The sequence below is a fragment of the Microcoleus sp. Pol7_A1 genome (genome assembly GCF_036701085.1).
Taxonomy (GTDB): domain Bacteria; phylum Cyanobacteriota; class Cyanobacteriia; order Cyanobacteriales; family Microcoleaceae; genus Microcoleus; species Microcoleus asticus.
This window is the reverse complement of the sequence record NZ_JAUBQD010000004.1, coordinates 115,343-171,091: the sequence shown is the minus strand read 5'-3', so window position 1 is coordinate 171,091 and position 55,749 is coordinate 115,343. Positions and strand designations below refer to the sequence as shown.

Sequence of the window (55,749 nt, the reverse complement as noted above, 5' to 3'; positions counted from 1 at the left end):
ACCGCCCAAACCTTGGCGTCGAGCTTCTCTATCCGTCATAATGCCACTGGAGGTGGAAATAATGGCTATGCCAATTCCGCCTAACACTCTGGGCAATTCTTTACGGTTCGAGTAAACGCGCAGTCCTGGTTTGCTAACTCGCTTAAGTGCCGTGATAATGGGCTTGCGAGTTTTACCTTTGTACTTTAGAGAAAGCACTAAATGTCGGTTGATCCCTTCTGCTTCTGCTTCTTCAAATTCGCCGATAAAGCCTTCACTTTTGAGGACTTGGGCGATGCTGCGGGTCATTTTTGTAGCTGGAATTTGCGTTGTTTGGTGGCGCGCCATGCAAGAATTGCGAATGCGCGTCAACATATCTGCTATGGTATCGTTAGCTGCCATCTTTTGCTTCTTACTCTAGTGCTTAGTTGTCCCGGAACGGCATTCCCATTTCTTTAAGCAAGGCGCGTCCTTCTTCGTCGGTGTTTGCTGTGGTGATTATTGAAATGTCCATGCCTCGAATTTGATCGATGCGGTCATATTCTATTTCTGGAAAAATGAGCTGTTCTCTCAGACCCAAGCTGTAGTTGCCGCGCCCGTCAAAGCTTTTGGGGCTGATGCCGCGGAAGTCGCGGATTCGGGGGAGTGCGAGGTTGATCAGCCGATCGAGAAAATCGTACATCCGATCGCCGCGCAGCGTCACCATAACGCCGACGGGTACTCCTTTGCGGATTTTGAAGCCTGCAATCGCTTTTTTCGCCCGCGTCACCACCGGTTTTTGCCCGGTGATGATGCCAATTTCGCTGATCGACGAATCCAGTGCCTTAGCGTTTTGAGATGCTTCTCCCAAACCGCGGTTCACGGTGACTTTGACGAGTTTGGGAACCTGATGGATATTAGTATATTTAAACTGATCCATCAGTGTGGGAACGATTTTTCCTTGATAAAGAACCTTGAGTTTGTCCGGCATAGTTTTTGTGTTTCGTTAACTGTCCCTGGGCTTGGTCAGGGAATTTGTCGATTGTCAGTTGTTAGTTGTCAGTTGTCAGTTGTTAGTTGTCAGCTAATCACTAATGACTTATGACTAATTATCGAGGATTTCTCCGGTTTTTTTGAGCTGTCGCAGTTTCCGACCATCTTCGCTAAATGTATAGCAAACGCGGCTCGCTATTTTCTCTTTTTCGGAATAGTGCATGACATTTGAGCTGTGAATGGGAGCCTCAAACGTGACTATTTTGCCTGATTCTCCCTCTTGCTGGGGCTTGACGTGCTTGGTTCTGATATTTACACCTTTAACAATTACTTTGCTGACTTTAGGATATGTCTTTAAGATTTCTCCGACTTTTCCTTTCTCTTTGCCAGTAATTATTTGCACGGTGTCGCCTGCTTTGACGTGCATTCTGTAGCGCTGCAGTTCGCTAGTTGGTTTACCCTTTTTTCCGTACATTTTAAAGTACCTCCGGGGCTAAGGAAACGATTTTAGTAAAATTTTTGTCGCGCAGTTCGCGGGCTACGGGACCGAAAACCCGAGTGCCTCTGGGGTTGCCGTCTACGTTGATAATAACGGCGGCGTTATCGTCAAAACGAATGCTCATGCCGCTGTCGCGGCGCAGGCCTTTGCGGGTTCTGACAATGACAGCCCGGACGACATCTGATTTTTTGACGGCCATATTGGGGATGGCGTCTTTGACGACGGCAATGATGACATCGCCGACTCCGCCGTAGCGGCGGTTGCCGCCTCCCAATACGCGGATGCACATCAGTTTGCGGGCTCCGCTATTGTCAGCGACATTGAGGTATGTCTGGGGTTGAATCATGGTGATTGGGGAAAAGGTAATTTGATGCTTGCTAACTGCTAACTGCTAATTGCTAATTGATGGTTAATCACAGGGTCGATCGATTGATTTGACGATCGCACGCTTCAAAGCAATTAAGAATTAACTGTTAGCCATTTTTTGCACCGAAAATCTCAGCAACCGTCCAGCGTTTGGTTTTGCTCAAAGGGCGAGTTTCAGTGATGCGGACGCGATCGCCCGATTTGCACTGGTTTTCTTCGTCGTGAGCTTTGTACCGCTTGGTGCGGACTACGATTTTGCCGTATTTGGTGTGGGAGGAGCGGTTTTCGATTGCTACCACGACGGTTTTATCCATCTTGTCGCTGACTACTACGCCAACTCGTTCTTTAATTGCCATACCTACCTATTGTTGTTCTGCAATTGAGTTTTTTTAGCTACTGTGCGAGCCGAGGCTAGGCTGCTGCTTACTCTTGGCTGACTTCTGCGCTGGGAGCCGAATCTGCGGCATCTTTAGCTGCGACTAATTTTTCTGCCGCTTCTGCATCAGCAGCGATTTGGCGCTCGCGTTCAACTGTCATCAATTGAGCGACGCGGTGCTTGGCGTGCTTGAACAGGTGAGGCTTTTCCATGCGGCCGGTAGCTTGCTGGAGCCGCAATTCCATTAGTTGGCGCTTGGCGGCTAAAATTTGCTCTGCTAGTGCGGCATCGCTTAAATCTCTAGCTTCTTTAATCTTGGGCAAAGACATAATTGTGTGCTTTCTCGTTAGCGATCGGTCTTTTGAAGACAGAATTGTCTAGATGCTGAATGTCGAAGGAAAGAAAAGTTATGAATGACCGATTTTAAATTGCTGTAGCCGTTTAAAATTTTGACCAATGCCGACCTACTTCTACCTTCGATTATCGCTATGACTGGCCTTCTTCGCGAGTGATGAACTTGGTTTTAATTGGTAATTTGAAAGATGCCAAACGCATTGCTTCGCGCGCAGTTTCTTCATTTACGCCACCAATTTCAAACATTACCCGGCCTGGTTTGACTACGGCAACCCAAAACTCAGGATTACCTTTACCAGAACCCATCCGGGTTTCTGCTGCGCGCTGGGTGACTGGTTTGTCGGGAAAAATGCGAATCCAGATTTTGCCGCCCCGGCGGATATAGCGGGTCATGGCGCGCCGTCCGGCTTCTATTTGGCGGGAAGTTATCCAGGCGGGTTCGATGGCTTGGAGCGCGAATTCGCCAAAGCTAACTGTGTTGCCACGGGTGGAAACACCGCTCATTCGCCCGCGCTGTTGTTTGCGGAATTTGGTTCTTTTAGGGCTTAACATGGCTTTGGGAGTTGGGTAATTGGTAATTGGTAATTGGTAATTGGTGATTGCTAATTGCTAATTGGTTTAGAACAACTGACAGTTAACAAGTGACAACTAACAGTTAACAATTAGTTAGCCTTCGTTCGATCGATCTTCAAAATTCTGGCGGCGGCGCTTTTGTTTGGTGCGGGGCACTGCTGCATTTGGTGCAGCCTCTTGTTCCTGTCCGGGAATAATTTCGCCTTTGAAAACCCAAACTTTAATGCCCAGAATACCGTAGATGGTTTGAGCTGTGCAGTAGGAGTAGTCGATGTCTGCCCGCAGCGTGTGCAAGGGGACTCTTCCTTCGCGCGTCCATTCGGTACGTGCGATTTCTGCGCCGTTGAGGCGTCCGCTGACTTGAATTTTGATGCCTTGGATGCCTACTTTTTGGGCGCGGGTAATTGCTTGGCGGACTACTCGGCGGAAGGATACGCGCCGTTCTAGTTGCTGAGCGATGTATTCTGCGATCAGTGTGGCATCGGCATCTACTCGCTGGACTTCGACGACGTTTATGCGGATTTGGCGGTTGCTACCGAGTTGCTGCTGCAAACCGACGCGCAAAGTTTCGATGCCTGCTCCGCCGCGACCGACGACAACGCCGGGTCTGGCGGTGAATACTTCGAGGTCGATTTGATCGGCTTTCCGCTCAATTCTGACTGAGGAAATTCCAGCATTGCTGAGGGTTTTGCGGACGTACTTGCGAATTTTGTAGTCTTCTTGCAAGAGTTCTGGATAGTTTCTGGCGTCAGCAAACCAGCGAGAGCGGTGCTCTTGGGTAATGCCGAGGCGGAAACCAATTGGATGTATTTTTTGGCCCATAAAAGTTGATGAGTTAGTTGGTAATTGGTAATTGGTAACTGGTAATTGGTAATTGGTGATTACCTGTTTTTTCAACTTAAAGCTGTTTATTACCTATTACGTTTTCCCTGATTAGTTTTCTACGAGCGGAGCCACTACTACGGTAATGTGACAAGTTGGCTTGCGGATTTGGTAGGCGCGACCTTGAGCGCGGGGTCTGAATCGTTTGAGGACTGGGCCTTGGTCTGCGTAAGCTTGAGAAACTACGAGCTTGGCTTTATCCAATCCTGCGTTGTGTTCGGCGTTTGCTACTGCCGATCGCAAAACTTTGACGATTGGTTCGCAGGCGCGGTAGGGCATAAATTCGAGTAAAATCAGCGCTTCTTGGTAGCTTTTGCCGCGAATTTGGTCGAGGACTCGGCGCACTTTGAAGGGGGATGTCCGGATGTAACGGGCGATCGCCTTAATTTCGGATGTGGTATCTATAGCCATTTCGATTTGGGTAATTGGTAATTGGTAATTTGGGAAAAGGTAATTGGTAATTGGTAATTTTTTTTCCTACTACCTATTACCTGTCACCTAATTAGGCTATCTTTTTGCCTTTTTATCACCACTTTTTGCGTGACCTCTAAAGGTACGAGTGGGGGAAAATTCTCCTAGTTTGTGGCCTACCATTTGGTCTGTGAGGTAGACTGGTACGTGCTGTCTGCCGTTGTGAACGGCGATCGTGTGACCTACCATTTGGGGCAGGATTGTGGAAGAGCGCGACCAAGTTTTAATTACTTGTTTTTGGCCTGCGGCGTTGAGTTTTTCGATTTTTGTCATCAGATGATCTGCGACAAACGGGCCTTTTTTTAGCGATCGAGACATGATTTTTTTAGTAATTCAGGAGTCATTAATCAGGGTTCAGCAGTCATGGGTCATCAGTCCTCAGTCATTAGTTAGCAGTTAACAACTAAGGACTGAAGACTGCTGAGTGATGACTAACTTTGTCTGCCGCCCTTGCCGCGTTTGGAAGATTTGCGGCGGCGTCGGACGATTAAAGCGTCGCTGCGTTTGTTTTTGCGTCGGGTTTTGGCACCCAATGCTGGTTTGCCCCAAGGAGTGACAGGTCCCGGACGTCCGATGGGAGCCCTGCCTTCGCCACCGCCGTGCGGGTGGTCTACCGGGTTCATGACGCTACCGCGAACGGTGGGTCTGCGACCTTTCCAGCGGGTGCGACCTGCTTTGCCGAGGCTGATGTTTCTGGCGTCTGTGTTGCCGACTTGACCGATGGTGGCGTAGCAGTCGGCGCGGACTTTGCGCTGTTCACCGGATGGCAGTTTGAGGGTGACGTAGGTACCTTCTTTTGCCATTAGCTGAGCGCTGGAGCCGGCGGAACGAACGATTTGTCCGCCTTTTCCGGGTACTAGCTCGACGTTGTGGATGCTGGTACCGAGGGGAATGTTCTTCAGGGGAAGGGCGTTACCGATTTCGATCGGCGCGTCTGGGCCTGAGACAATTACTGTACCGACGTTTAAGTTGAGCGGGTGCAGGATGTACCGTTTTTCGCCGTCTTTGTAGAACAGGAGGGCGATGCGGGCGTTGCGATTGGGGTCGTATTCGATTGCCTTGACGGTAGCTGGAATGCTGTGTTTGTCGCGGCGGAAGTCGATGTCTCTATACAGCCGTTTGTGACCGCCTCCCCGGTGGCGGCAGGTAATGACGCCTCGGTTGTTGCGGCCTTGTTTGGTGTGCTTGTTGCTGGTTAGAGACTTTTCAGGCTCTGATCTGGTAATTTCAGCGAAGTCCGAGACGGTCTGTTCCCGGGTGCTGGAGGTATAAGGTCGGTAAGAACGGATGCCCATAATCGATCTATTTTAGATTTTGGATTTTGGATTTTGGATTTTGGATTTGACGTTTATCGATTTTAGATTTTAGGTTGAAGATTGGCGATCTTTGGTTAACTTACGAGTTTTATGGTTCGAGAATTTCCACCAGTTAACCGCAATTTAAAATCTAAAATCTCAAATCTAAAATCCAAAATCGTCTAGACTTCTGGGAATAGGAGTTTGCGGATCGAGTCTCCGTCCGTCAGAGTTACGGTTGCTCGCTTGTAACAAGGTTTAAAGCCGACGAATTTGCCAACTCGACGCTTTTTGCGCGGCGGGTTTTGGGTGTTAACTGCGGTGACTTTAACCTTAAACAGTTCTTCGATTGCAGCTTTGATTTGAGGCTTGGTCGCTTTGGGGGCTACGTCGAATGTGAATTGATTTAATTCCATCATTCGGGTAGCTTTCTCGGTGAGAATCGGACGCTGGATCAAATCTGCGTAGTCGCGGGGGTCGATTTTACTCACCGTAAATCTCCTGAATTTTAGCTATGGCTGTAGATGTGACGATAATTTTGTCAGCCGCGAGAACGTCGTAAACATTCAGGGAAGTTGCCAAGATGACGTTTACTAATTCGATGTTGCGTCCTGATAAGTAGACGTTTAGTTGCGGTTCTGGCAAGATTAACAGAACTTTTGTATCGGGTTCGATGCCCCAGCGAGCGATCGCACTCAGCAATTCTTTGCTTTTCGGTCTCGGAAATTGCTCTGCAAATTCTTCAACCACAATGATGTCTTCGGTGCGACTTTGGAATGCTGTGCGCAAAGCGAGACGGCGTTCCTTTTTGTTCATTTTGACTTCAAAGTCTCTCGGTTTTGGCCCGAAGATGACACCGCCGCCCCGCCACAGCGGAGAACGGATAGAACCTGCTCTGGCTCGGCCGGTGCCTTTTTGACGCCAGGGTTTGCGGCCGCCGCCTCTGACTTCCGATCGAGTTTTGGTGCAAGCATTTCCTTGACGGGCGTTATTCAGTTGCCGCGTCAATGCTCTGTGAACGATGTGAGACGCATTTTCTTCTTTGGCTACGCGCAGTTCTAAAGTTGTTTCCCCAACTTCTTCGCCTTGCCAATTTCGCACTACACAGTTAACCATATCTTTTGTCCTTTGTCTGTTGTTAGTTGTCTGTTGTTAGTTGTCTGCTGTCTGTTGTCTGTTGTCTGTTCTCAGGTCTTAGTTTTCAGCTCTTAGTTTTCAGCTTTTAGTTCTTAGTTATTGCTTGCTACTAACGGCCAACCACTATCTACTGACTGCTGACTACTGACTACTTACTACTGACTAACGTCCTACTTTTTTCTCAGGCACAACATTGACTAAGGCACCAGCTTTGCCGGGAACTGCTCCCTTAATTAGCAGCAAATTCTGCTCTGCATCCACCCGGACAATTGTTAGTTTGCGGACGGTGACTTGAACGTTGCCCATACGTCCTGCCATTCTTTTCCCAGGATAAACGCGACCGGGAGTAGTTCCAGGTCCGATCGATCCAGGCTCGCGGTGGTTCTTGGAACCGTGAGACATGGGGCCTCGTTTAAAGTTGTGGCGCTTTTGAAAACCTGCAAAACCTTTACCGATGCTTGTACCGATGACATCTACTATTTGTCCCGGTGTAAAGGTATCTGCTTTTAGTTGTTGACCTAATTCAAATGAACTGGTATCTTGCAAGCGGTATTCCTGCAAGTGGCGCAATGGATTTGCCCCAGACTTGCCAAGGTGTCCCAATTCTGGCTTGTTGAGAGCCTTTGGCTTGACTTCGTTGTATCCAACTTGAACGGCACTGTAGCCGTCAGTTTGTTTCGTTTTAATTTGCGTTACTGTACAAGGCCCTGCTTGTATGACGGTGACAGGGATTGCTCTCCCTTGGTCGTCAAACACTTGAGTCATGCCTAGTTTAGTGCCAAGAATGCCTACAGACACGGATTTTTTTCCTTTTATGTACGCAAGAGGTTTCGGATTGCGAAGTTTACGTCAATCCGCTTGCTCTTGTGCAGAAACATTTATTTCAGTGTTCCTGCAATTAACTGTTATCAACCAACAGCCTTCCTCGGTGTTTAAAATTGGAGTTTTAAATTTGGGAGCGAGCTTGTGGAAGTCTTGCAAGAGTTTAGATATGCGGCTTTTTACCTGCTAAATCTCCGAGTTTATTTTTCGGTCTTGCTTGTTTGCGCCAGGACTTGAGCATAAATATACTCAGTATCCTTTACGGCGACGACAATTCACAATAGTACATGAAGTGTTTGCCGTTTGTCAAGGCCGCGATGAGAATTTTTCGCCTCAACTTTAGGATTTATAATATTTCAAGCTCGCAAGCAGCGATCGACCAAATTTTGATACAGCAGGACACAGAAATTTATGGGACTGATTACGACGGGCTCGGATCTGATTCGGGATTTGGAAAAGTCGGGGTCGCTGGCCCTGTATGTTCCTTTAGAGGGAGGATTTGAGGGGCGCTACCTGCGCAGGCTGAGGGCTGCGGGCTACGGTGCGCACACGATTACGGCGCGGGGTTTGGGAGATTTGGCGATGTATTTGACGGGGGTTCACGGGGTGCGGCCGCCGCATTTGGGCAAGAAAACTACTGGCAACGAAGCGGCTGTGGGTTATACATACTACCTGCCGCCGATTTTGCAAACTCAATTAGACAATTTGCCGCCGAAAGCAAAAGGACTGGTGCTGTGGATTATTGAAGGGCAAATTTTGTCGAGTCAGGAGATTGAGTATTTGACTGTTTTGCCGACGTTAGAACCGCGAGTTAAAATAGCAGTGGAGATGGGTGGCGATCGAGCTTTTAGCTGGAAGCCACTTAAAGATGCTTTAGTTGCAGCTTAAATTCGGCTATTTTCGATCGCAAATCACCTAAAAAATGCAGCGAGCAACTAAAGCTCAACAGCTTCTGCTCGCTGGTTTTAATTTTTTTGGGAAAAAACTTAATTAACAGGAAAAATCTTATGCTTCAGAACCGCGATTATACACTCATCATTGACAAAAGCGGCAGTATGTACACGAAAGACCAGACGGGCGGTAAAAGTCGGTGGGCGCTCATGCAAGAATCGACGATCGCATTAGCGAATAAATGCGAAGAACTCGACCCGGACGGCCTAACAGTTTATTTGTTTTCCGGTCGCTTCAAGCGCTATGACAACGTAACATCAGCTAAAGTCGTGCAAATTTTCCAAGAAAACGAACCTTCGGGAACTACGAATTTAGCTGCTGTGCTGCAAGACGCCCTGAACAGTTATTTTCAGCGCAAAGCATCCGGTAAGACCAAGCAAAATGGGGAAACAATATTAGTGGTGACGGACGGAGAACCGGACGATCGCAAAGAAGTGATGAAAACGATTATAGAAGCTTCGCGGAAGCTCGATCGAGATGAAGAGTTGGCGATTTCTTTCATTCAAGTAGGGAATGCGCCGGAAGCGACTAAGTTTCTCAAGATATTGGATGACGAACTGCAAAGCGCTGGGGCTAAATTCGATATCGTTGATACTGTCACGATGGATGATATTGAAGGAATGACCCTGACGGAGGTATTGCTGAATGCAATAACTGATTGAGGAGGCGGGCGAAGTTTCGGTGAGTATATTGGGGCCAGTTTTCCCAGCAGCATTTTTTAGGGGGTTTAAGTTATGGAATCGATCGATCGCCTGTTAGGTGAACTTAAGGCAGAGTATCAAGCATCTCAAAAAATTGCTGAGTTGAAAAGTCAGGCGTCGGTGCAAGCACAAGCGCCGTCAAATCCAACATTTAAAACATCAGATATAAATTTGTATGCTAGTCCTTTGGATCGGGATTTAGCTCAAATTAAGGCTGAGTACGAAGCGCCAAATAAAGCTCAGGAAGCAGCTTCACAGGAACGGGTTAAGGCTGATCGCGAAGCACAAAATAAAGCTCAGGAAGTGGCTTCACTTGAACCGCGGCCAGCAGAAAAAGTCGCGGGGCCGCAGTTGGAGGTACAAACGCACAGACAGAAAGTTAGGCAAGCTCAGGTTTGGCTGAAAAAGTTGGATAAGAATTCCGATGAGGGATATTGGTTCGATCAGTTTGCTTTTAAGTATTCTTCGAGGATAGATGCAGCGATCGACTATTTGCAAGCTGTGAATGAGTTTGATTGATTCAACTACACGGTATTCACAATTTGTAAGGACGTTTTTTGGTTAATTGCCATCTCTATTTGTTGTAAGGACACGGCAGTGCTGTGTCTTTACAAAGCGTAAAATAAATATCATTTGTATCACGCTGGGTTTAGGATACGGCAGTGCCGTATCCCTACAAATGGCTAGCAAATAAATATCATTTATAGGAACACAGCACAGTTACTTCCTGTGGCTGCGACAACCACGGGGAGGATTGATCCTACACTAATTTTTGGGACACAGAGGTAGGATTCAGCAGAGACAAAGCTGCCTTTTTTGCTGTATCTTCAGATAGCTGAATTTGTATTAACTCAACAATACCTTCACTGATAAAAGTATCTCTCAAAGCAGCTTTTTCTCCGCTGTTAAAAGTCGTTTCGTAAAACACTTCTCGAATTCCAGCCGCAATGACTAATTTCAAACAATAGATGCAGGGTTCTAAAGTGACGTAAATACTAGCCCCAGCAGTAGATATACCGTGTTTAGCAGCTTTGGCGATCGCATTTGCTTCAGCGTGAACCGCCCTTGATGGCAAAATTTTGCTGGCGTCGCAACTACTCAAACCAGGATAGCAGAAGCCTTGAGTTGTACAGTGTGCCGAACCTGACGGCGAACCGTTATAACCCGTGGCTAAAATTTGCCTATCTTTAACTATTACCGCACCTACGGGAAATGCCAGACAAGTCGATCGAGTTGCGGCTAATTTTGCCAACATTAAAAAGTATTCGTCCCAGTTTGGTCTTTGAAGGGGTTCGTAGTTGTCTGGTGTATTGTCCATTTAAAATGTAGAATTATAACTGTATTGAGATAATTGATTTATGGCGAGATTCCAGTCGAGCCAAATCCATTATCTCCCCTAGAGCTGGTACTTAACATTTTTACTTCTTCAATTTCCACGTGAATTACCGGCGCGATTACCATTTGAGCAATTTTCATGCCTTTTGTCACTTGAAAAGAAGTTTGACCGTGATTGATTAAGATTACTTTGATTTCGCCTCGATAGCCCTCATCTATTGTTCCTGGTGCATTGAGTACAGTGATTTGGTGCTTGAGAGCTAAACCGCTTCTGGGACGAATTTGAGCCTCTGTTTTTTGGGGTAATTCTATGGATATGCCTGTATTAATTAACTGGCTTTTTCCCGGAGTAATTTCTAATTCATCTATAGAAAATAAGTCCAGTCCAGCATCAGTATCATGGGCATACTGCGGGATTATCGCTAATTCATGCAGTTGCAGAATTTTTAGTTTCATTTTGTTTCTTCCTTCTACCTTCTACCTTCGGCTACAGCAGATTCCACGTTTATGAAGTATACCCCATATCGCTCAATCCCCGTAGGGACAAGGCACGGTGCGGTGTCCCTACTACACTTCATAAACCTGGAGTACGCTGTATATTACGGCGCTAGCCTTGCTTTTCCCAGACGAGTAGTTGTGTACCAATTGGCAATGTCCGGTGCCCAATTCTCAAAATGAGGCCACATCATTTCGCAGAGTTTTTGAATTTCCAGTTGAGCATTTTTCTTATTTCTCAAGTCAGAAAAATGCAGGAAAGACCTTAAATTGAAACTGACTACAAAATGCTGACGGTAGTCAAAGGGTAATTTGCCTCTGGCGTGTTCCTCGGACATACCGGCGTCGAAGTCAATTTTATAACGTTTAGCGGCTTCTAGACACCACTCTAAATCTTTTTGTCTTTGTTCGGGAGAATAGTAGTATTTTTTGCCTTCGCGGTCTGTATAATAATCTACTGGACGTAGGTAAAAAATATCTTCTATGTCTTTTTTGCCGACTGCTGCATCCAGGAATTGATTGCCTGTATAACGCAGAGATTGCACATCAAATGATACTCCTACACGATGTGTCCTGGCTTGCTGCATGACACTGTGGGGAAAGTAGCCGCAATTAAAAATAATTTGGGGATGTTCTAAGGGGCCGTAATGCCCCCGATCGCCTGCGAGGAGCCTTTTGATGATAATTTCGCCACATTCTGCGTCTGAGGGCCAGGAATCGCGATCGTCAAATACGAAATTCTCCGTATAGTCTTGATGGAGGGCTGCGTAAATTACTTGCTGAGGATTTGGTGTTTGAGAAATAACTTCTACTCGAAATCTATCCATATATATTTTTATTTTTGAAGCTCGCTATAGTTAAAAAATTTAACATTTTAAATTATTTCATAAGATGGCATTCTTGGCAAGTTTTTCAAGCTAATAATTCGTTCACAGCTACGCTAAAACCTGAGTCCTAGTAAAGTTACCCGATCGCAGCATATTCTTGAGGTTGTAGATGTTTGCCGTTAGCGCAGCCCTCGAAGAGGATCGCACTTTTTACTGTCCAGCCGCTGACAATGGCTGTTTGCCCCGTTCCGCAAATTAATTGATTTGGTTTGTATAGGGGTTTGTACTCAAATTTATTGACGAGATTTGTGGCTGTCATGGTTTACCGTTTTTTGCACCGGGTACTACTATATCAATAGTTTGGATAGTTTGAAGGGGCGATCTGGCGGAACACTTCGAGAGATCGGATAGAATGCAGCCAAGGAATAAAGCACCTTTAATGATGCTCATCTTCCTGTTGTGAACCACTTCTTTGTAGCTTGTTTCATCGACTTCAGTGCCGTGTGATGCGGCGATCGCACGGGCCAATGACAACTGCTCACTCTCTAGATAGCTCCTCATCTCTCAAATTCTGTTTGAGCGGAATTTGAATTACAAATTCCGTGCCTTCTCCAGAGTGTGAGCTGCAACTTAAAGTGCCCTGATGCCGATCGGTGACGATCTGATAACTCATTGCCAGCCCCATGCCAGTGCCACTTCCAACCGGCTTGGTTGTAAAGAAGGGGTCAAAGATTTGCTGTTTGATAGCTTCTGGAATGCCGATGCCGTTGTCCCCAATTCGGATCTGGGCCCGACTCTCGTCGATGAGGGCCGTATGAATGGAGATTGCGGGAGTCATTTGTTTTCCCTGCTTAAACGCAATTTCAATGGCGTCAATGGCGTTAGATAAGATGTTCATAAAAACCTGATTGAGCGGTCCCGGATAGCACTCCACCAGGGGAAGAGAACCATAGTTTCGCAGGATTTCTATTCCTGGATGATTCGGCTTGGGCTTCAGACGGTTGCCCAGAATAGCCAGCGTGCTATCAATGCCATCATGAATATTGATTGATTTAACTTCTGCTTCATCCAGCCGAGAGAATGTTCGTAATGCTAAGACAATGTCTTGAATTCGTCGCGCCCCCTCTTTCATTGATTCGATCAGCTTAGATAGATCGTTAACCATAAAATCTAAATCCATCGCCTTTGACTGCTGTGCGATCGCTGCTGGAGGTTCGGGGTAATGAGTCTGGTAGGCTTGCACGAGTTTTAAGAGTTCTTGAGTGTATTCATCGGCATGACTGAGATTGCCATAGATAAAATTCACTGGGTTATTAATTTCATGGGCAACTCCGGCAACTAGCAGCCCCAAACTCGACATTTTCTCGCTTTGAATCAGTTGAGTCTGGGCCAGTTGTAGTTCTCTCAGGGCAGTTTCAACTTCATCCTTTGCCGCTTTTAGCTCAGCCGTGCGTTCTTCGACTCGATGCTCTAATTGTTCATTGGCTTGTTCCAGCGTGTTAAATGATTCCTGTAACTGTTGAGCCATGCGGTTAAACGACTGCGTGAGTTGTTGCAACTCATACACAGATGATTCTGTCACCGCTTGGCTCAGAGTTCCGGCAGCCATTGCCGAAGATGCTTGATTGAGCTGCAAAATCGGTTGAGTAATCCAGCGAGTGGTGAGTATGCCAATTCCCAGAGAAATAGCTAGCGCCAGTAGACTTAACAAAATCGTACTTTGAGTATTGGCATTAATTTGTGCCATAAAGTCTGATTCTGGAACGGTGACAACCACCAGCCAGTCAATCCCCCTGCCATCCCGAAAAGGAGCAACTTGCACGAACTGGCGTTCACCTTTAATAGAAAACTCAAGCTGCTGAAATCCCTGGATCTGGTCAAAATCTTGAAACTTCTCTAGCAAAAACTGGCTGGTTTTCTGAGTGGTGGAATTTTCGCTATCGATCGCATTGAGTCGTTCAACCCGCTCTTCTGGCAGTTGCACAACTTTGTCTGGATAATATCGGAACGGTTTTTCGCCTGTAGAGGTGGCAATCATTTCTCCAGAACGTTCCAGAATAAAACTTTGTCCGGTTGTTCCTATTTTGAGGCTTCTGAGAAAATCCCCAATCATTGACAAGTTTAAGCTCGCCATCCACACGCCTTGCAGCTCACCTGCCTGGTTGTATACGGGTTTGCCAGGCGCAATATACATCGTTTTGCCACTGACGTGCCGAAACACTTTTCCCCAGGTTGCTTCCCTCTGCTGGACTGGAATTTTGTAGTAAGGCCGTTGGTGTGGCTCAAAGTTCGGCTCGCCAGCGCTTATGACTTCGAGTCGTGAGCCGCTTGAGTTAGTACGGTAGGTGATCAGCGCACGGTTACTTTCTACTTCAGAAGTGCGGATCACGATCGCACCATCATCTTGCCGCTCAGCACCAAAAAACTCTTGATTGGTTGTAATGAACGCTGTCAGGCTGAGATTCCTAAAAGCAGGAAGTTGTCGCCACAGGAACTTCTCTATATCCCTTCCGTTATTAAGGTCGATCCGGTTTTGGCTTCGTGCAGCTTCATAACTTTCAAACGCTTGAAAAGGAGTGGCAACCAAGTGAGTTAGATTTTGTGCGATGCGTGAGCTCGTTTCGTGGCGCAACTGAGCTGCTACATCGTTCACTGCCTTCTGTCCGTTCCTGAAGGAAAGATAACTGATAATACCCACTGCGCCCACCGTTTGAACAACAAATGGGACAATTAGAATCGCCTGTAATGGCACTTTAAAGAGCTTCGGGAAGGAAGGAGGCGATGATTCATCTGGCATACTGGCATTGTTCCGTTAATGATATCTATAACAAAGGTTGAGTTCAGCGGCCGCAGATCGCCTTTGCAGCATCACCCATCATCTTTATACTGCCGCTGCAACGATTTCTTATGCTGCGTCAACGCAGATCTTTGCCTGAAGGTCTTTTACAGCGATCGCCTTCACGGGAATTGAAATCACAAACTCTGTACCTTCACCTAAATTAGAGTTTACTTCTAGAGTTCCAGAGTGTTTCTGGACTACTATTTGACGAGCGATCGCCAATCCTAGCCCTGTTCCTTGCCCCACGCCTTTGGTGGTAAACAGATGCTCAAAGATTTTTGGCTTCACCGCATCCGTCATGCCAATCCCATTATCCTGAATTCGGATCGCTGCCTGAGATTCCGACAATTGGGTTTTGACAGTAATCTGGTTGGGGTTGGCTTTGATCTGAGCAAAACTGCGTCCTTTATTTGATTCTTCAAGGGCATCGATCGCATTGGCCAGCAGATTCATAAATACCTGATTCAACTGTCCGGCAAAGCATTCTACCTGCGGCAGATCGCCATAATCTGTGATGACTTGAATTTCCGGGCGAGATTCGTTGGCTTTGAGGCGATGTTTGAGAATCAAGAGCGTGCTGTCAATCCCGTCGTGAATATTGTAATGAATGGGGCGATCGGAATCCGAACGGGAGAAGGTTCTTAAACTGGTACTGATTGTGCGAATGCGATCGACTCCTTCTTGCATCGAATCGATCAACTTGGGTAAATCCTCTTGCAAGTATTCCAAATCTATTTCCTCCACGACTGCCTGTAGCGAGGCACTTGGACAAGGGAGTTCTTTTTGGTAGAAATCTATCAGTTTAAAGAGGTCTTTAATATAGTCTTGAGCGGGTTTCAGATTGCCAGCAATAAAGCCAAGCGGATTATTAATCTCGTGCGCGACACCCGCCACTAAATTGCCCAAAGCAGACATCTTTTCGGTGTGGACTAACTGAAGCTGAGACTGTTGCAGTTGTGTGAATGCTGCTTCTAAATCAGCCGTTTGCTCAGCTACACGCTGTTCGAGATTTTTAGTTAGCTGCCGTAGCTGCAAATGAGTTTTCACCCGTGCCAGCACCTCTTGTTCTTGAAAGGGTTTGGTGATGTAGTCCACAGCACCCAGAACAAATCCTTTCACCTTACTGTCGGCATCGGAGAGAGCGGTCATAAAAATGATCGGAATACTGGCTGTTCTGGGATCTGCTTTCAGACGTTGGCAGGTTTCAAAGCCGTCAATTCCTGGCATTTGAACATCGAGCAAGATCAGATCGGGAGGATAAGCTTGGACTCTCTTAAGAGCGCGATCGCCATCGATCGCGGTTGCTACTTCGTACCCCGCATCACTTAAGGTTTCACAAACCACTTCTAAGTTTGCAGGGGTATCATCCACCACCAGAATTAATTCAGGACTAGACATCGGCTTTCTCCCTTGTGAGGTGTTGTTTCAGCAAGTCTTCAATCTCTTCGGCTTTAAATTGCTTCGCAAGTTGAATAACTTGTGAGGCAAAACTAGCGTAGTGAGGGTTAGAGCGAGCAATCTGCTCTGTGTGTTCTCGGAGCCGTTTTAAATTGCCTTTTTGAGCCATTTCTAGTAACGTCTTTAACTCCACAGTGGCAGGAAAAATAGTTATCTCTGAATTTTGTAATCCAGTCGTCGGAGTGGCTGGCTGAGAATTACTTGATGTCGTTTCATATTTCCACTCCAAATTTAAATGAGTGGCTAAGAGGTTAAATAATTCACTAACTTCCACTGGCTTTGCTAAGAAATCATTTGCCCCGGCATCTAAACTCATCTGTCGATCGGCTTGTGCGACTGATGCAGAAGAGACAACGATCTTCTGGTGTTGCAAATCATTGGCACTGCGAATTTGTTTGAGCAGTTCAAAGCCGTCCATCACTGGCATCACCAAATCTGTAATCGCTAAGTCAGGTTGAGACTGTCGGATTTTTTCCAATCCTGCTTGTCCATTTTCTGCCTCACTAAGTTGGAATCCTAGTGGCTCTAACAAGTTGACGAGAACGGCTCGGTTTTCCCAACGATCGTCTACCACAAGTATGCTGCGTCGTTGTCCTTCGTAACCAATAATTTGTTTTCCTGTTGTGAAGGAGTTTTGCTGTGCCCAATCGGTGGCGATCGCCAGTTCCACCTCAAAAAAGAACTCACTGCCGACTCCGGGTTGGCTCTTAACTTGGATCTGTCCGTTCATGAGTTGGACAATTCTTTGGCTGATCGCCAGTCCTAAACCCGTGCCCTCGGCTTGGCGCTGGCGATCGCCGACTTGTTCAAAAGCCTGAAAAATTTGATCCAATTGATCGGGCGCAATTCCTACGCCCGTATCTTCAACTTGAAATTTGAAAGAGCGAGTGGACGGATTGGAATGATTCTCAACTACGGCAACCTCGATCGTAACAGCACCTTTGTCGGTGAATTTAATCGCATTTCCCAGCAAGTTGAGTAATACCTGACGCAGCCGTTTTTCATCGGCAAAAACCCCTTCCGGCAACTGCGGATCGGGATTGTAAACGAAGTCAATGCCTTTTTGGTCAGCACGAATGCGGCAGATTTCAGCCACACCTTGGAGGAATGAGGGAAAGTGAATCGCTTTAGGTGTAAGTTCTAGTTTGCCGGCTTCAATTTTGGACAAGTCCAACACATCGTTAATCAGCGTCAGCAAATGAGAACCGCACTGGTAAATGACCTCTACCCCATGACGTTCTTTTGCTGGCAATGCGCTGCTGCGATTGAGGATTTGAGCATAGCCCAAAATGCCGTTGAGGGGAGTGCGGAGTTCGTGGCTCATGTTGGCGAGAAATTCGCTTTTTGCTTGGTTCGCGCTATCGGCTACCAGTTTTGCTTCTTTCAGTTCTGCGGTGCGTTCCTCAACCCGACTTTCCAGTTTAATAAAGGAGGTTTTGAGTTGACCTGCCATCTGGTTAAAGGAATCTGCCAGCGATTCTAATTCACTAATGCCTTGCACCTGAAGTGTTTGGTCTAACTGTCCGAAGCTAATAGCCTGACTGGCTTTTTGTAGCTGCAAAATCGGTTTTGTAATCCAACGCGAAGTTAACAAACCCAGTATAGTCGTCACCGCCAAAGCCCCTAGACACAGCAAAATGGTGGTGCGAGTATTGGCATTGATTTGTGCCATAAAATCTGATTCAGGCACCACAACGACGCTCAACCAGTCGATCCCTCGTTCGTCTTGAATGGTTGAAACTTGAACAAACTGCCGCTGATTTGCCAGCAGAAAATCAAGCTGTTGACTTTGTTGAATGGCGGTAAAGTTGCCAAACCGATCGAGGATTGCTTGCGCTGTGGCACGAATTACAGAATTTTCAGACTTCTCGGCGGGAATTTGTTGCAAATTATCATTTTTCAGGTCAATGATGTAAGGCTCTTTGATAGTTGAACTTGCAATCAGATTACCCGAGCGATCGATAATAAAAGTTTGACCCGTCTGCCCTACCTTTAGCTCACTCAGAAAGCGATGAATCTTGCTAGTCCGAAAGACACTATTTTGAACCCCCAACAACGTTCGATCCTCGCTATAGATTGGCTGGCATAGGGAAATTGCAGACTCTTTAGTTGCCTTGCCTATGAAGGGCTTTGTCCAGGCTGGTTTTCCGGTTTCCTGTGCAAGCGTATACCAACGTCGTTTCAGTGGGTTAAAATCTGGTTGAGTTTCGATCAGGGCAATCTGTTGACCTCGATCGTCTAGGCTATAAATTGAGCGCTGCGGGAGATTCGCTTTGCTACCAATCCGAGAAACGATACTTCCATCTATTAGCTCCTCTATCGACACGCTCGTACCGTCAGGCTTGGCAATCGTCATTTGTTCGATGAGGTCTTGCCTGACTAACAGCCAGAGCATCTGCTCCAGTTTCGCTACATCGGTTAAATCTAACTGTTTCTTCTGAGCCGCAGCCACAATTACTTGTCCGGCAATATAAGGTTTTTCCAAATAGTTCAGAACTTGCAGGTTGAGGCGATCGCTCATCTCTTGTCGTAACTGACTGGCAACATCATTGACTGCCTTCTGTCCATTTCTCAGAGAAATATATCCGGTTAATCCAACTGCTGCAAAGATTTGTAGAACAAACGGGACAATCAAGAGCGATCGCAGGGAAAGTTTGCGCTTAAGTTTAAATAGATTCAGGGATGAGTTTGGCACAGACATGGTAGTGGCTTCTCTAGAAAATAGACTTGAGGAATTGCTAGCTTGATGTTCAATCCACCTTGGTAGAGCTTTCAAGGTGCTTAAATACCTGGCTAGACACCGACGCTAACAATTAATGTCGTACCTCCAACGAGCAGTCGCATTAGTAAGTTGCGAGTGGTTTTCTTTTGTCACGGAAGTACAACAATCGCTGAGTTGGTTGATGTGCCGTTGGTTGGTGGAGTGGCTGGGAGGCTGCGATCGGCTCGGATCTGTTAGCCGACTTTTTTTTGTAGTAAATCGGGCGATCGTTCTGGCTCAAGTTTAAAGGCGATCGCACTCCACCCGCAATCTCTCAACCCAATTCCAATCGAAGACTACCGCTTACACAAAATCGCAGAGAAAGCCTATGGATTCTAGTCGTGAGATTAATCTACTTACCGTTTAAGGTCAGTCATTTTCAGTCTAAACCGCATTCCCCTAATCCGATCTCTTAGCACAACTGGTTTGATTTCTCACTTCTCGATCGCAATTTTTATTTAATAATTCTTTCTCTTCTTGAGTGACGCGAAACGTAATAAATACATCGGGCTTGGGCATTGACAGATACCACAGCTAGAGATACCTTAATTATACTGGTTAAAGTATTGAACTACTTTACCCTCTAGAAACAAGTCAGTATTTGTAGGTTCTGGAGAAAAATAATTAACTGTGAAGCCCCGCGCTGCGACTTCTTTTGCAAACACCCCTGTTAACTGCTCTACTGCAGCTTTGGTTGCTGAGTAAACGCCATAAGTCGGCAACATCAAACGGGTAACAGACGCAGAAAAATTGATTTCGTCCACGATCGTCAAGCCGAGTTGCGGCCTCTTACAAACCTAGAAAAACGCCTTTGACGTTGATTTGGAAAAGCGCAACGTTAGATTGAGAGCGCGATCGACTGTATCAATACTTTAAAGTTACCTTGAGTTCTATCTTAAACTCGCTTTGTTCGATCCCACCTTCTCATTAACCTATTTTTTAAGCTAAAGTTTCTCACCTTTAGTTTTTAATTTTTTACTTTTAATAAATTACTTTAACAAATTACTCAAGCCAACAATTCACCCACAGCTACGCTAAAACCTGCAAGCACACTTTGAGTGTTAACAACTTCATCGGCATTAAACAACCGCCAGCTTTGCCCTGCATTCACAAATATTAATCTAGCTTCAGGAAACAGCAACCAAACTTCTAAACATCCCGATTCCAAATATTCTTGAGCTTTTGCAAATAACTCTTCGCCGCTATCTTCCGGGGAAGCAACTTCTGCTATCAAAGGAAAACTTTGGGAAAATGCTGTAAAATTGCCTGATTCTGGCAACAATTCAGGAGTAATGTAAGCAACATCGGGACGGCGACCCTGTTTGTTAGTGCGGCAAAGGACTTCTGTAACAACTTCTCCTCCCAGTCCGCTGGAATTTTTGTAATTTCTCCAGGATGTAGATAATTTAGATTGAGCGAGACCGTGCTTGAATGTCATTCCTGTTTTCTCCAATAAGTTGCCGTCAACCCATTCCATTCTATCAACAGGCTTGACTAAAAACTCTTCTAGAGATATGACTTTTTCTCGCTCAGATTCAGGGTGAATTTCGGGTATATTTTCTAATTTTTGATGAGATTCTGGTTCTGAGTTTTGGTCGGCATTTTTGGGTATAATTATAGTAGCTGTCATGCTCGCAACCTCTCTTTAACGATTATAATTGTACAAGCGATCGCTCTCGATCGCATCTTTACGATCTTATGGAATTTGGTAGATTTTGTCTGTTCAACTTAGCCCAATAATTTATATATCATAGCAATTGAGAAAGGTGACTTTCATGATTCTCTCAAACCGTTTTTCTGAAGCCCTCACCTATGCCGCCGAATTGCACGCTACCCAACTTCGCAAAGGTTCGGGCGTTCCCTACATTGCCCATTTGTTGGGCACTGCTAGTATAGCTTTAGAATATGGGGCAAATGAAGATGAGGCGATCGCAGCTTTGCTTCACGATGCGATCGAAGATCGAGGCGGCCCCACCACCCGCGAAGCCATCCGCCACCGCTTTGGCGATACCGTCACAGCGATTGTAGACGGCTGTACCGACAGTGACGAGACGCCGAAACCCCCTTGGCGTCAGCGAAAACAAGCTTATATCGATCGCATTTCTACAGCTTCTGCCTCAGTGAGATTAGTCTCGGCTGCTGATAAACTTTATAATGTTCGATCGATCCTGAAAGATTCCCGTCAATTGGGTGACGTTGTTTGGGAACGCTTCAAAGGCGGCAAAGAGGGTTCTCTCTGGTATTATCGTTCTTTAGTAGAAGCATTCCGCAAAGCTGAGTTAACGCCTATAGTGGAAGAATTAGACCGCACAGTTTTAGAATTTCAACAGTTTTCTGAAGGCTGAAGACTGAAGGTAAAAATCACTAATTATCAATTACCAATTACAGTCACAAAATGGCAAATGTTCGCTTAGAAAATATTACCCGACGCTACCAAAACGTCACCGCGATCGAAAACATCAGCTTCAAAATCCCGGACGGGGAATTTTGGGTATTAGTCGGGCCCTCCGGCTGCGGGAAATCCACAATTATGCGGACAATTGCCGGCTTAGAAACCGCAACTTCCGGCAATCTTTACATCGGAGATAATTTAGTTAACAACATTCCGGCCAGACAGCGGGATGTAGCAATGGTGTTTCAAAATTACGCGCTTTACCCGCACATGACTGTCGCAGAAAATCTGGCTTTTGGATTGCGGATGCGGAATGTTGACCCGACTAAAATTCAAGAACGAGTCGAAACAGTGGCCCGATCGCTCTCGATAGACCACCTCCTCAAGCGTAAGCCCAAACAGCTATCAGGCGGACAGCAGCAGCGGGTAGCACTGGGAAGGGCGATCGCCCGCGAACCGAAAGTATTCCTTTTAGATGAACCGCTTTCTAACCTCGACGCTCAACTGCGAGACGACACTAGAGCCGAACTAAAACAACTGCATCAACGGCTGGGAATTACCACAGTTTACGTCACCCACGACCAAGTGGAAGCGATGACTTTAGCTGATAAGATTGTAGTTTTAAATGGAGGAAAAATTCAACAAATTGGAGACCCGCAAAGCATTTATGCCAAACCAGCTAACCGCATGGTTGCCACATTTTTAGGCAATCCCGCCATGAACATTTTGCCTGTAATATATACTAACGAATCCTTTCAAGTAGGAAATCAAGCTTTAGCCTGTCCGCCCTCGATTCAGAAAAAATTGCAGGCGAGAGAAGGACAAGGATTTGATTTGGGCATCCGTCCAGAAAATATAGAAATCTTTACCCCACAAACAGTAGAAGATGATGATTTGAAAACCGATGTTTGGGCTTTAGAAAAAGTTCCTCTTGATGTAGAGGTAAAAGTAGTGGAACCTCTGGGGCGAGAAACTTTAATTCGGGCTAGTTTGCCTTTGGTGAGCGCGGAAACTAATGTACAGTTACAAATACCTGCGAGTGTTCGCTTGCGATCGGGCGATCGCCTGAAGGTACAGCTTGACTTCGATCGACTATTTATATTTGACCCATCCACAGGTGAGGCGCTTTATCCTTAACTCGATTGAACCTAAAATCTGGAAATCTCAAATCTTAAATAGATAGGATTTGTGCACGCTGACCTCAGAAACCGGGTTTCTTCCTGTATTTTTCGTTCCTCGTCCCAAATTTTTAGTAGAAACCGGATTTCTCCCCCCATGCGTAAGTCCTGATAGACTGACTTTTCGAGTGGGGAGGTTTTTATTGCTCGTTACAAAAATTTACAGTTGACATTTATTAATTTACGGAGTAATGATACAATTAGTGTCCGCCCCAAAGAAAACTATCATCTCAAAGGCGTATCATTCATGGCTCGGCGCGATCGCCACCTACGACTGCGCATCTTCCCGCTAAGAATCGGCCTTACGCGCCGACTTGGGAGCAACTGGCGAACCAAAAACTCATAAAAATAAAAACATTCTAGCGGCATTTTTAGATGAATCTCGACAACCTGCCTCAAATGCTGCAAACAGGATTTCACCTAACTTTAGGTGCAACTTCCTTTTTAATTGAGACATTGCAAGATCCGCTAAAGCGAGAAGAAAATCTTGACAAACTGAAGTCAGATTTGGGCGAGCTCGCCGATGAGCTGCTGGAAAAAGGAGAAATGACCGATCGAGAAGCGCGGAATTTTGTAGATACTATTTTCTCTCAACCGAGGGAGCGGGAGAATGCAGACAGTGAATCTGTCTCGCCCAAGGAATCGGATGCAGCGACTGATGCTCCTCCCGAGTCGGTTGTACAGCCTGACGTAAAGCTAGAGATTCAAGAATTAACTGCACACATGGCAGCGCTGAGGGCCGAATTGGAAAATTTGCAGACCGAAAATTTCCAGGATTAAAGAATCAAGATTCTCTAACACAGCCGGAGTTGACTTGGAAACTGACTTGCAAACTTATTTAAGAGAACCAAACTTTAGTCATTGTCCCAGTTTTCAGAACCGATCAGGTCGGCAATGCGATCGCGCAGCAAGAAGTCGCATTTTTCTAACTCGCACTCCACGCAAGCCCATTCTCGGGGTGGGATGAACTGACAGAGCGTGTAGATAGGCTGTTGTCGGCTCAGCACGCCCTCGTTCACGAGGTGGCGGGCTTCATCCTGGATGACATCTAAAGAGTATTGGATTTTGATAGTGGACTGAATCATAATGCGCCCTCAAGGTTTTAGTAAAAAAAAAATTATGGCCCTGGTAATAATATAATCCAAAATTCCGGATATGTAATTAAAATTTTGTCAGTATACAGGTATACAATTCACTGCCGTCAATTTTAAAAAATTATAGGAACGATTAGTAAGTGATGGGATTTGTTTTGGGATTTTGGCCGCAACTTTTCCGCGCTAGCAGGCCCATCTGCTGCAAAGCTCAATTCTGAATGTAGGAACCCGCGCCCGATTCCCGGTTTCTGGATGCTTCGCCGCCAAAGGCAAAATTATTTCTTGCGAGAAACCGGGTTGATGAATTTAAGTCCTGACGCAGCAGCAAAAGAAAGATTTAGGAGTCCGGCTGTTCAAGCATTGCCGGTGGCGTCAATTCCAAACAGCACTTCTAGAGCTAGAGATTGCGCTACCGGCATCTGCCCGAAACAAAATACATAAGGAATACTGGGAGGCAAGTGCGGCAAAAATTGCTCTAAAACGTAGGGACTTCCGTAAATTAATACAGCTTGCAGTTCTCCCGTCTTTAATAATTTCTTAAACAAATCTTGAGCTGCTTGGGTCAAACCAGCACTGCCTCGGAAGCAATTGCCGCGAATGAAAATTTGCAGCAGTGTAGGAGAAAAATCCTCTGCACCTGCATTATCAGCGATCGCACCTGTGCGATCGTCAATCAGTTGCAATTTGTAACCAAACTGTTCGGGCACGGCGATCGCCGGAGTGTGGTTTCCCAAAAACTCGCACCCCAAAACATCATCTACAACAATCAAATTCCGCAAAAGCTGGTTTTCTGGGGGCTTTGGAACCTGCAAAGGTAGATTTCCGCCAAATTTCAAAGAATCTCGCAAAATATCGGCAGCAGTTGCCCTTGAGTCAGGATTTGCCAGCAAACTTAAGTCGATCGAGTCGATGGATTGTAAATTCTTGATTTCCCCCTTAGCAAGGGGTTGGGGGGGGTCAGAAATCGACAAACCCACCTTTATTTTCGCTTCCCAAATTCGCTTGACAGATTCCTTAATTTGTGTTATGGAAAGCCGCCCTTGAGTGACAGCTTCGCAGACAGCGAGAATTGCCCCTTCCGGGTCAAGCGGCATCAGCAAAACATCAGCACCAGCCTCAGCCGCCAAAACAGCAGCTTCATTAGCGCCGTACTTATTGGCGATCGCACCCATCACCAAAGCATCCGTCACGATCAAACCTTCAAATCCCAACTCTTCTCGCAGCTTCCCGATCAAAATTTTGCGAGAAAGAGTAGCAGGAAATTGGGCATCCCAAGCCGGAATCAGCAAGTGAGCACTCATCACAGCATCGACCCCAGCAGCCATCGCCTCGACAAAAGGAGGCAACTCAACCTCAGCCAATCTCGCTGGCGAATGCGGCAAAACCGGCAATTCCAAGTGAGAATCAACCGCCGTGTCTCCGTGGCCGGGAAAATGCTTAGCTGTAGTCAAAACCGGGTGCGGGCCTGCACCGCGAATAAAAGCAGCGGCTAATTTGCCGACAATTTCCGGTGTCTCGCCAAAAGCGCGGACGTTAATTACCGGATTGTCGGGATTGTTGTTAACATCAACTACTGGTGCGAGAACCCAATTGAGACCGATCGCCCTAGCTTCGATCGCAGTCACAGCGCCCATTTGTTCGGCATATCGATCGGCTTTACCTGCATCGTGCCGCGCCACTTCGGCAATTGCCATCGGCGGCCCGAACCAAGTCGCCCCCGCGAACCGCTGGCCTACACCTTCCTCAATATCAGCCGCCAGCAGCAGCGGAAACTTGGCCCAAGACTGCAATTGGTGCGATCGAACCGCCAACTCCGCAGCACTTCCCCCCACCAAAATCACACCGCCGACGCCCAACTTTTCCAGATAATAGCGGAGTTTGCTGGCAGTTGGTTCCCATTCGGGATAGCTAATTTGGTGGTCGAACAAGTAGCCAGAAGCGCGCACCACGAACATCTGGGCCACCAGTTCTGGTAAGGAAAGATTGTCAATCATTCGATTTTTGATTTTTGATTTTTGATTTTTGATTTGGGAATCGGGAATTGGGAATCGGGAATTGGGAATTGGTAATCAGGAATTATGAATCGGGAATCAGAAATTCTTTCCTCTTCCTTCTTCCTTCTTCCTTCTTCCTTCATAAACTAATTCTCGTCTGTTTCATCAATTTCATCGTCAGCGAATTCTTCCTCCGCATCTAGAATATCCGGTTTGCGATCGGCAGAAAGCTGATTCAGCAGTATCAGCATTTTATCGCCCCGTTCCAAAGAATGGTCTTCAAGAAAAATCACTTCCGGCGTCCGGCGCAGTTGCAATCGTTGGCCCAACTGGCTGCGGACGTAGCTAGTTGCAGATTTCAAACCCTCCATAGTCTCAGCCTTTGCCTCATCAGTACCGTAGATGCTGACAAAAATTTTTGTATGCTGAAGGTCTCCCGAAACAATTACATCGGTAACGCTAACCATACCGGCACCTACCCGGTCGTCCTTGATTCCATTCAGCAACATCAGGCTGACTTCCCGTTTAACCATTGAAGCTACACGCTCAATGCGACGACTTGTAGCCATAACACCTACTCCTCTACTTTCCTAATCAGCCATTTTCATCCCGATTGACAATTGTAGCGCGATCGGTCATGGGTGTTACGGGCGATCGTCCGAGTTAGGGGTGAGATACAGCTTAGAGGAAAAAAATGTTTGATTGCCTATAGGTGAATATATAGCTAATATAGAGAGGTAGAGTGAGAGACAGCTTAGAGGAAAAAAAATGTTTGATTGGATTGTCAAAACCGTAGCCGATGCTTCAGGGGTAACTAACCAGCTAAAGATAGCTGAATGGGCAAGATTGAACAGAACTAACCCTTTCGATATGGGAGCAAAAAACTACCAACGATGTCTTCATGACTTAGGGTTAGGCGGAAAATATCATGAACTTGAATATAAAAAAGATGGTACCCTAAAATATAAATAATTTTGCCGATAACTCCCTTAATTACGCTTCATAGTTCTTCATTTTATATCATCCCTAATCAATCAATCAAACAGAAACATTCCTTGTTAAAATTACTTTATTGCCGTGTTTTTTTAGGAAATAAAAATTATGGAAAAAGAATTTACAATCGGTCAAAAAGTAAGAGTTGTAGCGATGCCGCCTTACGTCAAAACTGCCGAACCGATGCCGATGCTGCGGCCTGCGAATTTAATTGCGATCGGGGCTGAAGGTGTTGTGATCGATCGGCGTCCCGGCAATTATTGGGGCATTCGCTTTGAAAAAGGTGCTTTTCTGTTAGACAGTCAGTACATTGAAGCGGCGGAAACTAATGTAGAAGGTAATGGGTAATCGGGAATCGGGAATCGGGAATTGATATCACAACTTAAAATCTCCCTTTTCATTCTCTTTTTTCCTTCTTCCCTCAACATCCCTCCGTTAAATCCGTTAAATCCGTTATACAATCGATTGCTCAACGTCCCTGTTTAAGAAGCCAGCTTAGCCTCAAAAGCCAAAGAATTAACCGTCAACTCCCCCAAAACTTCCTCTAAACTAGGAGATATGAAGTTACAAGGTTGAGGCTTTCCCAAATAATAACCTTGAGCGTAATCTACCCCAAGTTCATTGAGTTTATCCATAATTATTTGACTTTCCACATACTCGGCAATAGTTTTAATTCCCATGACGTGAGCAATTTTGGTAATAGCTTCCACCATTGCGATATCAATAGGATTGTCGGCAATATTCTTAATAAAATTGCCGTCAATTTTGAGATAATCAATCGGCAAGCTTTTCAGGTAAGCAAAGGAAGACATCCCGCTGCCGAAGTCGTCCAAGGCAAACTGGCAGCCGAGTTCCTTGAGTTGCCAAATTAAACTGGCTGCTTTGCTGAGATTAGCGATCGCCACGGTTTCTGTAATTTCAAAACAAATTATTTCTGGCGGTATTTGATGGATGGAAAACTGCTCTTGAATAAACTCGATAAACTTTTCTTCGTTGAGGCTGTCCCCAGAAAGGTTGATTGAATAAAGGCTGGGATACTTGCCAAATGAGAATTTGGGATTAGACAAAAGAGAGCAAGCAGGGAAGGTAACTATTTTATCGCTGTCTACCCCGGGGTTTTGGACAAATAAATTGGCCGTAAAAATTTTAGATAAATTGCTAAATAAAGTGCGAATTACCCAGCAGTCGATGGCGTGCATCAAGTTGTAGCGTTCGGCCGCCGGAATAAACGCCATCGGCGACACCAACTGACCAGTTTCAAGCTGGAGGCGGAGCAGGATTTCGCAGTGGGTTCCGGTGGTTGGAGAGTTGAGCAATTGTACGATCGGCTGAGAGTACAAGCAAAAGCGATTCTCTTCTAAAGCTTGATTAATTTGCACCACCCACTCGGTTTCGCCGTGCTGTTTGATTAATTCTAGATCGCCCGCTTGATAAACCTGCACCCGGTTGCGGCCTTTATTTTTAGCAGCGTAGCAGGCCATATCGGCCGCGCTCAAAACCGCAGATGTCGATACTGTTTTGGGATTAATTGTTACCAAACCGATACTGACACCGATCAAAAAAGTTTTGTCCTGCCAGCCAAACCGGAATCCCTGAATGCTTCGCAGCAGCGATTCTGCAACATCCAAGCCTCGTTCGAGGGGACTGTAATACAGGAGTACAGCAAATTCATCGCCGCCCAGACGCGCCAAAATATCGGTTTGGCGGATTTTGCCTTTAAATAGCTGGCTGACTTGGCGCAGCAGTTCGTCCCCAGCAGCGTGACCGGAAGTGTCGTTAACTATTTTGAAGCGATCGAGATCCAGGTAAAGCATAACGTGTTCGTGCCCGTAACCTTGAGCACTGTGCAGGGCTTGTTCTAGCTGGTACTCAAATTCGCGGCGGTTGACTAATTGCGTCAGGGGGTCATGAGTTGCCTGCCAGGTGAGTTGCCGCGCTTGAGTTCGCACTTGGGTAACATCTCGGAACACAACGACGGCCCCGACAATCTTGCCGCTGCTGGCGTGGATGGGGGCGACGCAGTGGTCGATCGCAAATTCCTGGTTGTTGCGGGCAATCAGCAAGCTGTTGTGCCTTTGGTCAACAATCCGGCCTTCGCACAAAGCGATTTCGGCGATATTTTCGGCCGGCAGTCGGGTAGTTTCGTCAACTATTCTGAGTACGCTGTCGAGGGGCAAACCTTTAGCTTCCCAGGTAGACCAACCCGTGAGTTTTTCGGCAACTGGATTAAGGGTAGAAATGCACCCCTCGGCATCAGTAGCGATTACGGCATCGCCGATCGATTGTAGAGTAACCTGAGCGAGTTCTTTTTCTTCAAAAAATGCTTGCTCCATGCGCTTGCGATCGCTAATATCCCGCTGCACGGACACCCAGTGAGTGACGTTCCCGGATGTGTCGGCAATGGGTACGCTGTTGAGTTCGACCCAATAAGTTGAACCGTCTTTACGGTAGTTAATCAATTCCACGCGTAGGGGTTCTCGGCGAGAGAAAGCACGGCGAATTTTAGCGACTTGGGCCGGATCGCTGTTTGGGCCGCGCAAGCAACTGGGGGTTTGTCCGATGATTTCTTCGGGTAGGTAGCCCGTCATTTGGGTAAAAGCTTCGTTGGCATAGATGATGCTGGGATCTGAGATATCGCTGTGTCCCGCATCCATAATCACGATCGCGTCGTTAGCGTTAACTACGGCAGATTCTAGCAGTTGCAGCCGCACCTCGGCCCGCACGCGGGTAGCGATTTCGCTTTCTAGTGTGGCGTTAGTCAAGCTGAGTGATGCGATCGCTTTTTGCAATTCGCTAGTCTGTTCTACGACTGAATCGTGCAGAACATCGATCGCCCCGGACATTTCCATCGGGTCAAGTACCCGCAGTAAGTTGCTTTGAGTGACTATTCCCAGGAGTTCTCCCCGTTCCCCCGTTACTACCAACCTGCGCACTAAACGCTGCTGCATTTCAAGATGAGCTACCCACAGCGAGTCTTCTTGCTTGAGACTAAATAAGGGGGTACTCATCACAGTTTGGGCGATCGTTTGCGACAAATCTATATCTAAAGCTTGAAATTCCACAATATCCCGTTCTGTGACTATACCTACTGGAATGGGGAACGGCAAATTCATCGATAATTCTGTTGATTCCGTAATTACCACGCAGCTAACCCGGTGCTGCGCCATCAACTCGGCTAAAGTCATAACTGAGGCGGATCGAGGCGCTTGAATGACTTGTGCGGTCATTACTTCTTTCACGCTGCGCATTTTTAAGATATTTCCCGGTTGCAGCATGGCTTGGCGAATGCTTTCCGGCGTAATTACTCCTAAGAGTTGACCCTCACTGTCCAATATTGGCAAATGCTTAATTCTTCGTTGCCGCAGCAGAATTAGGGCGCTGAAAATGTCTTGAGTCTCGGATTTTGTCAGAGTTGCTGCCGGCTGCCTCATCACTTCTGCGATGGTGACACCTTTTAAGTTTTTGCCCGAAGCAATCAAATCGACAAGATCCCTCTCGGTAAAGATTCCTTGCAATTGAGAATTTTGAGCAGAGTGCGAGGATAATTTTTCGAGAGATTTTTCCACGACAAAGACGCAGATACCTGTGGCGTCTCTGAAGGCACTTGAGGTGGGGGCATTTACGATTTCTGTTAGTTGCTGGTAGATATCGCTTGGTGGAATGTCTGCGTTTAGAGAGCAACTTCCGCGCCATTGGCCCATCAGGGTAATTACTTCTGCTAGTGGGGTATCGGGCGTAACTGTCAAGGGGTAGGGGTCAATTACTTGATCTAAGGTTGGCAGATACTTAGAGGAATCGTTTTTGAGCATATTTAATTTAGTTTTGCGATCGCGTTGATTCTGCGACATTCCAAAAAAGCGCTGCTTTTCAAGCACTAGGTGAATTTTTACAGCGCTGCTACTGAGACCTAATTAAAATTTCTTGTTAAGAATGCACCCCGCTCTTTGGCTGGGGATCTGGTCGGTGACAGCTCTCCGTCTACCTATAAAGTTATAAGCGGATCTTTATTTTAAGTTAAATTTTCTGTCCCGTGACACTTTTATTAAAAATAATGTATTAATTTTGAACTTGTTGCGATCGGATTGCTGGCTAAAATCATCCATCGCAACGCTAATCATATCCATCTTCAGAAATACACATCTGTTAGCTTTAGTAGCTAACCTAGAAAGGTTACTACGAAAAAGCACTGTATTAAGTTCGGCAGTGTTAAGTTTTGCCAAAGTAAGTTTTGCGAGCTTTTCGAGACCATCTGTGGCTTGTCGAGGGGAATGGATATCACAGCCAATCTGTGAATTCGATCGCAAATTCCGAAAACAACCGTGGTAAGATTGTAGATATAAACAGAAGAACTTCAACACACAGTCTGGTGAGGAAAAGGGATTATGAAACGCCATCTATTAGCCGCTACTTTTTTAATTACTCCCCTAATGTTGGCAGGCCCGGCTCGCGCTGAAAATCCCGCTCACGTCAAACAGTTATTGTCAACCGGGCAATGTTTTCAGTGCGACTTGGCTGGAGCAGATTTAACGGGAGCCCATCTAATTGGTGCTGACTTGAGAGAAGCAAATTTACGAGGAGCAAACCTATCTAGTGCCAACCTCGAAGGCGCTGACTTGACGAGTGCTAACTTGACGGGTGCTAACTTAACCGCAGTTTTCCTGACTAATGCCAGTTTAAATTACGCAGACCTCGATCGGGCAAATCTGACCGCCGCCATCATTAACACCACTGACGTATCTGGCGCATCAATGGAAGATATGACCATCACTGAGGCAAAAATCTACAATACTCAAATTGGCGTCGGCGGCAGCTACGACCAGTAAACTCCTTAAAAGAATGGAAAACGCCAATTTTCAGTTTAAAAACCCGGTTTCTCCCCAGAAACCGGGTTTTTAATCTTTTTGTAGGGTGGCCGGAGTCTCACATTTTCTCTCGTATTTCAAGCGAACAATATGACGCACCTTACCACTACCGCTAAAAACCCAAATCAACGGCAATTCGGTGCGCGCAAGCAAACCCAGAAAACGCCACCGCATTTAAACCCTGTCCGGGAAACGTACTGTCACCCACACAATACAAACCAGGCATAGAAGTTCGATTAAACGGCATTCCCAGCAAACCCATTAACTTCTGTCGCGGAATCGGCCCGTAAGTGCCGTCTTCGCGCCCCAAAAAGCGGCGGTGAGAGCGCGCTGTCCCCACTTCCATATAATCCAAACCCGCATCTAAACCGGGGAAAATCTTTTCTAATCTTTCAATAATTCTCCCTGCTGCCTCTTCCTTTTTATCCTCGTATGCCTGCTGCGCAAGTCCTTCCCACTCTTCCATCCAACTCGAAGTAAAAGCGTGAACGATGTGATATCCTGCGGGAGCTAAATCCGGGTCGAGCACGGTCGGAATTGAAACCAAAACAGTTCCCTCCGGCGCTTCCATTTTGTCCCAATCTTCTAACAAAATGTGGTGGCAGGCACTACCGACAGGGATTACGCCTGCTTCCACTCCCAAATGCAAACTCAAGAAACTGGGGGCTTTTTGATAGCGCTGCTGCCATTTCTTTTCGCTAGCGGGCATCTCTTCTGCGGGCAGCAATTTCTCAAAAGTATCCCACCGCGTGGCGTTAGAAACTATCCGCTTTGCCCGGTAAACTTCGCCGGTTGCTAGCTCGACTCCGACAGCGCGGCCGTTTTCTGTAAGAATTTTTTTCGCCTTAGCTTTGTATTGAATTTTCCCGCCGCATTTTTCTAATCCTTCTACTAATTTTTGGGCAATTTGACCGACTCCGCCTTTGGGATAATTTATGCCGCCGTAATGTCTATCCGAAAATACCATTCCGGCGTTAATCATCGGCGTCAAGTCTGCGGGTACTACAGACCAGTAGTAGCATTCCATGTCGATAAATTTCAGCAAAGTAGGGTCTTTTATGTAGCGCCGCGCAATGTCGCCAGTATTTTGAGGCAGATATTTTACTAATCCCAAACAGGCTAAAGGATTCTGAAAAAAGACTCGAACTAGATATCCGGGTTCTTCTAGGGATAGCAATTCCATCCCGTTGAGGCAGTTGAAGACGTTCCAGCATTCGCCGTAAAATTTGTGGATTCCTTCGCGTTCGTGAGGGAACCTGTCTGTTAATTCTTGCAAGTATTTATCATAAGCCTGGGGAACTTCAAGTTCCAAGCCGCTGGGTAAGTGATAGTGAAGCTGTACGGGGTCGGGAATCGTTTCTAAGGTGACGTTGACTGCTTTCAGGGCGCGGGTGAGGAGGTTGGTGGTGCCGCGCTGTCCGAAGCCAAAAATCATGGAGGCGCCGACATCGAATCTGTAGCCTTCTCGATCGAAATATCCAGCGCTACCCCCCGGAATTGTATAGCTTTCGAGCACTAAAACTTTGGCTTTCTTAGCGGCTAACTGGGTGGCTGTCACGAGTCCGCCAATGCCGGAACCGATGACAATTACATCAAACTCTTGCTCTGTTGGGCGGGAGTTGGAAGAAAATAACTGGGATTGGGTAGGAGCTGACATTGCGTTAAAAATCTTAATAATTTCCATAATATTACAGTCGATCGCCCTCCCTCAACTGTGGCGTCTGCCATTTTCCCTTTGTATATGTAGCCTTCTGCCTTTTTTCCTCTTCCCTCTTCCATCGGACTTCTTCCTTCTTCTTTCCCCAAAAAAAATGCGGGAACAGTCTACCATTGCCGACTGCCCCCGTCTGCCGATCCTTTGAGAGGAGAACACTGAAAATTACTATAGCCTTGTTGCTAATTAATGTCAATACTATTAGAAAAATATTTCAATAAGCGGATGGAGACCTCCATCCGCGAATGGGTTGTAACGGACGGCTTGTGCTTGTCGCCACAGTCCGGCAGGAGTTTGAACTCGCGACGGCAATCTTGAAAATGGTGCTCTTCGGTCGATTCTCGCTCTCTGGGTTGTATGCGCCCTCAAGGATGTGATAAGTTGCACAGAGCGATCGATCGCCGGTTGGCGAAGTCCTCGAAGAAGATCGACCGCACCGCATAAAATCCCTCAAACCTAGCAATCTCCCCAATTTTCTAATGTCCCTGCAACTGCGCGTTTACGTTCCCCCGCATCCGTTAATTAAACACTGGCTGGCTGTCGCCCGCGACGCCGCCACCCCCTCGGTACTTTTTCGTTCTGCGATGACAGAATTGGGAAGGTGGCTGGCTTACGAGGCGATTCGAGAATGGCTGCCGACAGTGGAAACAACGGTGCAGACGCCTTTGGCAGAATGTCCGGCGACTTTTATCAACCCGGAAGCTCCGTTAGTTGTGGTACCGATTTTGCGGGCGGGTTTGGCACTGCTGGAAGGAATTCAGACGGTTGTGCCGCTGGCGTCGGTTTACCACCTCGGCATGGCAAGAAATGAGGAGACGCTGGAACCGAGTTGTTATTTGAACAAGTTGCCGGCGCAGTTTATCCCGGAAACGCGGGTGATAATTAGCGAGCCGATGCTGGCAACTGGCGGCACGATTGTGGCGACAATGCAGGAATTGACTGCACGGGGAATTGACCCAAACTTGATTCGGATTATCTCTGTGGTGGCTGCTCCTCCGGCTTTGAAGAGGCTGAGTGCAGAGTACCCGAGTTTGATTATTTATACGGCCACGATCGACGAAATGCTGAACGAACAGGGCTTTATTGTACCTGGTTTGGGAGATGCGGGCGATCGAACTTACGGTACGTGAACCAATCAGTCAGTCAGTCAATTTTAGATTTTAGATTTTAGATTGACTCGACAGATAAATCTGGGGGCTTGTATCCCTTTTTGGGTGCGGTGAGTTGTTCCAGGAATCAGTTGCTGAAATCTCGGGGGAAAAAGATGACCCTGGTTTCGTAAAAGCAGGTACAGAGAAAGTTAGAATCAAAAGTACAAGTCAAAAATAAATAGCGTTTAGCACTCATTGCCCGTGAAACTTGATTCTGTTCCGCCAAGCTTGTCTGCTTCTGACTCAGTAAACCTCAATTATGATTTGCCACAACAGGTACAAATACAAATAAAAGAGGTTTCTGAGATTTGTGCTGCTTTAAACCCGGAACCCGCTGAACTCTCAGTGAGTGCAAATCCCGATATTTGTCAGGAACAAAATAAACTGAAGTCGAAGCAGTGGGCAATTTTTGCTTCTACTTTTGCAACTATTTTTTTAGCTGAAATAGGAGACAAAACTCAACTCGCAATTTTGCTGATGACGGCTGAATCTCGGGAGCCTTGGATTGTGTTTGCCGGTGCGGGTTCGGCTTTGATAGCAACCAGTTTGCTGGGAGTTTTGCTGGGAAGGTGGCTGGCAAATCGGATTGCTCCGAGAACTTTGGAGAGAGCAGCAGGAGTGATTTTGCTGGGGATTGCGGCTGTTCTGCTGTGGGAAGTGCTGGGTTAATTGTCAATCGCCCTGACTTTAACCACCTTATATGGGCAAGGTGCGCCGAGGCGCACCCTACATATACTGTCCGAGATTTCTTAATTAACTAATAACTAAAAAACATGGATTGGCAACTTTTGGGAATAAGTTTTCTTACTGTTTTTTTGTCAGAATTGGGAGACAAAAGTCAATTAGCTGCGATTGCCCTCGGCAGCAGTTGTAACTCGCCTCGGGCTGTATTTTTCGGTACGGCGTCGGCGCTGCTGCTGGCGAGTTTAATCGGCGTTTTAGTTGGGCAAGGGACGGCAGAGGTATTGCCGGAGCGACTGGTAAAGGCGATCGCGGCGATCGGATTTGCGGTGATGGGCTTGCGCCTGCTGTGGCCAAAAGCAGATGTACCGGAAGCATCCGAGTAAGGCGCCGTCAGTCGATTTTAGATTTTAGATTTTAGATTTTAGATTTTCTCTACAGATGAATCTGGGAGTTTGAAAAAGAGTCTAAAATTTTTAGTTCTTTACGACAGGATTCGTTCGCAAGTATCCGTTTTTGGGCGGAGTCAGGAAACTTGACAGTAGAGTTATTGCATAAATGTTCGATCGGGAAACCGCAGATGGAACGCAGGTGCATTTCAAGATAGGAGAGCGAATGCCTGCAATTCAAGCATAGTTTACGATTGCTAAAATTTAATAAAAAATTAGCAGCGGGCGTGAATTCATGCCCGCTGCTAAAGGTTGAGTTTTTCTCAACTCAACATCTGAGGATTGTGTTGATTAAACTTGGTTTTGGTAGCACCAGCCGATCAGCGTACCGGCGACAGCCAACTTCAGCGCTTCCAAGCCAAAATAGCCTTGGTGCAGTAGATTCATCCCGGTAGGCACTTCTGCTGCGGAATCGAACAGATTTAGCTGCATTCCCAATGCGCTCATTTGGGGCGTCAGGGCGTAGGTGTCAATCAGGGCGATCGCCAGAAGTACCAATGATAATAAGATTGCTGTGCGGCTGCGCTTGCCGAAGTCACCGACTAAATTGCTCAAAACCATCAAACCCGTTGCCACCAGGCCCGAACAGATTAACTCAACGCGGTTGAATCCCCAGAACATTAAATTTCCGGCCGTTGCAAATTCGGGAGATGTCATCATGCCAGATACGTAGAGACTGGGCATAATTACTAGATCCAAAATCAGGCTAACGCTGGCCCAGAAAATTAAGGCCACCATGACAATTGCTTGCCAGCGAGGTTTGATTGATTCCACTCTTGATGTTGTAATAGCTGTCATATAATTAGACCCTCTAAAATTTTCTTCTGCCTTTTCTAGAGTTTAACTAACTTTTTTATAAAATCGTGTTAAGTATTTTTAAATTAATGGTAACTTTTGTGTAACAGAGCCTGAAGAATTGTTAAGCTCACTGATGTTTGTCATCACCTGCGTTAACTAATACTAATTCGGAAAAAGTACGGAATAAATTAATAATTACTCACAGAACTTACGCACTGCGACCAAAGACACCGGGTTTTTGACCGTGATTAAAGGCTATAACGTATGTTCATAAAAAAAACCGGGTTTCTGCGTCCAGAACTAACTCCTAATTTAACTGTATATGCCTAAATTTCAATTATCATCTTGGTTTCCCCGTCTCCCCCATCAAGTCTGGATTCTTGCCGCTGGCAGATTCCTCTCCCAAAGCGGCACCGGTTTTACTTTATTTTACGCGCCCATATTTTTTGTCGATGGCGTCGGTTTATCTGCTACTGCTGTTGGGATTGGTTTGGGTAGCGGTTCAGTTTCGGGAATATTCGGCAGAGTTTTGGGCGGTTCTTTTTGCGATTCCAAATTTTGGGGAAGGCGGCGAACTTTATTGCTGGCAGCAATTATTTCTGCTGTGGCTTCTTTTGTACTGGCGGCGACTAATGATTTCGCTGGCTTAATTGCAGGCAATTTACTGATGGGTTTGGGCGTGGGTTTGTATTGGCCTCCAACTGAGACGATGGTGGCGGATTTAACCGAGGGCGAACAGCGACAGGAAGCTTTTGCTTTGACGCGGCTGGCTGATAATTTAGGTTTGCAAGTTGGGATTATTTTGGGGGGTTTCTTGATTGAGGTAACGGGTAATTATCGATCGCTCTTTATTATTGATGGTATCTCGTTTTTAGTGCTATTTGCGGTAGTTGCGATCGCGATCGCCGAAACCTACAAACCAGCTAATTCAGGGGATAGAGGCAGCAAAAATCTGGAAAATGGCTGGATGGTGGCGCTGAGCGATCGAAGTCTTCTAGTTTATGCTTTAGTAAATACTCTTTTCACTCTATACATTTCCCAAATCCAAACCACGATGCCGCTCTACTTTAGCAAGTTTGTCGCGGTGGGGACGGAAAAAGGTTTTTCAACAGGTACAATTACCGTTTTGTTTGCTTTTAGCACGTTTTTAACTGTGGCTTTGCAACTGCCAGTTGTTAAAATTTTGAGGCCATTTTCCCATCCAAAAGCGTTGATGATTTCTGCGCTGCTATGGGGAATGGGATTTATTGCGATCGGCTTGACCGGAATGGCTGCAACTGGCAATCTATTGTTAGCTGTTTTAGGCTTGAGTTTTTTGTCGGTGGCGACTGTTGCTTATACGCCTTTTGCTTCGGCTTTGGTGGTGGATTTAGCGCCGGAGTCTTTGCGCGGCGTGTATTTGGCGGTTAATTCTCAGTGTTGGGCGATCGGCTATTTAATCGGGCCGCCGCTGGGCGGTTTGGCTTTGGATAGAGGTAAATTGGCGGCGGATAATTTTTGGTTGGGTTTGGCTTTGAGTGTCGGCGCTGCTATTGTTATTTTGCAAAAGCTCGATCGAATGTTAAAAAAATAGTTGCCTAAATACCTGTTCTGTGATAAATTTTTATCTCTTTTTTACAGAGCCTCGATCGAATGTTAAAAAAATAGTTGCCTAAATACTTGTTTTGTGATAAGTTATCCTGCTATTTCTTATGAAAAACATAATAATTATGAATTAAAAACTTTGTGTTTGTGGATGCCAAATAGATTTATAATTCTCGAAACGTAAGAGCAATTTTACAATCTATTTTGTGAGGAGTTGTAATGAAAGCACATCTACTCTTTAGTGCTAGCGGAATAGGTTTAGTTTATTTACTTGTCGGTTCTCTACCATTGGCAGCGATGCCTCTCGTCCCTGAGAAACAGACATTAGGTACTGAAGGATTGAAAGAATTAGAGACTCAAATCAGCCTGGATAAAAGTAGTGTTGACAATGCGGTCAAAATTCCGGGAATAGATGAATTAAAACCCGCCGATGCGGTGGAAGTTGAAAACACGGGCGAGCGCCCCGTCTCAACAGCCAAGGAACTCGCCCCTCTCCCCCAAGACAGTCCTCAACTCAATGGGCCACAAACAGCAACATTTACCGCAGAAAATACGTCGGAAAACTCATTAAAGTTAGCTGAAAAACCAGCCAACTCAGAGCCGGCATCAGTTACAGAAGAAATATCTGTTACCCCTTCCCAAAACCAGCAGACACCAGCAGAATTTACGGCAGAAACATCAGTCGTTCCTGCCCAAAACCCACCCGCACCAGCTATTGCCCAAACAGGCATATCTGCACCAGTACCAGCAGAAACTTCTACTGCCCAAAAGTTGGCTGAAATCGAAAACAGCAGTTCCTTAGAACCCGCAGCAACCAACAGCGAAACCGAGGGGTCGATCGAACTACAACAAGTAACATCTGTATCTCAACTCTCCGACGTGCGCCCGACGGACTGGGCATTTCAAGCCCTGCAATCTCTAGTAGAAAGATACGGCTGCATAGCAGGATATCCAGACGGCACATTCCGAGGCAATCGGGCAATGACTCGCTACGAATTTGCCGCCGGTTTAAACGCTTGCTTGGATAAAGTTAGTGAGCTAATTAAAACAGGTACAACCAATTTAGCTACCAAGGAAGACTTAGCCGCATTGCAAAGATTGCAAGAAGAATTTGCAGCAGAATTAGCCACTTTGCGGGGTAGAGTCGATGCTTTAGAATCTCGTACAGCCGAACTAGAAGCCAATCAATTTTCGACAACAACTAAACTCAGTGGCGAAGCAATTTTTAGCGTTGCCGATACTACCAAAAACAATAACAGCGATACTCAGACAGTCTTAAACTACCGAGTGCGCTTGAATCTGCTGACCAGTTTTACAGGCAAAGATACCCTAATAACTGGCTTGCAAGCTTACAACATTCGCAGCTTCGGCCCTAATTTAGGTTTGTCAACAGGGGCATTTAGTGCTTTGTCCGACAGTCAGGCAAAGCTGAGTTTTGAACCGCAATTTCCAGGAATTAATCCTGAGACTCTATCTAGCGTTGACGCTAATACTGTTGAACTTTACAAGCTGCTTTACGTCTTTCCAGTTTCTAATAGTATCACTTTATTTGCCGGCCCGAAAGCAGAAACTTCTGACGCTTTTCAAGCAATCACTCCCTTTGCTGGAGAAGGGCAAGAAGCCGTCTCTAGGTTTGCAGGTTATAACCCTGTAGTCCGCGTATCCGGTGGCACTTCAGGCAGGGGTTTGGCATCAGCAGGCGGGTTTATTTGGAACATTTCCCGCAAGCTTAATCTCACAGCTTTGTACGGCAGTGCAAATGCAGCCTTGCCCGTTGATTTAGGCTTTCCAGCCACGCCTTTAGGAGCAGGTGCATTTGAGGGAAGTACGGTGGCTGCGGCGCAGTTAACTATTAAACCTACCAGCAGTATCGACATAGGTTTAAATTACGCTTACAGTCGCCACAAAGTGAATATTCTTGCTACAGGATTAGGTGATGCCGATTTGGGTTCTATTTTGGGATCGGATAGAGAACCTGTTAACGGTGGCGTGAGGATAAATTCCTTTGGCGGTACCGCAACTTGGCGGTTTTCTCCGAAAATTGCTATTTCTACCTATGGAGGTTGGATAGTTGCTGACGCTGAAAGAAGCAATGCTTCTACAACTTTCACCAGTTGGATGGTAGGTTTCCATTTCCGGGATTTGTTCGCACAGGGCAATAATGCAGGTATTCTGTTTGGACAGCCACTCGATCGCGATTCAGTAAGTGGCGGTGCTCGCTTTCAGCAAAACAGAGCAACTCCTTACCATTTAGAAGCTTATTACCGCTTCAAAGTCAACGATAATATCAGCATTACACCCGGAGCTTTTGTGCTGTTCAATCCTGAAGGAACTAAGGATAATGACACTGTAGGGGTGGGAGTCCTGCGCACAACTTTTACCTTCTAAAGGCAATCGCGATACTATCTGCAATTACCAGGAATTGATACTGTTGCCACTTAAGCAGTGCTGGGTGCATCTCACTTTTGCGAATGTGTCAAAAAAAAGTTAAAATGAAAAAGCTAGTAAAATCGTCAAATAAAGATGAGGTAAATAGAATGACACCCTCGGACCAACAACAGCTAAAAGCCCACTTAAAAGCGGTAGCAAAAATTCTTTACAGAAATACAGAGTCAACCGAGTTAAAAAGTTTTGAAAGTATAGAAAAATCAGTCCGTCAGAAAATGTTATCAGAAGTTGGTCCAGAAATAGGTAACTTTTTTTTTCAGCAGTATCAGGAATTAAAACAGGAAAACCCCGAAAAATAAAATCAATAATCGGCTCGCTCGACATTACAGATAATCAGGCAAAATATTTTGGCTTAAAAGCTTACAGTCAATTTAGTCCACTGATGGAAAACTGCTGTCTTTTAATCACTGCTAACGAATCTTATCAAATGGCAGAAAAAGATTTGGAAAAATTTACGGGTATCAAAATTTCTCACAGTACATTACAAAGATTAGTCAATCGACAAGAATTTGAATTACCTACATCTCAACAAGGAGTCAAAGAAATTACATTGGATGGCGGTAAAGTCAGACTACGCAACGAAACCAAGGGGGAGAGCTGTTACTGGAAAGACTATAAAGCCGTGTGTTTAGATAATGTTTATTCGGGAGCATTTTTTCAAAATAATCAAGATTTAATTGATTGGACTAATAGCCAAAAATTACTACACCCTATGTATTGCATAGGAGATGGCCATGCCGGGATTTGGAACATATTTAAAGAAATTGGAGATAATGAACAAAGACAAGAAATCTTAGATTGGTATCATATCAAAGAAAATCTCTACAAGGTAGGTGGTTCAATAAAACGATTGAAATCAGCAGAAAATATGTTATGGAAAGGCAAACTTGATGAAGTTATAGATTTATTTAAAGACTTTAAAGGTAAAGCATTTAAAACGTTTTGCAATTATTTAGAGACCCATCGCTGCCGAATAGTAAATTACCAATACTACCAAGAAGAATCCATAAGTTCGATTGGTTCTGGAACAGTGGAATCAACAATAAAACGCATTGGATTAAGAGTGAAAATATCGGGAGCGCAATGGAATATTGAGAACGTTTCCTCTATCCTTGCTCTTCGCTGTGCTTATCTCAACGGTCAACTTTCAATTTGATATATGTGCCAAAGTGAGATGCACCCAGCAGTGCTAACCTAGATAGGACTTACGCACGAGTACGCATGGGGGCCGAGAAACCGGGTTTTTTTACGAAAAGACGCGTTCGAGCATCGCATACTTAGTAAAAAACCCGGTTTCTGAGCGTCAGAGTGCGTGCAGGACGGCAATTATCAATTACCAATTATCGATGCCCAATTACCGATTATTTTCGTCGATCGTCCAATTTGCGGTAAACTGCTCTCAAATCAACTTGATGGTGAGCCAAAGCAACCAAAGTGTGATAAAATAAATCCGCAACTTCCCCAGCAATTCCATCTTTATCGTCATCTTTGCAAGCCATCACAACTTCCGCCGACTCTTCGCCAATTTTCTTGAGAATCTTGTTGTCGCCGCCCTCGAACAACTTGCAAGTATAAGAACTTTCGTTAGGATGGTCGCGGCGATCGCAAATTACCTCAAATAATTGAGATAACATATCTCCAGGCGGCGGTACAATTTCTCCGTCAACTTGGTGAAAACAACTTCTTTCTCCGGTGTGACAAGCAATATCTCCGACTTGTTCGACTGTTACCAACAAAGCATCGCTATCGCAATCGTAACGCAGCCCTTTGACATTTTGAACGTGTCCCGAAGTCGCGCCTTTGGGCCACAATTCGGAACGAGAACGACTCCAAAACCAAGTTTGACCGGTTTCCAGGGTTTTTTGCAGCGACTCCCGGCTCATCCATGCCATCATCAACACCGTACCGTCCAAATAATCTTGGACGATCGCCGGCACTAAACCGCGATCGTCGTAACGAATCTTTTCAATTGGGATCGATCGGCTCAAACTCGATAAATCATTAGTAGACATAATTTTATTTCAACTTGGTAATATAGATTAACGCTTTCCTGTCGGAGATTTTTTTTAATTAACCGCAGAGAAGGCAGAGGACGCAGAGGAAGAGAAGAGAGGAGTTTGAGGAAGTGATGGACAAATTGTCAAGAAGTATTTTACAAAATATTACACTTTAGGGCGATTCCCTACGGGATAGCTTCGCTTCACGGTGCTAGTGCGACAAAGCCTAAAAAACCCAAGCTAGTATTGCTACCCATTGGTTTGTACCCTAAAATCTATTAGAATAGTTTCCTTGAATCGACCTAACCTTTATGTTGAACTGGCTATAAAATTATTCTACCAACAACAGACGTTCACTAAGGAGAAAACATTGGTTTCCACAACCTTGAAAACTACCAAATCAGAAGAAATTTTCGCCGCCGCCCAGAAGTTGATGCCAGGTGGCGTCAGTTCCCCCGTCCGCGCCTTCAAATCTGTAGGCGGACAGCCCATCGTCTTTGACAGGGTAAAAGGAGCTTACATTTGGGATGTTGACGAAAACCAATACATCGACTACGTAGGCACTTGGGGCCCGGCTATCTGCGGCCACGCCCACCCAGAAGTCATCAAAGCCCTTCACGAATCTTTAGAAAAAGGTACGAGTTTCGGAGCACCGTCGCTGTTAGAAAACGTGCTCGCGGAAATGGTCATCGATGCGGTTCCCAGCATTGAAATGGTGCGATTTGTCAACTCCGGCACCGAAGCCTGCATGGCCGTTTTGCGGCTGATGCGAGCCTTCACCGGGCGCGATAAACTGATTAAATTTGAAGGCTGCTATCACGGGCACGCCGATATGTTCTTGGTAAAAGCAGGTTCCGGCGTGGCAACTCTGGGTCTTCCAGACTCCCCGGGCGTTCCGAAATCCGTTACCGCCAACACCCTCAACGCTCCCTACAATGACTTGGAAGCAGTAAAAGCTTTATTTGCCGAAAATCCGGGCGAGATAGCAGGGGTAATTCTCGAACCAGTTGTGGGCAATGCCGGATTTATTACCCCGGATGCAGGTTTTCTCGAAGGCCTGCGGGAAATTACCAAAGATAACGGTGCTTTGTTAGTTTTTGATGAAGTAATGACCGGTTTCCGCATTGCCTACGGCGGCGCCCAAGAAAAATTCGGCGTTACCCCGGATTTGACAACTTTGGGTAAAGTTATCGGCGGCGGTTTGCCGGTGGGAGCTTACGGCGGACGGCGCGATATTATGGGGATGGTGGCTCCTGCTGGGTCGATGTATCAAGCAGGTACGCTTTCGGGTAATCCTTTGGCGATGACTGCTGGGATTAAAACTTTGGAATTGCTGCAAAAACCCGGTACTTACGAACAGTTGGATAAGATTACGAAAAAACTGTCCGACGGATTGCTAAAAATTGCTAAGGAAGCCGGACACGCGGTTTGTGGCGGGCAAATTAGCGGGATGTTTGGCTTGTTTTTTGCGGCTGGCCCGGTTCACAATTACGATGATGCGAAAAAGTCGGATTTGACTAAGTTCAGCCGCTTTCACCGGGGAATGTTGGAGCACGGAATTTATCTTGCTCCTTCGCAGTTTGAGGCGGGATTTACTTCTTTGGCTCATACTGATGAAGATGTCGATCGAACTTTGGCCGCAGCGCGTGAAGTGATGGCGAGTATTTAACGTGTGTAGTAAGGACATTCGTCCTTAAAACTCAGGAATAAATGATTGAAGTCCTTGCTGTTTTTTGGCAGTAAGGACTTTAATTTTTAACTGGTACACAATCCGCGTTAAAAACCTCTCGATCGGGGCTTGCGCAGGGGGCTAGAAAGCTGATTTATACGAGATTTTGCCACGACTCACGAGAAATATACGAAAAAACTGGCTTTCTGAGGTATTGTTTTTTTGCGATGACCTACTTAATGAAAAATGACTAATGACTGCTGAGTCATGAGACTTAAATTCCATACATTCGCTCTCCTATCTTGAGATGGCTTTGCGTTGCATATGCGGTTTCCTATCGCTCAAAATTTTATGCACTAAGCCTCCTGGCTACTGACTACTGACTGCTGACTAATTCAATTATTGATAAATTCACCTTCACAGATAATCGAGTCTCTGTTCTCCAAATCTTCTTGATTCCAGACCGCGTTTAATGCTGCGGAACTTAAGGAAGTTGACATCGTATTTAATGTTGTGTTGTAGTATTCTACAGCATTATTAAGTTCCACCTGCGGCGCTTCTTTGAAGTACGAATTAATATCAGGCGTACAACGCTGGGCTTGGTAGTATACATAAGCTTCAGCATTAATGCACATTACCAAGTAAAAATCCTTATTTGCTGCCGTCACATCTCCGAGTTTATAGAGCGCTAAACCCCGGTTGAGATAAGCTTTAACATAGTTCGGATCGAGTTCCACTGCTTTGTCAAAGTCTTCAATTGCAAGCTGCATTTGTTTTAATTTATAGCGAACGCAACCTCTGTTATAATACGCATAAACATTTTGTGGATCGATGCCCAGTGCAGTGTTGTAATCGGCGATCGCCTGCGTGTTGTCTCCTAATTGGTGATAACAGAGACCGCGATTTATGTAAGCTTTGATATATTTAGGATTCAACCGCAGCGTTTCGTTAAAGTTCTCCGTTGCCGCCTCTTTTTCTCCCAAAAGGTAGTAAGCGCGCCCCCGGTTGTAATAGGTTTTATAATTGTGGGAATTGATAGAGAGAGCTCGATTGTAGTCTTCTATTGCTTCTTCGTAATGTCCTAAATTAGCAAGTACGAGTCCTCGGTTGTTGTAGATAGCGTGGTTTCCAGGCTTACTTGCTAAAGCACAGTTGAGATCGTCAATGGCTTTTTCGTGTTCTCCGAGATGGCGCCAAGCATTGCCTCGATTCAGGTAAGCCTCGAACAAATTAGGATTGATATCTAGCGCTTGGCTGAGGTCTGCGATCGCTTTCTGGTAGTCTTTCATGTAATAGTAGACTAAGCCGCGATTGTTATAGGCTTTGGCATCGGCAGGGTTGAGTTGCAGGATGCGATCGAAATCGTCGATCGCCGCTTCATAGTTTCCTTTCTTGGCGCTGTGCAAACCGCGCTTGTAAAATTGTTTGAGGTTCATAGGTCAACTTTCAGGAGTGCTTGATTCTGGGGGTTGATTCCTTTGCTGCCAGTTTTGAGTTGAACAACGGTTAAACTTCTCTTTTTGTGCCACCCGTTATTAGATTACCCTCAAATTGATTGTAGGCTATCTACCGGAAACAGGATTTTAGGTTCATTTTAACAGCAGTTAAATCCTGTGGAAAGAGTCTGCACCTCGGCTGGATTTACTTCGTCAGTTCCATTGTTTAGGCGATCGGCTCGATCTTAAAAGCCTAGTTTTAGTTGGTGTTCTGTGTCTCTTGATGCGGCTGCGATCGGCTCGCTCGCCAAATTAAGTTTGAGACAGCTACTCAGTATAAATTGTTGCACCTACTCCCACGGAGTAAACTTTATATTTTTTTGAGAAACTTCGTCTCAGTATTTGCAGCAGCACGTCTCTACAAAATTTTGTTGCCTAATTACGAATTACCGATTGATTTCCTCTTCCACATAAACAGTCAATTTCTCCAAATCTGGAAGTTCGATCAATTCTTGTTCTTTTTCCTTAACCGACACGGGCATCATCACAGGTTTACGGTGTTCGATCCAGCAACTCGCCAGCGGTAAAGTTTGTTCCAAATCTTCCAAAGGCCTCGGAATTACCATCACCGCGTTCAACTCGCCAATTCGCTCAGCTTCGTACATCCCGGCTTCTACGGCTACTGCTACATCTGCAACTGCACCGCGAATAATTGCCGTGCACAAACCGGCGCCGATTTTCTCGTAAGCTGCCAAGTGTACGTCTGCGGATTTGAGCATAGCATCGCAAGCGCCGACCATTGCCGGAAATCCCCGGGTTTCGAGCAAACCGATCGCCTGATTGCTAAGCCGAGAATAATTGCCGCTTTCCGAAAGCTCAGTCAGGCGAAAGCCGATCGGCAAAACCACTTCCAAATTAGCCAAAGGCCTAGGAATCACCAACTTAGAAACAAACTGCCCGAACTGTTCGGCTGTTTGAGCTCCAGCTTCCACAGCCAAACGCACATCCGAAATTCTGCCGCGGACGATCGCCGTACAGTGACCAGAACCAATTTTTTCGTATCCTACTAAAATCACTCCTGCCGACTTCAGCATCATGTCAGCAGTCCCCACGATTGCCGGAAAACTCTTGGTGGATACCAAACCCAAAGCAGTGTCTTTGAAGTATTCCTGGCGCTGCGATCGCTCTTCGTGACTGTTACGATCTGTTTGTCCGTCCATCTTCTATTACCTTTAGAAACTTCCCAAAATAAAAATTTGTTGATAGTTTATAGTTTCTCAGATGAGAAGACCGACTGCACGAGCTACAAGACACAGATTGCTGCGGCAAGGCCTGACAAATTGCTGAGCTACCAATAATATGAGATTACCTATTTATATTTGATCTTTCTGCCTTCAGCATAGCTGCCTTTTGCCGAAATGACGGCTACCCGGAACCGCCCGATAGAGTTTGACCGTTTTCGTCCGATCGATTAAAAGCTTGCCGGTGCGGAAACAGCGTCCCCAACAGCCGATTGATGTGAGCTTGACCGTACAGAATAGTTGGCGTCTCCCCTGGTTGCGGAGGCTCTGCGGCGGTGGATTCCGGCGGCTCTGTGGCAGTCTCCGGCGCAGTTTGAGGCGGTGTTTGGGGGGGTTGTGGGGGCTCGATCGGCTCGATCGGTCGATCGACTGGTGGCGTAGTGGCTTCGGGGGTTTCTGGTGATGTTGGCGCTGCTGCGGTTGCTTCTGCGGCCGCTTGGCGGCTGGTATCTCCGATTAGAGAACCTGCTGGTATAATTTGCATTTGGTCGATACAAGGATCGATCAGTGTCGTCCCCGCCCCAATACAGGCATTTGCCCCGATCGTTCCCGCACCTACCACTAGCACCCCTGCACCCAGAATAACGCCCGCCTCGATTTGCAGATTACCTTCACGGGCGTGAAGGATAACTCCCATACCGATACAGGCACCGGCGGCGATCGAGATCCGGCTGCCCAAATCTGCTTGCAGGATTGCTCCAGGGGCGATCGCCGCACCCTCATTCACAACTACATCGCCACTCATCAAAATCTGAGAGTTGCTACTTAATTGCAGTGGCGATAAATACATTCGACTTCACCATGAAAGGAGCTATTTTTTTCGATAAAAGGACTTTAAATTATGGGTTTTTTCGACTGATAAATTTAACCATGTCAATCTAAGAAACGATAATTTACTAATACTGAGAAGCTTGATGCTTTAACGTTTTATAGAAACTTTCAGAAGATTCTAGATTTTGACCAACATTTCTCAATCGAGCTTTATAACTATCTCAAATCCAACTTCCATCCGCTGGGGTTTCTCCCGTTGGCCCCTGTGCGAGGGCTTAACGGGAGAAACAGGCTAATTACCAGGCAAATTAAGGTCGTTGGATAATTTCTTCGAGTACCCGGCGCTTAGCCTTGGAGTCGATGCCAAGCAAGCGGACGTACTCGCCGCTGTGTTCTTTGAGACAGCTTTCGAGGGCGGAAATCACTTCGGATTCGCGGTTGGATGCGATCGGCGCGCAACTGCTCCAAGAACCGGTGCGGAAACGGCGCGCGTCGGCGTGTTCCGAGCCAATTTTGTAGCCTTGGGAAAGCAGGTTGCGGATTTGGTCGATCGTCTTGCCGGTCAAACTTCCGCTGCTGGGCGCCGAACCAGTTGAAGCTGCTTTGTATCCCGATGTTGCTGCCTGCTTAGATGTTGCTGCCGGCTTAGCCGATTGACCAACCGGGCCGTCGGGACGCTGAATAATTTCTTCAACTATGCGCCGCTTAGCTTTCGGGTCAATCCCGATCAAGCGCACGTACTCGCCCGGGTACTCGTTCATCACAGCTTCCAAAGCGGCGATCGCCTCAGATTCGTTTCTGACTTGCAGCGAAGCCCCGCTTTGCCAAGAACTGGTGCGGAAGCGGCGCGCGTCGGCGTGTTCCGTCCCCACCTTGTAGCCTTGAGCTAGCAAGCCGCGAACCTGAGCCACTGTTTCGGCACTCAATTTTCCGCTTGACACGGAACCGCTATTGTGGTGTGAAGCTTGTTGTGCAACTTTACCGTTAGATTGGTGAGTTTTCGCACCGTTAGAACCGTTAGAGCCGTTGTCTCCCGGTCTTTGGACGATTTCTTCTAGTACGCGGCGCTTGGCTTTGGTGTCAATCCCGATCAAGCGGACGTATTCTCCTTGGTGCTCAGCCATGCAAGCTGACAGAGCCGCGATTACTTCAGAGTCGCGCTTTGAGGAAATCGGGCCGCAAGTGCGCCAAGAACCGGTCCGGAAGTGTCGCACGTCGGCGTGTTCGGCTCCCACGCTGTATCCTTGAGCTAGTAAATTGCGGATGCTATCGGCTAGAGAAGAACTCAATTGGGTGCCGGCATGGGTAGAATATTTGGTTTGAGTCATATTTGGGTTTTTAGTTTGTTCGTTGCGAATTGGTGCTAGACAGGCGATGTTCTCAGCGCAGCGATAACCCGTTCTCAGAGCGTCATTGATGCCGATGACATGGGTCGCAAATTGAACGTCAGAATCTAGAACGTCAGGCAAGCGATCGGCTTGCTTCTGATTAGTGATGATGGCTCCCGAAGGTACGTACTTACCGGGGGGAATCTCCACATCTTTAATTAGTACGTGCATCATGACAATGCAGCCGTTGCCCACTCTGGCATTGAACACCGTAGAGCGAAAGCCGATAAAGCACTCGTCGCCCACGTAGGCAGGGCCGTGAATTAAACTCATGTGGGTGAGGGAAGTATTTTTCCCCACCCACACAGAATAGGATTTATCGTCGTCTCCTGTGACTCGGCCTTGTTCTAGGCCGTGAATCACTACTCCGTCTTGAATGTTGCTTCCTTCTCCAATATAAAAAGGAGTGCCTTCATCGGCGCGGATAGATGTCCCGGGGGCAATCATCACATTAGAACCGATATGCACATCCCCAATAATGTTAGAAAAGGAATGTACGAAGGCGGTGTCGTGAATTTTAGGCTCAGCCAAGTTTTTCGACCAAGGCGTCGGGGGAGCCGCAACGTTGCGGACTGCCATAAATTAAGTTCTCCTAAGCTGAAAAATCTTTTTGTTAGTTGTTAGTTGTTAGTTGTTAGTTGTTAGTTGTTAGTTGTTAGTTATTCTTCCACTAACTGCTAACTGCTAACGGTTGCAACTAGCGGTACGGGTCGTCTTTTTTACTGTAAATGAGGCGATTTTCTACATTGACAGTATCTATAATGCCTACTACCAGAGCATCGATCGGACGGTTTTCGCTCCCGGGCGCGATCCGGGCTGCGCTGCCTCGGGTCACTAAAACCCATTCATCGATACCAGCGCCCACACAGTCAGCGGCTACCTCATATCCGGGAACTGGGGAACCTTCCTCATCGATGAATTGCAGCAGTAGAAATTTCGATCCTCTCAGTGTCGGCTCTTTTTGGGTACTGACAACTGTGCCGAGAACTTTGGCCATTTGCATTTTAGGTAATAGGTAATAGGTAATTGGTAACTGTCATTTTTACACTGTCACTTGTCTTTTTTTAATTAGCTTTACTCAGTCCGCTGTCCGCCGTTTAGAGTTCTTCGTCTAGTAACTAATGAATGACTAATGACTAATGACTAATAACCAATATCCCATGCCCTCCTCAATTAAAAATTAAAAATGCTAAATCAAAAACATCGCGATTTTTAATTTTTAATTTTTAATTACCTAATGCCCCTTTGCCGATCGCCTATCTTACGATCTGTTGAGAGGGCGAATGCCGCTTACGCCTTCGCGGAACTGTTCTACAGCTTCGGTGTAGCGAATCGGCAGCACGTACTCCAAGTTTTCGTGAGGGCGGGCGATAATGTGGGTGGACATCACTTGTCCGCCGTTAACCCGCTTCACTGACTCTACTCCAGCGGCGACCGAAGCTTGCACTTCCGAGACATCTCCTCTGACAATGACTGTAACGCGAGCGCTACCAATTTTTTCGTAGCCTACCAAGGTGACGCGGGCTGCTTTGACCATCGCGTCAGCAGCTTCTACAACTGCGGGGAAGCCTAAGGTTTCGATCATGCCAACTGCAATTGCCATTGGTTTTACTCCTGATTGAATATTTGGGGAACTAAACAGTTAATTTTTGACGATCGCACTAATTTTCGTCAAACGAAATTTCTGTGCGCAAAGAACTTAGTAGCCTCGGAACTGTTCTACTGCTTCTGTATACCGAATCGGCAGAACGTATTCTAGGTTTTCGTGGGGGCGAGCGATAATGTGGGTAGAGACGACTTCTCCGCCGTTCACCCGCTTGACGGATTCCACTCCAGCGGCCACTGAGGCTTGGACTTCCGACACGTTGCCGCGCACAATTACGGTGACGCGGGCGCTGCCGATTTTTTCATAGCCCACGAGGGTAACGCGGGCAGCTTTGACCATAGCATCGGCAGCTTCCACAACAGCGGGAAAACCTTTTGTCTCAATCATTCCCACGGCAATTGACATTTTTGAATCTCCTAGAGGATTAGTGAAATTACCGTTACAAATCTTTGAGAAATCTAAAAATTTGGACGGGGAGGCCCACATTATTTAGTAATGCAGTGTAAAGCTTCCTATTCTTTAAGAATAGGGGAAGCTGTCCACCTTGACAATATAAACTAACATCATAATGTTTAATAACAAAAATTAAAATTTTTTATGTTACTTCAAATAATTTAATATTTATTTAATAAAGTTAATATAAAAACGAGTAGATGCCGACAGGGATCGGGGATTAGAGTAAGTAACAATACTTATCAAGTAGAGTTCGGTATGTGAAGCCGGAGCTGAGCATTGCCGGGAAACTTGGGGATTTCAAAAAGGGGGATCGCGGGGAAATCGGCAAAAAAAGCAGTCTTGGCCGATCGGCAGGCATTTTTTTCTTTGAGTGCCGAGCCTGCTCAGTCGGTAATTTTGTATTGAGATAATTATCTGTTTTGATGCTTTAATGTATAGTTAATCTTGTTGAGTGCAAATTATTTTGCCAGAACTATACGATCGGCTTTAGTTAAAGTTTTAGGGTATCGCACGATCGCCCGCGACTGTTTTTGTATAAACGCAGCCGGTAATTTGAAGTTTAAGGGATAGATTAAATGACTCAATTTCTCCTCCAAGCCTGTTGGTGGGTACCTTTATATGGCTTAATAGGCGCAATTTTAACTTTGCCGTGGTCTACGGGAACCGTTCGCCGAACAGGCCCGAGACCGGCAGCTTACTTCAATTTGCTGATGACGGTGTTGGCTTTCATACACGGGTCAGTTATTTTTACAGCGACTTGGGATCGACCGCCCCAACAGTTGCTAGTGCACTGGGTGCAAGCAGCAGATTTAGATTTGTCTTTTGCAATAGAAATCTCCACGGTCAGCGTGGGAGCAATGGAGTTAGTTAGTGTTCTGAGTTTGCTAGCACAAATTTACGCTCTAGGCTACATGGAAAAAGACTGGGCGCTAGCTCGATTTTTTGGGCTGATGGGTTTTTTTGAAGCGGCAATTAGCGGCATTGCCATTAGCGACTCGCTGCTTATAACTTACGCTTTGTTGGAAGTGCTGACGCTTTCAACTTACTTGCTAGTCGGGTTTTGGTACGCTCAACCGCTGGTAGTAACAGCCGCTAGAGATGCGTTTTTGACAAAGCGTGTAGGAGACGTGCCGCTGCTGATGGGAGTAGTGACGCTTTCAACTTTAGCGGGAAGTTTGAATTTTTCCGATTTGGAAAAATGGGCGGAAACTGCAACTTTGTCTCCCGTAGTGGCGACTCTTTTAGGTTTGGCTTTAATCTCCGCACCTACGGCCAAGTGCGCTCAATTTCCCTTCCATTTGTGGCTCGACGAGGCGATGGAAGGGCCCAACCCGGCTTCGATTATGCGGAATACGGTAGTTGTGGGCGCTGGGGCCTATGTTTTGATTAAACTTCAGCCTGTTTTAGCGCTGTCGCCGATCGTAGAGGGGGTGCTGGTGGTTTTGGGCGCGGTGACTGCGGTTGGCGCTTCCTTGGTGGCGATCGCCCAAATCGACATCAAAAGAGCACTATCGCATTCTACCAGCGCTTCTTTGGGTTTGGTGTTTATCGCCGTGGGGCTAAATCAAGTTGACATTGCTTTGCTGTTGCTGTTCGCGCACTCGATCGCCAAGGGTTTATTATTCATGAGCGTAGGGTCAATTATTACCACAACTAACACTCAAGATTTAACAGAAATGGGTGGGTTGTGGTCGAAGATGCCTGCCACGACTACGGCTTATTTAGTAGGCGCTGCGGGGATGGTAGCGCTGTTGCCTCTGGGCAATTTTTGGGCGATGCGCCGCTGGCTCAACGGTTTTTGGACGGTGCCTTTGTGGCTAGTAATTGTGTTGCTTTTGGTTAATGGTTTGACGGCGCTAAATTTAACTCGCATTTTCGGTTTAGTGTTTGTCGGAAAACCGCAGCCGAAAACTCGCAGAGCTCCAGAAGTTGGTTGGCCTATGGCTTTGCCAATGGTAATTTTGACGGTGATGGGACTGTTAGTGCCTTGGATGTTGCAGAAGTGGCAACTATTAATTAGTTGGAGCGGGCCTTGGTCGGAAACGGGAGATTTTGATGCTTTAAATTTGCTTTTGAAGACGCTGGATACGCCGCTGTTGATGTTATCTGGGTTGATTGGCTGTGCGGTTGGGGTGGCGATTTATTGGTACGGGGTGTTACCTCGACCGGTACGGCTACCTGTTCCGGTTTTGCAGGATTTGTTTGCTTACGATTTTTATATCGATCGAGTTTACCGCTTGACTGTCGTTTGGGCTGTGGCTTCTATTTCTAAAATCAGTGCTTGGACTGACAGGTATTTGGTGGACGGGGCGGTGAATTTGTTCGGTTTGGCGACAATTTTCAGCGGCGAAGGGTTGAAGTACAGCGGCACCGGTCAGTCGCAGTTTTATGTGTTGACTATTGCGTCGGGGGTTGCTGTGTTGCTGGGGTTGATTATTTGGCAGTTTTAAACTGTAGAGGTCGGCAGATGATTTTCTTCTGGGTTTGTCTGCTTTCGATCTAATTTTATGCAACTTTAAACCGCAGATGAGGGCAGATGAACGCAGATGATTTTCTTCTGGGTTTGTCTGCTTTTTTATCTAATTTTACTTAAACTTGATCGACCACAATTCGGCAACCGGAACTTCCCAACCGGGCAAAATATCGGGAATTCCAATCGTGTCGCCATCTCTCAATACAACTGGCTCGGCTTTCGTAGTGTAAATTGTTACTTGGCGCTTGTCCGGGTCGATTAATATTCCGACTTTGGCTCCGCTTTCGATGAATGATAGAATTTTTTATCGCAGGAGTTTGAGGCGATCGGACTGAGATTTGATTTCTACAACTAAGTCGGGAACGAGTTCGGCAAAATACCTTTTACTTTGTTTGAGGCCATAGGCAGCCACAAATGAAACATCGGCAACTCTCTGATCGGAATTGGGGAGGATAAACCCGCCGCTAGACTCAAACACTCGTCCGAGTTTGCGGGGTTTAACCCAGTTGCCCAAAAGTCTGACTAACTCTGCCCCTATTTCGCTCGATACAATGTCTGATGGGCCCATAATGATAATCTTTCCGTCTACGAGCATTGGTGACAAGTTAAGACTTAATTGCATTTGTCAATCAGTAATATTACTCAAAAAAACTGCTTTTTTAGGAGTGGAAAATTCACGATTTGAGAGAGAGTAGGTATAAATATCACCCTCGGCACGATCGCACGATCGCCCAAATCTCAGTTTTATGCCCAAAATCCGAGTAAAGGTTGAGCATAATTGCTGATTGACAAATGCTTTCTTAGTTTAACTTGTTACCAATGGTCTACGAGTTCTAATTGGTAGTCTAGATGTGCTTCGCAGAGTATACTTTCCAGTTGTTCCAAGTCGGCAACTGTTAAGGGGGTGGAAGGATACTCGGATTTAATTTGCAAATCTTCCCGATCTGTGAGACTTTCTGTAAGAGTTGAGGTCATGGGACGGTTCCAAATACATCTGAAGCTATGTTAAGAAAAAAAATAGCCGATCGCTTTTATATTTAGTTGCTTTGCGTTAATGTTAAATATAGTTTAAAAATCTGTAGTAAAGGAAAGTTTTAATTGATGCTCAGTGCTTTAATCTGGATACCAATGTTGGCTGCCACCGTGATTGGGTTGTGGCCCGGTTCAGTGAGTTCTAAAATAGTTCGGAATGCCGCGATCGCCATTGCGGGCATAACTTTGATTCTCTCGGTGATTTTGGCAGTTCAGTTTGATCCCAGTACGAGTCAGTTGCAGTTTTCGGAATTTATTCCTTGGATAGATGCTTTGGGATTGAATTACAATCTCGGCGTTGATGGTTTGTCTCTGCCTTTGGTAATTTTAAATACTCTGCTGACAGGGGTGGCAATTTACGCTACGGATGAGTCGATCCGCAGACCTAGATTTTATTATTCTTTGATTCTGTTAATTACCGGCGGCGTAACGGGGGCTTTTTTATCTCAAAATTTGCTGCTATTTTTCCTGTTTTTTGAGATAGAATTGATTCCGCTTTACTTGTTAATTGCGATTTGGGGAGGCGAGCGCCGGGGTTATGCTGCTACTAAGTTTTTAATCTATACTGCTTTTTCGGGCATTGTACTGCTGGCTGCTTTCTTGGGAACTGTTTGGCTGAGCGGTGCTTCTAGTTTCGATTTGGTTGGTGGAGCGGGCGCATTGCATTTGCAAGGAGGATTGCCTTTACCTTTGGTAAGGCAAATTATTTTACTGGCTGGGGTGTTGCTGGCTTTTGGGATTAAGATGCCTTTGGTGCCTTTTCATACTTGGCTGCCGGATGCTCACGTAGAAGCTTCGACGCCGGTTTCGGTGCTGCTGGCGGGGGTGCTTTTGAAGCTGGGAACTTACGGGATGCTGCGCTTTGGTTTGGGTTTGTTTCCCGATGCGTGGGCGGTGGCGGCGCCTTGGTTGGCGAGTTGGGCTGTGGTAAGCGTGCTTTACGGGGCGAGTTGCGCGATCGCCCAAAAAGATATGAAAAAAATTGTAGCTTACAGTTCGATCGCTCACATGGGCTACATTTTGTTAGCTAGCGCCGCAGCTACGCCGATTAGTATGTTGGGAACTGTGTTGCAAATGGTTAGCCACGGTTTAATTTCGGCGCTGCTATTTTTGAGTGTCGGCGTTGTTTACAAAAAATCCGGCACTCGCAACATCGATGTGCTCAAAGGTTTGTTCAATCCCGATCGCG

At 46.2% G+C, this 55,749-nt stretch carries 59 protein-coding genes and 1 pseudogene (2 of these 60 only partly in view); 19 read left to right on the top strand and 41 right to left on the bottom strand.

Features of this window, described 5'->3' with window-relative positions:
- From rpsH to rplC, 14 genes are all read right to left on the bottom strand, one after another.
- Positions 1-381, bottom strand: the 5' portion of a protein-coding gene (gene rpsH, locus QUA20_RS04870) for a 30S ribosomal protein S8 (protein WP_006634988.1). The gene continues 24 nt to the left of window position 1, outside the view; only the first 381 of its 405 coding nucleotides appear in the window; the start codon lies at positions 379-381; its stop codon lies beyond the left edge, outside the window.
- A 22-nt stretch (positions 382-403) separates the two neighbouring features.
- A complete protein-coding gene (rplE, locus tag QUA20_RS04865) occupies positions 404-949 on the bottom strand; it encodes a 50S ribosomal protein L5 (protein ID WP_172190402.1) in 546 nt (181 codons plus the stop codon).
- 114 nt (positions 950-1,063) lie between these two features.
- Positions 1,064-1,426, bottom strand: a complete 363-nt coding sequence (gene rplX / locus QUA20_RS04860; protein ID WP_216670624.1) for a 50S ribosomal protein L24 — start codon at positions 1,424-1,426, stop codon at positions 1,064-1,066.
- Position 1,427: 1 nt separating this feature from the next.
- Positions 1,428-1,796, bottom strand: a complete 369-nt coding sequence (gene rplN, locus QUA20_RS04855) for a 50S ribosomal protein L14 (protein WP_172190401.1) — start codon at positions 1,794-1,796, stop codon at positions 1,428-1,430.
- 127 nt (positions 1,797-1,923) lie between these two features.
- Positions 1,924-2,172, bottom strand: coding sequence for a 30S ribosomal protein S17 (gene rpsQ / locus QUA20_RS04850; protein ID WP_015178711.1), 249 nt, complete (start codon positions 2,170-2,172; stop codon positions 1,924-1,926).
- 67 nt (positions 2,173-2,239) lie between these two features.
- Positions 2,240-2,521: a 50S ribosomal protein L29 gene (rpmC, locus tag QUA20_RS04845; RefSeq protein ID WP_172190400.1), complete on the bottom strand. Its 282-nt coding sequence runs from the start codon at positions 2,519-2,521 to the stop codon at positions 2,240-2,242.
- Between the two features lie 157 nt (positions 2,522-2,678).
- Positions 2,679-3,098: a 50S ribosomal protein L16 gene (gene rplP / locus QUA20_RS04840; RefSeq protein WP_172190399.1), complete on the bottom strand. Its 420-nt coding sequence runs from the start codon at positions 3,096-3,098 to the stop codon at positions 2,679-2,681.
- Positions 3,099-3,212: 114 nt separating this feature from the next.
- Complete coding sequence (gene rpsC / locus QUA20_RS04835) at positions 3,213-3,941, bottom strand: 30S ribosomal protein S3 (protein WP_172190398.1); 729 nt, start codon at positions 3,939-3,941, stop codon at positions 3,213-3,215.
- A gap of 111 nt (positions 3,942-4,052) precedes the next feature.
- On the bottom strand, positions 4,053-4,412 hold the full coding sequence (gene rplV, locus QUA20_RS04830) for a 50S ribosomal protein L22 (RefSeq protein WP_172190397.1): 360 nt from the start codon (positions 4,410-4,412) through the stop codon (positions 4,053-4,055).
- A gap of 96 nt (positions 4,413-4,508) precedes the next feature.
- Positions 4,509-4,790: a 30S ribosomal protein S19 gene (gene rpsS, locus QUA20_RS04825; RefSeq protein WP_041623488.1), complete on the bottom strand. Its 282-nt coding sequence runs from the start codon at positions 4,788-4,790 to the stop codon at positions 4,509-4,511.
- A gap of 113 nt (positions 4,791-4,903) precedes the next feature.
- Positions 4,904-5,767, bottom strand: coding sequence for a 50S ribosomal protein L2 (rplB, locus tag QUA20_RS04820; protein ID WP_172190396.1), 864 nt, complete (start codon positions 5,765-5,767; stop codon positions 4,904-4,906).
- A 182-nt stretch (positions 5,768-5,949) separates the two neighbouring features.
- A complete protein-coding gene (locus tag QUA20_RS04815; protein WP_172190395.1) occupies positions 5,950-6,258 on the bottom strand; it encodes a 50S ribosomal protein L23 in 309 nt (102 codons plus the stop codon).
- Positions 6,251-6,883: a 50S ribosomal protein L4 gene (gene rplD / locus QUA20_RS04810; RefSeq protein WP_172190394.1), complete on the bottom strand. Its 633-nt coding sequence runs from the start codon at positions 6,881-6,883 to the stop codon at positions 6,251-6,253. Before rplD ends, QUA20_RS04815 begins: the two co-directional genes overlap by 8 nt.
- A gap of 183 nt (positions 6,884-7,066) precedes the next feature.
- Positions 7,067-7,702 carry a 50S ribosomal protein L3 gene (gene rplC / locus QUA20_RS04805; RefSeq protein WP_333185939.1) on the bottom strand — a complete coding sequence of 212 codons (636 nt, stop codon included), beginning with the start codon at positions 7,700-7,702 and terminating at the stop codon, positions 7,067-7,069.
- Between the two features lie 435 nt (positions 7,703-8,137).
- Between rplC and QUA20_RS04800 the strand changes: the two genes are divergently transcribed.
- The 3 genes from QUA20_RS04800 (at position 8,138) to QUA20_RS04790 (ending at position 9,897) form a co-directional block, all read left to right on the top strand.
- Complete coding sequence (locus tag QUA20_RS04800) at positions 8,138-8,614, top strand: NAD(P)H-quinone oxidoreductase subunit N (RefSeq protein WP_333185937.1); 477 nt, start codon at positions 8,138-8,140, stop codon at positions 8,612-8,614.
- Positions 8,615-8,733: 119 nt separating this feature from the next.
- On the top strand, positions 8,734-9,339 hold the full coding sequence (locus QUA20_RS04795; RefSeq protein ID WP_333185934.1) for a VWA domain-containing protein: 606 nt from the start codon (positions 8,734-8,736) through the stop codon (positions 9,337-9,339).
- A gap of 72 nt (positions 9,340-9,411) precedes the next feature.
- Positions 9,412-9,897 carry a salt stress protein, Slr1339 family gene (locus QUA20_RS04790; RefSeq protein ID WP_333185931.1) on the top strand — a complete coding sequence of 162 codons (486 nt, stop codon included), beginning with the start codon at positions 9,412-9,414 and terminating at the stop codon, positions 9,895-9,897.
- 241 nt (positions 9,898-10,138) lie between these two features.
- Here QUA20_RS04790 and QUA20_RS04785 read toward each other — a convergent pair whose 3' ends face one another.
- From QUA20_RS04785 to QUA20_RS04750, 8 genes are all read right to left on the bottom strand, one after another.
- Positions 10,139-10,696 carry a dCMP deaminase family protein gene (locus tag QUA20_RS04785; protein WP_333185929.1) on the bottom strand — a complete coding sequence of 186 codons (558 nt, stop codon included), beginning with the start codon at positions 10,694-10,696 and terminating at the stop codon, positions 10,139-10,141.
- 38 nt (positions 10,697-10,734) lie between these two features.
- Positions 10,735-11,169: a dUTP diphosphatase gene (gene dut, locus QUA20_RS04780; protein ID WP_333185926.1), complete on the bottom strand. Its 435-nt coding sequence runs from the start codon at positions 11,167-11,169 to the stop codon at positions 10,735-10,737.
- Between the two features lie 143 nt (positions 11,170-11,312).
- Complete coding sequence (gene thyX, locus QUA20_RS04775) at positions 11,313-12,035, bottom strand: FAD-dependent thymidylate synthase (RefSeq protein ID WP_333185925.1); 723 nt, start codon at positions 12,033-12,035, stop codon at positions 11,313-11,315.
- A gap of 136 nt (positions 12,036-12,171) precedes the next feature.
- Entirely contained in the window at positions 12,172-12,354 is a 183-nt protein-coding gene (locus QUA20_RS04770; protein WP_333185922.1) for a hypothetical protein, read from the bottom strand.
- Entirely contained in the window at positions 12,351-12,569 is a 219-nt protein-coding gene (locus QUA20_RS04765) for a hypothetical protein (protein ID WP_333185919.1), read from the bottom strand. Before QUA20_RS04765 ends, QUA20_RS04770 begins: the two co-directional genes overlap by 4 nt.
- Before the next feature lie 4 nt (positions 12,570-12,573).
- The gene (locus QUA20_RS04760; RefSeq protein ID WP_333185916.1) at positions 12,574-14,688 is read right to left on the bottom strand and encodes an ATP-binding protein; all 2,115 of its coding nucleotides are present in this window, start codon (positions 14,686-14,688) and stop codon (positions 12,574-12,576) included.
- A gap of 252 nt (positions 14,689-14,940) precedes the next feature.
- Positions 14,941-16,272, bottom strand: coding sequence for a response regulator (locus QUA20_RS04755; RefSeq protein ID WP_333185914.1), 1,332 nt, complete (start codon positions 16,270-16,272; stop codon positions 14,941-14,943).
- Positions 16,265-19,033, bottom strand: coding sequence for an ATP-binding protein (locus QUA20_RS04750; protein ID WP_333185912.1), 2,769 nt, complete (start codon positions 19,031-19,033; stop codon positions 16,265-16,267). The genes QUA20_RS04755 and QUA20_RS04750 overlap by 8 nt, the downstream gene beginning before the upstream one ends.
- A 115-nt stretch (positions 19,034-19,148) precedes the next feature.
- On the opposite strand from QUA20_RS04750, the gene QUA20_RS04745 reads away from it, so the two are divergent.
- Complete coding sequence (locus QUA20_RS04745; RefSeq protein WP_333185910.1) at positions 19,149-19,340, top strand: hypothetical protein; 192 nt, start codon at positions 19,149-19,151, stop codon at positions 19,338-19,340.
- A 298-nt stretch (positions 19,341-19,638) separates the two neighbouring features.
- Here the strand turns inward: QUA20_RS04745 and QUA20_RS04740 are convergent, their stop codons facing one another.
- Entirely contained in the window at positions 19,639-19,857 is a 219-nt protein-coding gene (locus tag QUA20_RS04740) for an SDR family oxidoreductase (RefSeq protein ID WP_333185907.1), read from the bottom strand.
- 242 nt (positions 19,858-20,099) lie between these two features.
- Positions 20,100-20,723, bottom strand: a complete 624-nt coding sequence (locus QUA20_RS04735; RefSeq protein ID WP_333185904.1) for a Uma2 family endonuclease — start codon at positions 20,721-20,723, stop codon at positions 20,100-20,102.
- 145 nt (positions 20,724-20,868) lie between these two features.
- Between QUA20_RS04735 and QUA20_RS04730 the strand changes: the two genes are divergently transcribed.
- The 3 genes from QUA20_RS04730 to QUA20_RS04720 all read left to right on the top strand — a co-directional run bounded on the left by QUA20_RS04730 (position 20,869) and on the right by QUA20_RS04720 (position 23,443).
- Positions 20,869-21,438: an HD domain-containing protein gene (locus tag QUA20_RS04730; protein ID WP_333185901.1), complete on the top strand. Its 570-nt coding sequence runs from the start codon at positions 20,869-20,871 to the stop codon at positions 21,436-21,438.
- 50 nt (positions 21,439-21,488) lie between these two features.
- Positions 21,489-22,622, top strand: coding sequence for an ABC transporter ATP-binding protein (locus QUA20_RS04725; RefSeq protein WP_333185899.1), 1,134 nt, complete (start codon positions 21,489-21,491; stop codon positions 22,620-22,622).
- A 416-nt stretch (positions 22,623-23,038) separates the two neighbouring features.
- Complete coding sequence (locus QUA20_RS04720; protein WP_333185897.1) at positions 23,039-23,443, top strand: hypothetical protein; 405 nt, start codon at positions 23,039-23,041, stop codon at positions 23,441-23,443.
- A 74-nt stretch (positions 23,444-23,517) separates the two neighbouring features.
- Here the strand turns inward: QUA20_RS04720 and QUA20_RS04715 are convergent, their stop codons facing one another.
- The 4 genes from QUA20_RS04715 to rbfA all read right to left on the bottom strand — a co-directional run bounded on the left by QUA20_RS04715 (position 23,518) and on the right by rbfA (position 26,320).
- Positions 23,518-23,748, bottom strand: a complete 231-nt coding sequence (locus tag QUA20_RS04715) for a DUF4327 family protein (RefSeq protein WP_172186863.1) — start codon at positions 23,746-23,748, stop codon at positions 23,518-23,520.
- Between the two features lie 362 nt (positions 23,749-24,110).
- Positions 24,111-25,751, bottom strand: a complete 1,641-nt coding sequence (locus QUA20_RS04710) for a glycoside hydrolase family 3 N-terminal domain-containing protein (protein ID WP_333185893.1) — start codon at positions 25,749-25,751, stop codon at positions 24,111-24,113.
- Positions 25,748-25,894, bottom strand: a complete 147-nt coding sequence (locus QUA20_RS04705; RefSeq protein ID WP_333185891.1) for a hypothetical protein — start codon at positions 25,892-25,894, stop codon at positions 25,748-25,750. Before QUA20_RS04705 ends, QUA20_RS04710 begins: the two co-directional genes overlap by 4 nt.
- 3 nt (positions 25,895-25,897) lie before the next feature.
- On the bottom strand, positions 25,898-26,320 hold the full coding sequence (rbfA, locus tag QUA20_RS04700; RefSeq protein WP_172186865.1) for a 30S ribosome-binding factor RbfA: 423 nt from the start codon (positions 26,318-26,320) through the stop codon (positions 25,898-25,900).
- A 199-nt stretch (positions 26,321-26,519) separates the two neighbouring features.
- Between rbfA and QUA20_RS04695 the strand changes: the two genes are divergently transcribed.
- Complete coding sequence (locus tag QUA20_RS04695) at positions 26,520-26,723, top strand: hypothetical protein (protein WP_333185887.1); 204 nt, start codon at positions 26,520-26,522, stop codon at positions 26,721-26,723.
- Positions 26,724-26,852: 129 nt separating this feature from the next.
- Positions 26,853-27,092, top strand: coding sequence for a regulatory protein SipA (sipA, locus tag QUA20_RS04690; protein WP_333067909.1), 240 nt, complete (start codon positions 26,853-26,855; stop codon positions 27,090-27,092).
- Between the two features lie 134 nt (positions 27,093-27,226).
- Here sipA and QUA20_RS04685 read toward each other — a convergent pair whose 3' ends face one another.
- On the bottom strand, positions 27,227-30,592 hold the full coding sequence (locus tag QUA20_RS04685) for an EAL domain-containing protein (protein WP_333185884.1): 3,366 nt from the start codon (positions 30,590-30,592) through the stop codon (positions 27,227-27,229).
- 534 nt (positions 30,593-31,126) lie between these two features.
- Between QUA20_RS04685 and QUA20_RS04680 the strand changes: the two genes are divergently transcribed.
- Positions 31,127-31,567 (top strand): pentapeptide repeat-containing protein, encoded by a 441-nt coding sequence (locus QUA20_RS04680; protein ID WP_333185883.1) that lies wholly within the window; start codon positions 31,127-31,129, stop codon positions 31,565-31,567.
- A gap of 151 nt (positions 31,568-31,718) precedes the next feature.
- On the opposite strand, the gene crtH is transcribed toward QUA20_RS04680, so the two are convergent.
- A complete protein-coding gene (crtH, locus tag QUA20_RS04675) occupies positions 31,719-33,263 on the bottom strand; it encodes a carotenoid isomerase (RefSeq protein ID WP_333185881.1) in 1,545 nt (514 codons plus the stop codon).
- A 536-nt stretch (positions 33,264-33,799) separates the two neighbouring features.
- Here crtH and upp point away from each other — a divergent pair.
- The 3 genes from upp (at position 33,800) to QUA20_RS04660 (ending at position 35,538) form a co-directional block, all read left to right on the top strand.
- Positions 33,800-34,450, top strand: coding sequence for a uracil phosphoribosyltransferase (upp, locus tag QUA20_RS04670; RefSeq protein ID WP_333185879.1), 651 nt, complete (start codon positions 33,800-33,802; stop codon positions 34,448-34,450).
- A 222-nt stretch (positions 34,451-34,672) separates the two neighbouring features.
- Complete coding sequence (locus QUA20_RS04665) at positions 34,673-35,140, top strand: TMEM165/GDT1 family protein (protein WP_333185876.1); 468 nt, start codon at positions 34,673-34,675, stop codon at positions 35,138-35,140.
- A gap of 104 nt (positions 35,141-35,244) precedes the next feature.
- The gene (locus QUA20_RS04660; RefSeq protein ID WP_172186872.1) at positions 35,245-35,538 is read left to right on the top strand and encodes a TMEM165/GDT1 family protein; all 294 of its coding nucleotides are present in this window, start codon (positions 35,245-35,247) and stop codon (positions 35,536-35,538) included.
- Positions 35,539-35,892: 354 nt separating this feature from the next.
- On the opposite strand, the gene QUA20_RS04655 is transcribed toward QUA20_RS04660, so the two are convergent.
- Complete coding sequence (locus tag QUA20_RS04655; RefSeq protein WP_172186873.1) at positions 35,893-36,399, bottom strand: DUF4149 domain-containing protein; 507 nt, start codon at positions 36,397-36,399, stop codon at positions 35,893-35,895.
- 322 nt (positions 36,400-36,721) lie between these two features.
- Here QUA20_RS04655 and QUA20_RS04650 point away from each other — a divergent pair, with 322 nt between their 5' ends.
- The 3 genes from QUA20_RS04650 to QUA20_RS04640 all read left to right on the top strand — a co-directional run bounded on the left by QUA20_RS04650 (position 36,722) and on the right by QUA20_RS04640 (position 41,587).
- Complete coding sequence (locus tag QUA20_RS04650) at positions 36,722-37,972, top strand: MFS transporter (RefSeq protein ID WP_333185870.1); 1,251 nt, start codon at positions 36,722-36,724, stop codon at positions 37,970-37,972.
- A gap of 230 nt (positions 37,973-38,202) precedes the next feature.
- A complete protein-coding gene (locus QUA20_RS04645; protein ID WP_333185868.1) occupies positions 38,203-40,371 on the top strand; it encodes an iron uptake porin in 2,169 nt (722 codons plus the stop codon).
- 149 nt (positions 40,372-40,520) lie between these two features.
- A protein-coding gene (locus tag QUA20_RS04640; RefSeq protein WP_333185979.1) for an ISKra4 family transposase occupies positions 40,521-41,587 on the top strand; the annotation gives its coding sequence in 2 pieces (ribosomal slippage) (positions 40,521-40,689 and positions 40,689-41,587; 1,068 coding nt in all).
- A gap of 205 nt (positions 41,588-41,792) precedes the next feature.
- Here QUA20_RS04640 and hisIE read toward each other — a convergent pair.
- The gene (gene hisIE, locus QUA20_RS04635) at positions 41,793-42,443 is read right to left on the bottom strand and encodes a bifunctional phosphoribosyl-AMP cyclohydrolase/phosphoribosyl-ATP diphosphatase HisIE (protein ID WP_333185864.1); all 651 of its coding nucleotides are present in this window, start codon (positions 42,441-42,443) and stop codon (positions 41,793-41,795) included.
- 355 nt (positions 42,444-42,798) lie between these two features.
- Between hisIE and hemL the strand changes: the two genes are divergently transcribed.
- Positions 42,799-44,097, top strand: coding sequence for a glutamate-1-semialdehyde 2,1-aminomutase (hemL, locus tag QUA20_RS04630; protein ID WP_333185861.1), 1,299 nt, complete (start codon positions 42,799-42,801; stop codon positions 44,095-44,097).
- 395 nt (positions 44,098-44,492) lie between these two features.
- Here hemL and QUA20_RS04625 read toward each other — a convergent pair whose 3' ends face one another.
- The 7 genes from QUA20_RS04625 to QUA20_RS04595 all read right to left on the bottom strand — a co-directional run bounded on the left by QUA20_RS04625 (position 44,493) and on the right by QUA20_RS04595 (position 51,004).
- Positions 44,493-45,533 carry a tetratricopeptide repeat protein gene (locus QUA20_RS04625; RefSeq protein ID WP_172186878.1) on the bottom strand — a complete coding sequence of 347 codons (1,041 nt, stop codon included), beginning with the start codon at positions 45,531-45,533 and terminating at the stop codon, positions 44,493-44,495.
- A gap of 446 nt (positions 45,534-45,979) precedes the next feature.
- Entirely contained in the window at positions 45,980-46,753 is a 774-nt protein-coding gene (locus QUA20_RS04620) for a BMC domain-containing protein (protein WP_333045652.1), read from the bottom strand.
- 205 nt (positions 46,754-46,958) lie between these two features.
- On the bottom strand, positions 46,959-47,624 hold the full coding sequence (locus tag QUA20_RS04615) for a carbon dioxide concentrating mechanism protein (protein WP_333185857.1): 666 nt from the start codon (positions 47,622-47,624) through the stop codon (positions 46,959-46,961).
- Positions 47,625-47,913: 289 nt separating this feature from the next.
- Positions 47,914-49,572 carry a ribulose bisphosphate carboxylase small subunit gene (locus QUA20_RS04610; RefSeq protein ID WP_333185854.1) on the bottom strand — a complete coding sequence of 553 codons (1,659 nt, stop codon included), beginning with the start codon at positions 49,570-49,572 and terminating at the stop codon, positions 47,914-47,916.
- A 118-nt stretch (positions 49,573-49,690) separates the two neighbouring features.
- Positions 49,691-49,996 (bottom strand): EutN/CcmL family microcompartment protein, encoded by a 306-nt coding sequence (locus tag QUA20_RS04605; protein ID WP_172186882.1) that lies wholly within the window; start codon positions 49,994-49,996, stop codon positions 49,691-49,693.
- A gap of 258 nt (positions 49,997-50,254) precedes the next feature.
- Positions 50,255-50,596 (bottom strand): carbon dioxide-concentrating mechanism protein CcmK, encoded by a 342-nt coding sequence (locus tag QUA20_RS04600; RefSeq protein WP_006635058.1) that lies wholly within the window; start codon positions 50,594-50,596, stop codon positions 50,255-50,257.
- Between the two features lie 96 nt (positions 50,597-50,692).
- A complete protein-coding gene (locus QUA20_RS04595) occupies positions 50,693-51,004 on the bottom strand; it encodes a carbon dioxide-concentrating mechanism protein CcmK (protein ID WP_006635059.1) in 312 nt (103 codons plus the stop codon).
- Positions 51,005-51,630: 626 nt separating this feature from the next.
- On the opposite strand from QUA20_RS04595, the gene QUA20_RS04590 reads away from it, so the two are divergent.
- Positions 51,631-53,505, top strand: a complete 1,875-nt coding sequence (locus tag QUA20_RS04590; RefSeq protein WP_333185851.1) for an NAD(P)H-quinone oxidoreductase subunit F — start codon at positions 51,631-51,633, stop codon at positions 53,503-53,505.
- A 135-nt stretch (positions 53,506-53,640) separates the two neighbouring features.
- Here the strand turns inward: QUA20_RS04590 and QUA20_RS04585 are convergent.
- Both QUA20_RS04585 and QUA20_RS04580 read right to left on the bottom strand, forming a co-directional pair.
- Positions 53,641-54,123: pseudogene (locus tag QUA20_RS04585) on the bottom strand (Uma2 family endonuclease).
- 218 nt (positions 54,124-54,341) lie between these two features.
- The gene (locus QUA20_RS04580; RefSeq protein WP_333185848.1) at positions 54,342-54,503 is read right to left on the bottom strand and encodes a hypothetical protein; all 162 of its coding nucleotides are present in this window, start codon (positions 54,501-54,503) and stop codon (positions 54,342-54,344) included.
- 126 nt (positions 54,504-54,629) lie between these two features.
- Here QUA20_RS04580 and QUA20_RS04575 point away from each other — a divergent pair, with 126 nt between their 5' ends.
- Positions 54,630-55,749: the 5' portion of an NADH-quinone oxidoreductase subunit M gene (locus tag QUA20_RS04575; RefSeq protein WP_333185846.1), read on the top strand. It continues 392 nt past the right edge of the window; the window shows 1,120 of its 1,512 coding nt (coding positions 1-1,120); its start codon is at positions 54,630-54,632; the stop codon falls past the right edge of the window.

Excerpts from the sequence above, each read along its gene's own strand:
- QUA20_RS04790 (WP_333185931.1), top strand. The coding sequence starts at position 9,412 with ATGGAATCGATCGATCGCCTGTTAGGTGAACTTAAGGCAGAGTATCAA.
- QUA20_RS04800 (WP_333185937.1), top strand. The coding sequence starts at position 8,138 with ATGGGACTGATTACGACGGGCTCGGATCTGATTCGGGATTTGGAAAAG.
- rplV (WP_172190397.1), bottom strand. The coding sequence starts at position 4,412 with ATGGCTATAGATACCACATCCGAAATTAAGGCGATCGCCCGTTACATC.
- QUA20_RS04795 (WP_333185934.1), top strand. The coding sequence starts at position 8,734 with ATGCTTCAGAACCGCGATTATACACTCATCATTGACAAAAGCGGCAGT.
- QUA20_RS04715 (WP_172186863.1), bottom strand. The coding sequence starts at position 23,748 with ATGATTCAGTCCACTATCAAAATCCAATACTCTTTAGATGTCATCCAG.
- QUA20_RS04580 (WP_333185848.1), bottom strand. The coding sequence starts at position 54,503 with ATGACCTCAACTCTTACAGAAAGTCTCACAGATCGGGAAGATTTGCAA.
- QUA20_RS04785 (WP_333185929.1), bottom strand. The coding sequence starts at position 10,696 with ATGGACAATACACCAGACAACTACGAACCCCTTCAAAGACCAAACTGG.
- QUA20_RS04655 (WP_172186873.1), bottom strand. The coding sequence starts at position 36,399 with ATGACAGCTATTACAACATCAAGAGTGGAATCAATCAAACCTCGCTGG.
- QUA20_RS04745 (WP_333185910.1), top strand. The coding sequence starts at position 19,149 with ATGTCGTACCTCCAACGAGCAGTCGCATTAGTAAGTTGCGAGTGGTTT.
- QUA20_RS04770 (WP_333185922.1), bottom strand. The coding sequence starts at position 12,354 with ATGACAGCCACAAATCTCGTCAATAAATTTGAGTACAAACCCCTATAC.
- QUA20_RS04725 (WP_333185899.1), top strand. The coding sequence starts at position 21,489 with ATGGCAAATGTTCGCTTAGAAAATATTACCCGACGCTACCAAAACGTC.
- QUA20_RS04590 (WP_333185851.1), top strand. The coding sequence starts at position 51,631 with ATGACTCAATTTCTCCTCCAAGCCTGTTGGTGGGTACCTTTATATGGC.
- QUA20_RS04660 (WP_172186872.1), top strand. The coding sequence starts at position 35,245 with ATGGATTGGCAACTTTTGGGAATAAGTTTTCTTACTGTTTTTTTGTCA.
- rplE (WP_172190402.1), bottom strand. The coding sequence starts at position 949 with ATGCCGGACAAACTCAAGGTTCTTTATCAAGGAAAAATCGTTCCCACA.
- QUA20_RS04600 (WP_006635058.1), bottom strand. The coding sequence starts at position 50,596 with ATGGCAATTGCAGTTGGCATGATCGAAACCTTAGGCTTCCCCGCAGTT.
- QUA20_RS04720 (WP_333185897.1), top strand. The coding sequence starts at position 23,039 with ATGAATCTCGACAACCTGCCTCAAATGCTGCAAACAGGATTTCACCTA.
- sipA (WP_333067909.1), top strand. The coding sequence starts at position 26,853 with ATGGAAAAAGAATTTACAATCGGTCAAAAAGTAAGAGTTGTAGCGATG.
- QUA20_RS04650 (WP_333185870.1), top strand. The coding sequence starts at position 36,722 with ATGCCTAAATTTCAATTATCATCTTGGTTTCCCCGTCTCCCCCATCAA.
- QUA20_RS04695 (WP_333185887.1), top strand. The coding sequence starts at position 26,520 with ATGTTTGATTGGATTGTCAAAACCGTAGCCGATGCTTCAGGGGTAACT.
- rplD (WP_172190394.1), bottom strand. The coding sequence starts at position 6,883 with ATGGTTAACTGTGTAGTGCGAAATTGGCAAGGCGAAGAAGTTGGGGAA.
- QUA20_RS04735 (WP_333185904.1), bottom strand. The coding sequence starts at position 20,723 with ATGACAGCTACTATAATTATACCCAAAAATGCCGACCAAAACTCAGAA.
- upp (WP_333185879.1), top strand. The coding sequence starts at position 33,800 with ATGTCCCTGCAACTGCGCGTTTACGTTCCCCCGCATCCGTTAATTAAA.
- rplB (WP_172190396.1), bottom strand. The coding sequence starts at position 5,767 with ATGGGCATCCGTTCTTACCGACCTTATACCTCCAGCACCCGGGAACAG.
- rpsS (WP_041623488.1), bottom strand. The coding sequence starts at position 4,790 with ATGTCTCGATCGCTAAAAAAAGGCCCGTTTGTCGCAGATCATCTGATG.
- QUA20_RS04755 (WP_333185914.1), bottom strand. The coding sequence starts at position 16,272 with ATGTCTAGTCCTGAATTAATTCTGGTGGTGGATGATACCCCTGCAAAC.
- QUA20_RS04620 (WP_333045652.1), bottom strand. The coding sequence starts at position 46,753 with ATGGACGGACAAACAGATCGTAACAGTCACGAAGAGCGATCGCAGCGC.
- rbfA (WP_172186865.1), bottom strand. The coding sequence starts at position 26,320 with ATGGCTACAAGTCGTCGCATTGAGCGTGTAGCTTCAATGGTTAAACGG.
- QUA20_RS04705 (WP_333185891.1), bottom strand. The coding sequence starts at position 25,894 with ATGAAGGAAGAAGGAAGAAGGAAGAAGGAAGAGGAAAGAATTTCTGAT.
- thyX (WP_333185925.1), bottom strand. The coding sequence starts at position 12,035 with ATGGATAGATTTCGAGTAGAAGTTATTTCTCAAACACCAAATCCTCAG.
- QUA20_RS04750 (WP_333185912.1), bottom strand. The coding sequence starts at position 19,033 with ATGTCTGTGCCAAACTCATCCCTGAATCTATTTAAACTTAAGCGCAAA.
- rplX (WP_216670624.1), bottom strand. The coding sequence starts at position 1,426 with ATGTACGGAAAAAAGGGTAAACCAACTAGCGAACTGCAGCGCTACAGA.
- QUA20_RS04625 (WP_172186878.1), bottom strand. The coding sequence starts at position 45,533 with ATGAACCTCAAACAATTTTACAAGCGCGGTTTGCACAGCGCCAAGAAA.
- rplP (WP_172190399.1), bottom strand. The coding sequence starts at position 3,098 with ATGTTAAGCCCTAAAAGAACCAAATTCCGCAAACAACAGCGCGGGCGA.
- QUA20_RS04730 (WP_333185901.1), top strand. The coding sequence starts at position 20,869 with ATGATTCTCTCAAACCGTTTTTCTGAAGCCCTCACCTATGCCGCCGAA.
- QUA20_RS04605 (WP_172186882.1), bottom strand. The coding sequence starts at position 49,996 with ATGCAAATGGCCAAAGTTCTCGGCACAGTTGTCAGTACCCAAAAAGAG.
- QUA20_RS04710 (WP_333185893.1), bottom strand. The coding sequence starts at position 25,751 with ATGATTGACAATCTTTCCTTACCAGAACTGGTGGCCCAGATGTTCGTG.
- QUA20_RS04615 (WP_333185857.1), bottom strand. The coding sequence starts at position 47,624 with ATGTATTTATCGCCACTGCAATTAAGTAGCAACTCTCAGATTTTGATG.
- hisIE (WP_333185864.1), bottom strand. The coding sequence starts at position 42,443 with ATGTCTACTAATGATTTATCGAGTTTGAGCCGATCGATCCCAATTGAA.
- QUA20_RS04595 (WP_006635059.1), bottom strand. The coding sequence starts at position 51,004 with ATGTCAATTGCCGTGGGAATGATTGAGACAAAAGGTTTTCCCGCTGTT.
- crtH (WP_333185881.1), bottom strand. The coding sequence starts at position 33,263 with ATGTCAGCTCCTACCCAATCCCAGTTATTTTCTTCCAACTCCCGCCCA.
- rpsQ (WP_015178711.1), bottom strand. The coding sequence starts at position 2,172 with ATGGCAATTAAAGAACGAGTTGGCGTAGTAGTCAGCGACAAGATGGAT.
- QUA20_RS04680 (WP_333185883.1), top strand. The coding sequence starts at position 31,127 with ATGAAACGCCATCTATTAGCCGCTACTTTTTTAATTACTCCCCTAATG.
- QUA20_RS04645 (WP_333185868.1), top strand. The coding sequence starts at position 38,203 with ATGAAAGCACATCTACTCTTTAGTGCTAGCGGAATAGGTTTAGTTTAT.
- QUA20_RS04610 (WP_333185854.1), bottom strand. The coding sequence starts at position 49,572 with ATGGCAGTCCGCAACGTTGCGGCTCCCCCGACGCCTTGGTCGAAAAAC.
- rpsC (WP_172190398.1), bottom strand. The coding sequence starts at position 3,941 with ATGGGCCAAAAAATACATCCAATTGGTTTCCGCCTCGGCATTACCCAA.
- rplN (WP_172190401.1), bottom strand. The coding sequence starts at position 1,796 with ATGATTCAACCCCAGACATACCTCAATGTCGCTGACAATAGCGGAGCC.
- rpmC (WP_172190400.1), bottom strand. The coding sequence starts at position 2,521 with ATGTCTTTGCCCAAGATTAAAGAAGCTAGAGATTTAAGCGATGCCGCA.
- QUA20_RS04685 (WP_333185884.1), bottom strand. The coding sequence starts at position 30,592 with ATGTCGCAGAATCAACGCGATCGCAAAACTAAATTAAATATGCTCAAA.
- dut (WP_333185926.1), bottom strand. The coding sequence starts at position 11,169 with ATGAAACTAAAAATTCTGCAACTGCATGAATTAGCGATAATCCCGCAG.